Below are 46,409 nucleotides of genomic sequence, written 5' to 3'. Positions count from 1 at the left end.
TTGTTGGTGCCACCGGCTTCGATGGCGGTGGCGGCGTCACTGGTCGCAACAGGGGTGTCGTTGCGGCCGTGGATGATGACGGTGAAGGTGGCCGTAACGATTTTGCCGTTGCCATCGCTGACGCTGTACTGGAACACCTCGGTCAGTTGGTCGGCATCGGTGCGCAGGGCCTGGACCGCAGCGTTGCTGTTGTCCACCACGTAGCGGTAGTTGCCTTGGGCATCCAGCACCAGGCTGCCGTAGTTGCCGGCCAGGGCTTGGCCAGGCGTGCCGTTGACACCGTTGGGGTTGACCACGGCGCTGACGATCAGGGTGTCGCCGTCCGGGTCGCTATACGCGCCGCGGATGCTGCCGCTTGGGTCGAGCCCCGGCTGGCCGTTGTTCACCCCACCGGCCTCGATGGCGTCGACCGTGACCGGGTTGACCACGGGTGGGTCGTTGACGCCGGTGACAGTGATCACCAGTTGCGCCTGGTCGGTCAGGCCGCCGCTGTCGTGGATCTGGTAGGTAAAGATCACGTCTAGGGTTTGCCCGGCCGCTAGCGCTCGGATGGCCGGGTCGGCGCTGTTGACCTCGAAGGTGTAGCTGCCGTCTTCGTTCAGAATCAGCTGGCCGAAGTCGCCGCTGATCAGGCTACTGTCAGCCAGGCGGGCGACTGTGCCAGTGAGGGTTGCAGGTGCGCCGTTGGCGATCGGCGTAAGGGTACCGCCCGTGACTTCCAGGCCGCTGCGCACGCCATCGACCTTGAGCTGGGTCGCGGTGGGCTGGTCGAAGTTGTCGACGTCAGTGTCGGCGCCCACGCCGCCATCGCCGGTGATTACGTTACCGCTGGCGTTGACCGGTACGCTGCTGCCGTCGCTGGCACCCGCGCTGGCGGTGCCGTGGTCGTCCACGGCCACCGGCGCATCGTTGGCGCCCTGAATGGTGATCACCAGCACGGTCACCGAACTCAGGCCCCCAGCATCGACCATCTGGTAGGTGAACTGCTCGACCAGAGTCTGCCCTGGGGATAGTGCCTGCACCGCGGCGTTGCTGTTGTCGATGACGTAGCGGTAGCTGCCGTCGGCGTTGATGGTCAAGCTGCCGAAGTCGGCCAGCACACTGCTCGATTGGCCGCTGACCACCGGAATGATCCGGCCGCCGCCCAGGCCATCGAAGCGCACCGCGTTGACCTGCTTGGTCTCGCCCAGGGCTACCGAATCGACGTCGGTGTCGTTGTCCAGCACATTGCCCGTGGCATCCTGCCCCTGCGTGCCGTTGTTGGTGCCTCCGGCTTCGATGGCGGTGCCAATATCGCCATGGGCCACCGGGGTGTCGTTGGCGCCATGGATATTGATCTGCAGCACCGAGCTGCTGGTCAAACCGCCGGTGTCGACGATGTCATAGCCGAAGAAATCACTGATGAAGTTGCCGGCGGTGCGCAGTGCCTGCACCTCAGGGTTGTCGTTGTCGACGATGTACTGGAAACCGCCGCCGGCGGTGATCGACAAGGTGCCGTACAGCCCTTGCAAGGTCGTGACCCCGTTGGCGGCCACTGCGACACCACCGGGGGTGGTGGTGTTGGCGATGCGGGTGACGGTAAGTAGGTCGTTGTTGGTCTGGATGTCGACATCGGTGTCGTTGGCCAGCACGTTGCCGGTGGGGTTCACGCCCGGGTCGGCGTTGTTGAAGCCACCGGCTTCCACGGCGATGGCCAGGTCGGCGTTGGCGACCGGGGCATCGTTGACCGGGTCGATGATGATGTTCATCACGTCGGTGTCGGTCAGCGCATCGGCCGGGTTCTGCCCGGGCACGCCGTCGCCGTTGACCGGTGCGTCGCCGAAGTTGCCTTGGTCGTTGGTGACCATGGTCAGGGTTTCAGGGTCGCGGAAGGTGTTGAAGTCCTGGTCGCCTTTGTAATACAGCTGGCTCAGCAGCACGTTCAGTTCGGCCAAGGTGCCGGTAAGGACCAGGCTGCGCCCAGCGCCGGCAGGAGCTGTAGCTGTGGCCGCCGGCGGGGTGGCGGTTTGCCAAATGACCCCGTGTACCACGGTCAGGGTAATGCTCATGACGCCGTCGGCAATGCCGGCGTTGACGTCCACGTCACTGATGGCCAGGCCACCGATGTGCAATACCGTGTCTTCCTGGCCGTGCTGGTCGGACACTGTGTTGACCGGCGCCTCGTTCACATGCACGTAGCCGGCGTCAGCGGTGCCGGTAGCGCCTTCGCCGAGTGCCAGGTTGATGCTGCCCAGGCCTGTAGCCGCAGCGCCCGTGTCGGTGTCGATACGCACCCGGAAGGTGTTGTTGGCGCTGACCTGATGGTCTTGCGCCACCGCGATCAGGTAGCTGCCGGAGGGCAGCAGGGCGAACTGGTAGAGGCCGCCATTGGCGGTAACGGTGTTGAACGTGCGGTCGTCCGCGGTGCCGAACTGACCGTCGTCACCGGCCCAGGTCAGGCTGACGCCGATGCCGTCCAGGCCGGGGCCGTCCGGGCTGACGTTGTCCGTGGCGCTGCGGGTGTCGTCCCACAACGTGCCCTGGATCACGCCCATGCCGGCGCCATCGCTGAGGATGTAGTTGTTCAAGCCGGTTGCGCCGTCCTGGCCGGTGCGCTCGCCGTCGGCAGCGCCAGCGCCCGCCGGCAGCGAACCGCCCCAGCCGTTGGTTTCGAAGTCGGAGGGCAGGCTGGTCCAGGTGAGCACGGCGGAACTGGCGGTGTCATCGGCGATGGTCACATTGGGCAGGGTGACGGTGTAGATCACCTGGATCGCGTCGTTGGGCGCAAGCCGTGCGAAGTCCATGACGATACCGCTGCCATCGCTGAAGCTGATACCGCTGGGCAGGTTGCCCAGGTCCAGCGCCACGCCATTGAGCAGGATGCTTTGCACCTGGTAGTTGCTGCCATTGGGGAACTGGTCGGTCAGGTGGGTGTTGTAGGCGGGTGCACCGCCATCCTGGGTGAAGCTCACCGAGACGGTGGCGGTGGTCGTGCCGGCGCCCGGGGCCACGTCGATGACCGACTTGTCCATGCTGGTGAAGCTGGGTTCCACCACGCGCTCGAACACCGTATCGCTGCGGCCGCGGTCCACGCCATCGCCAGGGCCCACGTGTTCGAACACGGTCATGCCTAGCTGGGTGTTGGCCTGGTTGCCGGTCACGTTGTTGACGCGCACGTTGAACTCAAGGATCACGCCTTCGATATCGCTGTCGGCAGCCTCGCTATTGGTCACGTTGCCAAGGTTGAAGGTGATGGTCTGACTACCGTCTAGGTTGGTCGTGATCTGCAGCCGGCCATTGTTACTGTCGAAGACACCCGACGGCGCCACGCCGCCCAGATCGGCGTGTATCGGCAAGGCCACTTCGCTGTTCTGGTTGCCGGTCATATACAGCGTATTGCCGTTGCCGAGCACCAGGTCGGTGGCGTCGGTGGTCAAGCCGCCTAGCTGGCTCGACACCATGGCAATCAGGATGTTGTTGAGGTCGGCGGTGATGAACTCCAGGCCGGCGGCCAGCTCGATGCGGATCTGGTAATTGGGGTTGTCGCCGGTCGGTACCAGCACGGCCACGCGGTAACGGACGATTTCGCCGACTACCACAGTTTCCAAAAGGCCGCTGGTGTCGGTGGCGCCGCTGCCGTTGGTGGCCGGGGGCGTGTCGGTGACGCCGCCGACGCGGGACACCTGGATGCCGTTGGTGACCGGGATCAGCAAGGCACTCAGCACCCGGTAATCGTTGAGCACGCCTGAATTGAGCAGGCCATCGTCGCCGCTGCGCTCGCCATTGACGGTATCGGTGCTATCGCTGCTGCCGTCCAGGCTGCTCCAGCGCACCACGACGTTGTTGGCGATCGCTGCCTCGCCTGCGGCCGTGGCATTGACCACGCCGGTCAGGGTGATGACGATGCTGCCGCCGTTAGCGATGTCGATGTTGGCGCCATTGGCGGTCACCAACTGACCGTTGAGGATGACGAAATCAACGCCGCCATTGTTGGTGGCGCCGCCGCTGTACTGGACGGTGCCACTGATCACCAGGTTGTCGATTTCAGTCGGCAGCACGTCCAGCAGGCTGATGTCGAACGCGTCGGTGCCCGAATTGTTGGCCACGGTGATGGTGAAGGTGACGGTATCGCCCTGGTCGTAGCCGCCAAACGAGGGAGTCGAAGTGATCTGCTGGGTGACGCTGAGGGTCGGCTCGACGATGGTCACGCCGGGCTGTTCGGCACTGTTGATGTTGCGGTCCACGGCGGTGGTGCCATTTGGGGTGTCGCCATCGGGGTCACTGTACACCAGCTGCGCGCCGTTGTTCAGCGTGGTGCCTTGCTGGTTACCGGTCACGTTGCTGGCCACCAGTACCAGGCGGATGACGAAGCTGTTGTTGCCGGTAATGTTGTCGGCCGTGGCCCCGGCGCTGCCGAACACCAGCATCAGGTCGGCGCCGTCGCTGCCGTCCAGGGTTACCGGGTTGACGTTGAGCACACCGTTGAAATTGGCCGCCAAGGCGGCACTGGCTGTGGTGCTGGTGATGATTTCATAGCCCAGGTTGCCATTGAACCGTGGGTCCAGGCGCAGGCCCGGGGGGATCAAGTCATTGATGCGCAGGCTGCCCGTCGAACCCTCGGGCAGGGTGACGACGATGTCGTAGGTGATGCTTTCGCCAATTACCAGGTTGCTGCCCGTGGTGTGCCCGGCGTTGGAGTCGTCCTCGGTCAGGCTGCCGTCCTTGTAGGTCTTGCTGATGGTCGGCGCGGCGACTTGCTGGTTGGCGACCTCGGTCAGGTCGGTGGGGGTGAAGTCCTGGCCGCCATCGACGCTGGCGTAGTAGGTCAGCGCGGCAGTGCTCTGCAGCGTGCTGGAGGCGAGGATGGCATTGTCCACGCTGACGTCGTAGGTGATCACCACCACATTGGCCCCGGACAGGTCGCTGGCGGTGCCGGCGCGGCCGGCCAGCAGGGTGGCCTGGCCGTTGGCGTCGAGGAAGGTGATGGCGTTGCCGTCGACGCGGTAGTCGGTGCCCTGCACCAGCACGCTGCCGTCGCCGCGGTAGATCTGCAGGTTGGCCGCGCCCAGGCTGCCACCGACGAACGACAGGCCAGCGGGCAAGGTAATGCTGGTGCTGACATCGTAGGCACCGCCGCCGCCGGTGTTTTTCAGGGCGGTAGCCAGGCGCAGGTTGTCAGCGCCGTCGATGCCGCTGACATTGCCGTCCACCGCCGCCAGGCTGGTCACGCTGCCGCTGAACGGCACGCCGCTGCTGCCGGGGGCGGCCCAGCTGCCGGTGGTGCCTGTGACTATGCCGTTGCTGCTGGACACCACGCCGTGCTTGATGTCCAGCACCGGCTCGGCGACCGACTCGATCACCGCCACATCCGAAGAGGTGAGCACGGTCTTGTCGACCGTGGTGGTTTGGCTCGACTGCGCCAGCACGTCGAGTTCACGCTGGTCGGCAAACGGCTGGTCGCCCACCACCATGGTGAAACGCACCTGTACGGTTCCGCCATTGAGCCCGTTGGAGACGAAGTCGCCGAAGTCGAACACGATCGAGTTGCCGGGGCCGGTGGTGACGCTGTCGGGCACATCGAGAATGGTATTACCGCTGCCGAACGTCCACTGGCCAACCCCGTTGCCGACGCTCCAGTTGATGCCGCTGGCATTGAGCAAGGGCAAGGGCAGGTACGCCGTGAGTTTGAAGTTCTCGTAATCGGCCACCAGCAAGTCGTAGCTGATGGTGAAGGTCACCACATCGCCTGGGCGCAATTCGCCGTTGCTCGGCGGGTTGCCGCCATTGACCTGAGTGAGTTCGATATCGACGGTGGAGGTCTCGATGGTGCTGGTGGTGCTGGAACCGTCGGTCTGCGTGCCGCCAAGGTTGACCGCATCGCGCAGCACGGTGGCATCCACCGTGGCGTTGTTGCCAACGCTGTCACCTTCGTTGAGTTGGTCGTGGGGCGGGTGGTCAGTGGTGTAAATGGTGTTGATCAACGCGTCGTAGACGATGCTCAGGCGCGTGGCACCCTCCTGCAGGGTATCGTCGTAAAGGTCACCGAACAGCGCGGCCAAGCCGGGGCCAGCGATGGACTGGCGAATGGACTCGGCAATGTCGAAGACCAGCGTGGTGCTGCCGTCGGCATTCACCACCTGGGTGTAGACCAGGGCAATGGCCTGGGACACGCCATGCTGCTGGATGATCAACGTAGGCGGGTTGCTCGGGTCGAAGGTCTGGCCGTCGCCAAGCAGGTCGGTCAGGGTGAACTGGCCCTGCTCGAGGATGTTCTCGCCAAAGGCGAAGAAGTCGGAAATGGCCACGTCCATGGTGTAGCGCAAGGTGTCGCCGGGGGTAAGGCCGGGTGTACCGACGTCGTTCTGCAGGTTGACCTGCTTGAGCAGGGTGATCGACTTGGCGACGAAGGTCACGCCCTGGCCGTTGCCGGTCTCGGTGAACGGGTAGCCGTCCGGGTCGGTGGGGCGGTCGCGCGGGTCGAGCGGGTTCCAGTCACCGGTCACGTTGGCGGTGCCGAAGTTGATGGTGACTGGGTTGCCGGTGGTCGGGTCGATCACTGGCCGGCCGTTGGCGTCGATTTCCGGCACGTAGAAGCTGACCTGGGTTTCGCTGGCCGCGCTCAGCGTGTCGTAATGGATCTCATAGCTGGCGACGAATGCGTTGGGGTTGGCCAGGGCTGATGCGATCAAGGCGGGGTCGGTGAGCACCGTGCCATCGTGCAGGGTGACCGACGTCAGTGTGCCGCCGGCCCCCGGCGTAATGGCGCTGACATGCACCTGGTCGGGCACGGTCTGGGTGACGGTGACATTGCTTAGCGTTTGCCCGGGGGCCGGGGTTACGGTCACGGTCTGGGTACGGGTGAAGTTCGGCCCGGTTACCGTTTCGCCTTCTGGCATGTTGACCGTTTGCGTGACCTTGAGCAGGGTCGGGGTGACGATGAAGCTGTGCAGCGCGCTTTCTACCCGGCTTGGGTCCTGCGCCGGATTGTTCAGCGAATCGTTGCCGTACTCGAAACCAGCGCGGGCATTGATGGTGAGGTTAGGCGCGCCGTCGGAGTAGCTGGTGTCGGCCAGGTTGCTCAACTGTGCGGTAATCTGCACATCGATCGTGGGCTGGCCGTTGGTGACGCTGGCGTAGGGCAGTTGCAGCACCACCATCTGGTCGCCGGGCTTCATGCCGACGCTGGCGGCATTGATCACCAGGGCATTGCCGCTGGCGTCCTTGGCCAACGGGTGGGTGGCATTGCCGTTGGCATCGAAGGTGATCACGAAGCTGTTCACCGCCTGGCCCAAGTAGGTGGCGGAGACGAAGGTGGCGCCATCGTCGCCGTCGCGCCCGGTGGCCGGCATGAACACATCGAGGAACGGCGCGTAGCCTTCCTGGGTCGACGGGTTGCTGAAACTGACGGTGAAGTTGAATTGCTCGCCCAGTTGCACCTCGGCGCCGCCGCTGCCCAGGCTGGCGGTGGGGCTGGCATCGGCCAGCAGGCCTTGGAAGCCGTTCAGGGTGGCCGCTGCCAGGGCAATGGTCTTGTCGACATCGCCATTGCTGACCTCAAGGCGCCAGTCGCCGCCGGCCAGTTGGCTGCCGGTGGCGTTGCTGGAGGCGCCGACGTCAGCGCCGGTCCAGCGCGCCAGTTCGTTCACCAGCGCCTGGCCTGCACTGCCGGCACCTACATCGCAGCCATACAACTGGATGTCCGCGCCCGCGTTGAGTTCACCGCGCCAGGCGCTCAGGCGGTCGCCCAGTTGCTCGACGGTTTGGCTGGTGAATACCTGGTTGCCCAGGGTGAACTGGCCGGACGCGCCGTGCGAGAACACTTGGATCGAGTCGACCTTGCCCAACTGCGCCAGGGCATTGCTGATGGCTGCGATGGCATCCTGGCCAGGGTCCACCACCAGCGCGGTGGTACCGGTTGGCAGGTTGGCGGCCAGTTGGTCGCGATTTTCCACACGGGCATCGATGACCACTAGATTGCGTGGTGCGGGCGCTGCTGCGGTGGTTTGCGCCTCGCTGGCAGTGGGGGCAGGATGGCTGGTGTCCTTGGCCTCTGCTGTACCGGGATCACTGTGATGCTGCTGGTCGACAGCCGCTGCGCCAGCGCCGTCGAAGAGGATGCGTTGCTCAAGGGCAACTGTCTGCGACCGAGGGCGCGAAACCATGGCGAAGCCGGCTCTGCTCTTGATGTCCATTTCCAATCCTGCCCAGAAGTTACGATGCCATTTCCGAAACTAAATCAATCCTAGTCCGATTTTTTCGGGGTGCCGGGTGAGGCGCCGGAAGGTCTTCAGAAGCCGCTTTCGCGCAGCCCGACCCCCAGAATCCATTTACCCAGCTCACCGAGGATGCTGCGTTTTTCCCCTTCGATCTGCAGCTTGCCGCGGGTTTCGCGCACGCTGGCCACCGGCTCATCCAGCGCGACCAGTACCTGGAACAGCGCGTTGCTGGGCACCAGCGACTGGCCGCTGGTCGGCACCGGGCCGCCGAAATGCGAAGACAACATGCGGTGGGCCAACTGCCCGGCGCGGGTGCTGCCAATGGCCAGCACTTTGCCGCGCAGCGCGGTGGCCTGGCCTTCGGGGTAAAACTTCACGGCATTGCCTACGGCCAGGTGGTGCACCTGGTCCTGGGCAACGTAGGCATCGACCTGCCAGTGGCTGGGGTCGATCAGCATGCCCAGTGGCTCTTGGCGGTTGAGCCACTGGCCGGGGCGCCAGTCAGGGTCCAGGTCCAGCCAGGTGCCGGCGAACGGCGCCTGCAGGTTGAGGCGGGCGATTTCGATGCGTGCCGCGCGGGCTTCTTCGTTCTGCACCTTCAGGCGTTGCTGGGTGGCAGCGTCCTCGGCCAGCCCGGCGGGGTCGGCCAGCAGCCCAGAAAGGCGCGCCTGATAACTGCGGGCGCTGGCCTGGCTGCTGCGCATGCGCGAATCCAGGTCTGGCTCTTCGAGCACTGCCAGCACGTCGCCAGCCTTGACCAGGCCTTGCGAATGCAAGCTTTTCAGCCGCGCAGGGTAGGGCGTGTACACGCGCAACTGGTGTTCGGCCCGGGCCACGCCAACGGCGTCGACCTGGCTGTGCCAGGGCACCGCCAGCGCCAGTAAGGCAAAGCCTGCGCCTAGGTAGAACAGCCGTTTGCGCTGCCCCGGGATGCGTGCCCGCTGTTGCCACCAGTGGCTCAGCTCACGTTTCACCGGCAGCGCGATAAACCACGCCAACTCGACCATGAACAGCACGATCCCTAACAGTTTGAAGAAGAACAGGTACACCGCCACGGCAATGCCGAGGAACAGCACCAGGCGGTACAGCCAAGTGGCAAAAGCGAACGCCACCAGCAGGCGGCGTTGCCCCACCGGGAACGGCTCGGGCCACGGCTCGTTGAGCCCAAGCAGGTTGCGCCGCAGGGCTACCCGCGCCAGCGCCGAGGCGCGTTCGTGCAGGTTGGGGAAGTCGAGCAGGTCGCTGAGGATAAAGTAGCCGTCGAAGCGCATGAACGGGCTGGCGTTGAGGGCCAGCGACAGCACCCAACTGGTGGTCGCCAGGTACAGCAGCGCGTTGCGCAGGGCGCCGTCGTCGCACAGGGCCCAGCCGAGGGTGGCCAGGCCCGCCAGGGACAGTTCGGTAACGATGCCGGCCGAGGCGATGGCCAGGCGCTGGTGGGCGCGCTTGAGTTTCCAGCTTTCGCCGGTGTCGGTGTAGAGCATCGGCCACAGCACCAGAAACGCCACGCCCATGTGACCCACGCGCAAGCCCAGGCGCGTGGCGACCAGCGCGTGGCCAAGCTCGTGCAGGGTTTTTGCGACCACAAGGGCCAGGGCAAAACTGAACAGGCCTTCGGTGGAGAACGACTCGACCACCGCATGGGTGAAGGCGTCCCACTGCTGCATCACCAGGATGATCCCGAGCAGGGTCAGGCCGATCACCAGCACCCCGGTAAGCGGATGGAACAGCCAGCCCAGCGCTACCGCCAGGCGCTGCAGGCCGGCTTGCGGGCGCAGCAGCGGCACGCGGAAGAACAGATAGTGGTGCAACCACCAACGCCAGCTCGACCAGGTGCGCGCCTCGCTCGCGGCCTGCAGTTTGGCCAATTGCTCGGGGCCGGGGCGCAGCAGGTGGTGGTGTTCGAGGAACGTGCGCAGCGCCAGCACCTGCTCGACATCGGGGTTGAGCGCGCTGTCCCGCGACACCTGCTCGCTGATTTGGCGCGGCGTCTGGCCCCAGCGCAGCAGGCACTCGAACTCCAACCAGCCAATCCGGTAGAAACGGTTGACCACGGTGTCGTGGATCATCCATGCCGGTTCCCCTTCACGGCTGTCGGCAGCCTCGCACAGGCGCAGGTCCTCGCGCAGCGGGGGCAGTGGCAGGTCGGACAGGTCGAGCATTACCAGCCACTCCAGGCACGCACCGTGGCCAGCGGCCGGCGCAGCAGGTAATAGCCGAGCATTACCCGGCCACCGTACAGTTTGGCGGTGCCGTGCAGGCCCAGGCGGGCATGCTCGGAGCGTTCGTCGATGCTGGCCAGCAGGCGGTAGGCGACCACGCCGTCATCACTGGGCTTGGCCTGGTAGCTGGTTTCAAGGATTTTGCCCTTGAGCGGGCTGAGCGGGTAGGCGGTGAGGAACAGCGTGACCTCGGCGCCTGGCTCCAGGGCGATGGCATCGGCCACGGCCAGCTGGATCTGCATGGCCGGTTGCGCCGGGTCGGCCACGTGCATGATGCGCTCACCGGTCGACACCGGCTTGCCGAGCCAGTCGTTGGGGTCGCTGAACACGGCAACCCCGGCCCGTGGTGCCAGCACCTGGGTACGCCGTAACTGCGCTTGCACCGCGGCCAGCTCGGCGCGACGTTGCTGGGCACGGCCTTGCAGCAAGGTCAGCTCGTTCTTGCTTTGCGGGTTGTCGAATGCCCGCTGGCTGGCGGCCAGCAACTCGGCGTCGGCCACCGCGACTTCCTTGCCGAGCACCTCGGCGCGGCTGCGCAGGGTGGTTTCGTCGAGGGTGAACAGCGGGGTGCCGGCTTCAACGGGCTGGTTGGGGCGCACCAGCACTTGGGCGATCACGCCGTCGATCGGTGAACTGACGATCTGTGCCTGGCGCGACACGATCTGTGCCGGTGCCAACGCCGTTTGCCGCACCGGGAGAAGCAACAGCCCGGCTGCCACCAGCAGGGTGATCAGCACCTGGCGACGGCTGGGGCGCCAGCGGCCGATTCGCCGGCGCCGGGTCAGCGCATGCCAGCAATAGGCCCAAGTGCGCGTCAAACCATCCAGCTGCTGGTGCAGCACCGCCGGCGGCGCTTCTTCCAGCAGCAATACCAGCAGGCCAAGGCGCTGGCCGGTCGGGGCATGCAAGGGTATGCACCACAGGCCGGTAGGCCACCACTCGGCCCAGCCCTCGGCGATGTCTTCAGGTGGCGCGGCGTTGGCCTGGGTCAACCAAGCGGGCTGTGGCTCGACCAAGCGCTCGGCCAACCAACGGCTGGCGCGCCTGAGCCAGACCAGGTAGGGCGAGTCTTCGCTGGGGCGCGCCAGGCCCGACACGCACAGCAGCTCCAAGCCGCTGTTGCCTTGCTCGAACACCAGCGCCTGGTGGAAGGGCAGCAGCGGATACAGGTCGTTGGCCATGCTGAACGCCAGCGCGCCTAGCGTCTCGGCGGCCATGGCTTTATCGCGCAGGGCGTCCAGTTGCAGCAACAGCTGCGGGTGGGGCAGTGGCCTATTCACGGTCATGGTCGAACCGCGCCGTGCCGCTCATGCCAGCGATCAGCTCGGGGTAACGCTGGTCGAACCGCGCTTCAAGTTCCACCGTCTGCGCCACGGCATCGACCCTTGAGTTGATCACGCTGACCTTGGCCGGGTAGGTTTTGCCCGTCTCATGCACGCTGACCTGCAGCGGCTGGCCGGGGCTTAAGCTTTTCAGTTGGCTGGAGGGCACATTCAGGCGCACCTTTAATGCGCCGTCGCTGACCAGGTCGAACAGTGGCGTACCCGTGCTGACAGTCTGGTATGGCTTGACGTAAACCTTGGCCACATGGCCCGAGAAGGGGGCCAGCACCTGGCAGTAGCTCATTTGCGCTTCGCCCATGGCACGGGCGCCATCAGCCTTCTGCACTTCGGTATTGGCTGCCGCTACTTCGATATCGCCGACGGCGTCGAGTTTGCGCAGTTGCTTTTTGGCTTCCAGGTTCTGCCGGGCCATGGCCAACTCGGCCACGGCGACCTTGCCGCGGGCTTGGGCCTCGTTGCAATTGAAGCGGGCCAAGGTCGCGCCCTTGCTCACGTGTTCGCCGAACGTGGTTTTCAGCTCCCCCAGGGTGCCGCTCATCTGGCTGGACAGGGTGGTTTCCAGCTCGGCTGCCAGCAGGACGCGGATCAGTTGCGGGTCTTCGTTGGTTGGCTCTTGCTCGGCGTGGCTGGCAACGCTGGCCAAGGCCAGTAACAAAGGCAGGTAACGGTGTGCAACGACAGTCAACGGCATTCTCGGCTCCTGGCTAAGAGACATCGAACAGCGCAACGCAAATCATTCAACGCCTTCAGACTAGAAAGGAATTCGTCATTTGCCCAACTCGAGATCGAGCATTTTCTCGTGGTCCGATATGCATCAATGCCCGTCGGGCTCCTGCAGCCGCGCAAAGGCCATCCACCTGTACTAGGGTCAAGCATTGCTGGGCAAACTGCTGTTAGATCGGCTCGCAACAGGGCCGGCAGGGCTGACCGTGGAGCGAGCGAATGGAGCACTGGGCACAGGTAGTGCGACGCATGCGGGTAATGGCCTGCTTGAGTGTTTTGTCGTTGTTGCTGAGCAGCGCCAACCTTGGTGCGGCTGCCTTGCCTTCACAGGCCACTGAACGTGAGGGCTACGCCGAAGCCGGCAGTTGCCAGGCGTGCCATGTCGAACAGGCCAAGCAGTGGCAACACTCCGATCATGCCTGGGCGCTGCGCGATGCCAACCCGGCCAACGTGCTGGGCAACTTCAATGACGTGCGCTACGACCAGGATGACGTCAAGGCCCGCTTCTATCGCAAGGGCGATGGATTTTTCGTCAACATCGACGGCGAGGATGGCAAACCGGCTGATTTTCAAGTGCTCTACACCTTTGGCTTCGAGCCGCTGCAGCAATATCTGGTGGCACTGTCGCGAGGCCGCTTGCAGGCCTTGACCCTCGCCTGGGACAGCCGGCCGGCGGCGCAGGGCGGGCAGCGCTGGTTCTCGCTGTACCCTGGGCAACGCTTTGCCCCTGATGACCCGCTGCATTGGACTGGCCGCTACCAGAATTGGAACGGCATGTGCGCCGACTGCCACTCGACCCGGTTGGTCAAGCATTACGATGATGCGAACGACAGTTTTACCAGCACCTGGCAGGAAAAGACTGTGGGTTGCCAGGGCTGTCACGGCCCTGGCCAGGCCCATGTCGACTGGGCCAGCAAACACCCCGGCGCCTCGCCTGCTCAGGGGCTTGCGGTGGATTTCAAGGTGCTGGGCAGCAAGGGCTTGGTGGAGCAGTGCGCATACTGTCACAGCCGCCGGCAAGGGTTGGGCACTGGCCAGATGCCTGGCCATCCACAGTTGGACCAGAGCTTGCCGGTCACACTGCGCACGGGAATGTACCACGACGGCGGGCAGATCGACGGCGAAGTCTATGAGTACGGCTCATTCACCCAGAGCAAGATGTTCGCCGCCGGTGTCGGTTGTACCGATTGCCATAACCCCCATACCACCAAGGTGCGCATAGAAGGTAACGGGCTGTGCCTGCAATGCCATAACACCCAGCCCAATACTGCACGTTTCGCTGGCTTGCAGGCCAAGGACTATGACAGCCCAGCGCATCATCACCACGCGGTGGGCTCGCCAGGTGCGCAGTGCGTCAATTGCCACATGCCGAGCAAAAATTACATGGTGATCGACCCCAGGCGCGATCACAGCCTGCGTATACCCCGGCCGGACCTTGCCGCAGAGGGCAACGGCCCGGATGCCTGTACCACCTGCCACCAAGACCGCAAGCCCGAGTGGGCGGCCAAGGCCATTGAAGGTTGGTTCGGGTCACCGAAGCGCCCCACTCATTACGGCCAGCACTTCCACGCCGTGCGCGAGGACCCGAGCACTACCCTGAGCCGCCTGGGTTATCTGCTTGCGGACAAGAGCAACCCGGCCATCGTCCGCGCCACCGCCGCCGACCAGTTGGCAGACTTGGGCCCCGCAGCGGCCAGCAACTTGCAATGGGCACTGCAGGACAAGGACCCGCTAGTGCGCGCCTACGCTGTGGCCGGGTTCACCAGCCTGCCCCCCGAACAGCGTTTGAAACCGCTGCTACCCCTGCTCGAAGACCCCACCTTGGCCGTGCGCGACGAAGCCGTGCGGGCCTTGGCCGATGTCCCGGCAGCACAGTTACCTGAAGCCAGCCGCGAGTCGTTCAAAACGTTGCTCGACGATTACGAGCAGCGCTTGCGCAGTAACGCCGACCTGCCAGGGGGGCGGCTCAACCTGGCGGTGCTTATGCAGCGCCAGGGCCGCGACGAGCAGGCTGTGGAGCAGTATCGCCAAGCCTTGCACATGGACCCGTACTTCGTCCCGGCGCGGGTCAACCTGGTAACCCTGGCCAGCAGTGCGCAACGCTTGGACGATGCCGAGAGCCTGCTGCGCGAGGGGGTGGCGCTGGACAAGATGCCCGCTGCCGATCGTGGAAACCTGGCCTACATGCTGGCCTTGCTGCTGGTCGAGCGCGGCAAGCCCGAGGAGGCGCTGGGCTGGATGGAGCAAGCCGCTGTGGCGCTGCCGGGCAATACGCGCATTCGCTACAACCAGGGCCTGCTGCTGTCGCGCATGAACCGCCGTGACGAAGCCCTGCAAGCGTTGCGTAGCGGCTTGGAGCAAGCACCAGAAAACGTCGACCTGTTGTATTCGTTGATCTACCTGCATGCATTGGCTGGCGAGCGCGAGCAGGCTTACGGCTATGTCGAGCGGATGCGCGCGGTGGCACCAGACGACCCGCGGCTGCAGGCCATCGAGCCGTATTACCAGAAGGGGCGGTGAGGGGAGGAAAGTGAGGTTGGAAGTTCACCATGTTCTCTTCACGACACCCCGTTGCACCCTGGCCTGGCACTACTAGATTTACCCAATTGCCAACCGCTGACAGGGACCGGGCCAGTGAACACCCATGAACACGTCAAAGCGCTGGAAGCGTCGGTCGCCGAGAAGGTCCTCGGCCAGGCCGAGACCATTCGCCATGTACTGCTGGGGCTGCTCGCCAACGGCCATGTGCTGCTCGAAAGCCTGCCGGGCCTGGCCAAGACGCGCACGGTCAAGGCCCTGGCCACGCACCTGGAAGCGCAGATGCGGCGCATCCAGTTCACCCCCGACCTGCTACCCTCGGACATCACCGGCGGCGAGATCCTGCAGCAGTCGGCCGAGGGCAACAAGATCAGCTTTCAACCCGGGCCGCTGTTCGGCAACGTGATCCTCGCCGACGAAATCAACCGTGCCCCGGCCAAGGTCCAGGCGGCCTTGCTCGAGGCCATGGAAGAGCGCCAGATCACCGTCGCCGGGCAAAGTTATCCGATGCCGGGGCTGTTCATGGTGCTGGCCACCCAGAACCCCATCGAGCAGGAAGGCACCTATCCATTGCCTGAAGCACAGATGGACCGGTTTTTGATGAAGCTGCAACTGGATTACCCACACCCTGACGATGAAACCCAGGTGCTGCGCCTGGTACGTGCAGAGGACCAGGCCAGCGATGCGGGGGCCGCGCAACCGGTGCGGCTGGCCCAGCAAGTGATCTTCGATGCCCGCAGCGAGGTGGCGCGGGTGCATGTTGCCGAGGCGATCGACCGCTACCTTATCGACCTGATCAACGCGACCCGTCACCCAGGCGACTATGATGCCGACCTGGCACGCTGGATCACCATCGGTGCCAGCCCGCGCGGTGGCATCAGCCTAGACCGGGTGGCGCGCGCGCATGCCTGGCTCAACGGCCAGGACTTTGTTTCACCGGACAACGTGCGCGCGGTGGTGCACCCGGTTTTGCGCCACCGGCTGCAACTGTCGTACGACGCGGTCAGCGATGGCGTGGCGGCGGACCAGGTTATCGACAGGCTGTTGGACAAGGTGGCCATTCCGGCCTGACGGACACGCTCATGCCCGCTAATAGCGTTACGCCTGACGGTTTTGTCTACGCCTCGCTCACCGAACTGGTGGGGCTGGAGGCGCGCGCGCGCGGGCTGAGTTTCGTCGCCCGGCAGCCACTGTCGAGCATTCTTTCCGGTAACCATGCCTCGCGCCTGCGCGGGCGCGGGTTGAGCTTCGACGAGCTGCGTCACTACATCCCCGGCGACGATTTGCGCCACCTGGACTGGCGTGCCTCGTTGCGTTACGGCAAGCCTTTCGTGCGCACCTTCACCGAAGAGCGCGACCGGCCTACGCTGGTGCTGGTGGACCAGCGCATGAGCATGTATTTCGGCTCCCAGCGCTATTTCAAATCGGTCACTGCGGCGCAGTTGGCGGCGTTGTGTGCATGGATGGCGTTCCACGCCGGTGACAGGGTCGGTGGCCTGGTGTTCGGCAATCAGCGGGTGGAGCACGTGCGGCCGTTGCGCAGTCGCGCGCGGGTCGAGGCCTTGTGCAGTGCAGTGGTCAGGGCCAACCACGCGCTGACGGCGTTCGCCAGCGAAGACGCAGATGGCCAGTTGGACAAGGTGTTGCGCACCTGCGTTGCCTCGGCAGGCCATGATCACTTGATCTGCATCATCAGCGACTTCGCAGGTATCAGCGAGCAAACCTTGCCGCTGCTACGCCAGTTACGTCAGCACAACGATGTGATCGCCCTGCAGGTGTATGACCCCATCGCATTGCAAGTGCCGGACAGGGGGCGGGTGAACGTGACCCAGGGTACACAGCAGGTGGAGCTCGAAGTGGGCAAGCGCCGGGTTAGCAAACCGCTGGGTGATTTTCTCGCCGGGCGCCTGCGCGATGTAGAAGCGCTGCTGCGCCGCAGCCAGGTGCCGCTGATGCTGATCAGCACCGCAGGGGACAGCCTTGAACAACTGCGCAGGGAGCTGGGCCGCCTTGCCCAGGTGCCGCGATGAGCACTGCCGTCGTACCGTCAATCGACCAGCTGCGCGAGCTGGCACCCGGCACGCCGCCGTTCAGTTACTTACCGCATACCTGGGCTTGGTTGGTGTTGGGGCTGGTGATGCTGGCCTTGCTGCTGGTCTGGGCGGCCCTGCGCTGGCGGCGTTGGTCGCGCGGGCGTTATCGTCGCCAAGCCTTGCAGTATCTTGACCTGCTGGCCAAGGCCAAGGGTAATCAGCGCCTGGCCGCCCTGCGGGAAGTGCCCGTGCTGCTGAAGCGGGTGGCGCTGTCGCTGCCAGATGCGCCGCCTGTGGCCAGCCTGGCCGGCGCGCAGTGGCAGGCCTTTCTTGAGCAGCGTGCCGGTCAGCCGTTACCTGCCGGTTTTGTGCAAACCCTGCAAACGGTCGCTTATGCGCCCGACGCCCAACTGCTCGCGCTCGACGCGCAGCAGGTTGCGGCGTTGTACAGCACCAGCCGACGCTGGATCGAGGGGCACCATGTGGCAGTTTGATTACCCGTGGGTGTTCTTGCTGTTGCCGGCTGCTTGGCTGGCCTATCGTCTGTTGCAACCCTATAGCGAGAGCCGCAGTGCATTGCGGGTGCCGTTTTTTGCGGCGATGAGCCGCGCCACCGGGCAGCAGCCGGGGCAGGCGAGTGCAGCGGGCGGGCGCTGGCAATTGTGGCTGAACCTGCTGGTGTGGGGGCTTCTGGTGGCGGCCTGCGCACGGCCGGTATGGGTGGAGCGGCCGATTGAACGGGAGCGGCCGATCCGCGACATCATGCTGGCCATTGATATTTCCCAGTCCATGCAGGCCAACGACTACACCAACGCCAACGGCGAGCGAACCGATCGGTTGACTGCGGTGAAGTCGGTGGTGCGCGACTTCATCACGCGCCGCAAGGACGACCGCATCGGCCTCATCGTGTTCGGCACCGGCGCTTACCCTCAAGCGCCCTTGACCCTCGACCACGCCAGCCTGCTGATGCTTCTGGATGAAGTCGGCATCGGCATGGCCGGGCCGAACACCGCGTTGGGCGATGCCATTGGGCTCACCATCAAGGCGTTGGCCAACACCCCCGAGCAGGAAAAGGTGCTGATCCTGCTGACTGACGGCAACGACACTGGCAGCGCCATCACCCCCGAGCACGCGGCTCGCCTGGCCCATGAAGAACGTATCGTAGTACATACCATTGGTATCGGTGACCCAGCCGCGACGGGCGATGACAAGGTCGACCTGGCGGCCCTGCAAGGCATTGCGCGTACTACTGGCGGACAGTTCTTTCGCGCCGATGATCGCCAGGCGTTGCAGCAGGTATATGCGACCCTGGACCGGTTGACCCCGCATCAGGTCAAGACCTTCAGCCACCAACCCAAGCGTGACTTGTTCGTTTGGCCGTTGGGCCTGGCGCTAGGATTGCTGCTGGTGGCCCACCTGCTGGCCTTGGCGCGCGCCCGCCTGGTCGGCCGCCGGCCAGTGCCCGGAGCACCGCCGGCATGACCTTCGACCCCGCTGCGTTCCATTTCCTGCGGCCGCTGTGGTTGCTGCTGATCGTGCCGGGCCTGCTGTTGCCGGTGCTGTGGCTGCGCCGGCATGATCTACGCCGACAATTGGAGGGCATCATCGCGCCTCACCTGGTCGAGCACTTGATGATCACGCCAAAGGAACAGCGGCGTTTGCGCCCGGTGCACCTGTTGGGGGCCAGTCTGGTACTTGGAGCTCTGGCCGCTGCCGGGCCGACCTGGGTGCAGGACACCCCCGACTTTCTCGATGACCGCGCCCCTTTGATCATCGCCGTGGACCTGTCGCCGTCGATGGATGCCGACGATGTGCCGCCCACTCGGCTGGCGGCTGCTAAACACACCCTGCACGACTTGGTCCTGCGCCGTGCGGGCGCCCGTACCGCACTCATCGCCTATGCCGGCAATGCCCACTTGGTGCTTCCTGTCACCGAGGATCCGGCGTTGCTCGATACCTTCATCCAGGCACTGGCCACGGACCTGATGAGCACCCCGGGCAAGGATGCCTTGGGCGCGATAGACCTGGCCTTGAAGCTGCTGGCGGCTGAGCAGACGCCGGGCACTTTGGTGCTGCTGACCGATGGCGGTGATGCCAGCCAATTTCCAGCGATTGCTAAACGCGTCTCAGGCTCGCCCTTGCAAGTGTTGGTGTTGGCGGTTGGCAGTCAGTCGGCTGCGGCAGGCTTCGATGAGCAGGGCCTGAAGGCGCTCGCCAAGGCGGCCAATGCGCCCCTGGGCAGCCTGTCGCTGAACGATGACGACCTGGACTGGGTCGAGCTGCATGCCCAGCGCCATTTCAAGGCTGCCCAGGGCGACGATGCCCAGCTGCACTGGAAGGACGCCGGTTATTGGCTGTGCTGGCCGTTGCTGCTGATAGTGCTGGCAACCCTGCGGCGCGGCTGGCGGGTGAACTGGCTGCCCGGGATGTTGCTGGCCCTGCTGTTGGGCGGCAGTGCTGAGCCGGCAAGGGCCGGTGCGCTGGCCGATGCGTTTTTCACGGCCGACCAGCAAGGGCGCTGGGCGTTCGAGCAGGGCCACTATCCGCAGGCCGCAACGCGGTTCCACGACCCTTACTGGAAAGGCATCGCTGCATACCAGGCGGCTGATTTTGGGGCCGCGCTGGTCAGCTTGGGCAAGGTCGATAGTGCCCCTGCCTGGTTCTACCAAGGCAACAGCTATGTACACTTGTTCAAGTTCCCACAGGCGATTGCCGCCTACCAGCAGGCCCTGCGCCTGCAGCCGTCGTTTGCAGAAGCCAAGGCCAACCTGGCGTTGGCCGAGGCCTTGCTCAAGGATTACGAGGATCAACAGGAACAAGGCCCGCCCACTGAAAAGCCCGACAAGGTCGTCGAAGACCAGACGCCCTCGGGCGGCAAGACGCAGCAACAGAACACCCCGCAGGCTGCCTCGGACCAGCTGTGGCTGAATAACCTGACCACGTCACCGGCGCAGTTTCTCAAGCGCAAGTTTTCCCTTCAGGACGCCGCCCGCCAGCAGGCGGCGAAGGAGGCGCCATGAGGCGCTGGGCCTTGCTGTTGTGCTGCCTGGCGGGTTGGGCGGTAGCGGATGACCCACAGGTGCGGGTGGAAACGCGCCTGGTGCCAGGCACCACGGTCATGACCGGCGCCACACTCAGCCTGGAAGTCGACCTGCTGGTCGACACCTGGTTCACCGATGCCCCCGTATTGCCCATGTTTCAGCTGTCGGGTGCGGTCGTCAGCCCGCCGAGTGGCGAGGCCCAACACCTGAACGAGAAGCGCGAGGGCAAGGCCTTCTTCGGCCTGCGCTACCGTTACGCGATCACCCCGACCCAGGCGCAGCGCTTCGACATCCCGGCGCTGACCTTTCGCGTGCAGCCTGGCCCCAGTGGCGGGCCGCAGGCGGTCACCAGCCAGCCACTGTCGTTCGAGGCCAAGGGCTTGGCTGGGGGCAGCGGCGAACAGCGCCTGGTGGCGCTCAGCGTGCATTTGAACCAGGAGATCCGGTACTCCCATCGACCGCTGCGTGTGGGTGACAGCGTGACCCGGCACGTGCATGTAGACGCTGAAGGCACGCAAGCGATGCTGCTGCCGGCACCGACCTTCGCCGAGGTCGACGGACTCAAGCGTTACCTGCAGACACCTAGCGTCAAGCCGCTCAGCGATGGGCGTGGCGGCACGCTGGGTGGCCAGCGCGATGACAGCGCCAGCTACGTAGCCACGGCAGCCGGCCGTTATCGCTTGCCCGCCATCGACCTGCAGTGGTGGGACGCGACCACGGGTGAGCAGCACAGTGTTTCGGTACCTGCGGTGGAGCTGGTGGCGGAGGAGGGCGTGTACCAGGCGCCGTTCTCGCTTGCCGAAGACCTGCGCGCACTGGGCCAGAACGCCCAGGTCAGCATTGCCAGCCATGGGCTGCTGTTGACGTTGGCGCTACTGTTACTGGGTGGGTTGGCCTGGGCCGGGCGTGCCTATGGCCAGGCTGGCTGGCAATGGCTGCGCGCCTGGCGGCTGCATCGGCGGCATGGCTGGCTGGCGTCTGAAGGCTATGCCTGGCGCCAGGCGCGGCGGCAATGCGGCCATGAGCCTGCTCGCCTCGATGGCCTGTATCTGTGGTATCGGCGGGCCAGCGGGCAGCGCACATTGTCGTCAAGTGAACATCCTCCTGGCGGGGAGGATTTGCTAGCCTTTTTCGAGGCTGCCTATGGTCCGCACCGCGGCCAGGGGCTTACCACCAATGCCCGGCGGCGTCTGTTGTCGGCCCTGCGCCAGCAACTCGGTACGCACCCACAGTCACGCCGCGATAAAAATGGGCTGCGTGACCTTAATCCCTGAAATGTGGAATACAGCTCAAGGAGGGCCAGATGCGTCACTTCAAGCGCGATCTGCGTTTTGTGCGCAGTGTGTGGTTTGTACTCTGCCTGCTGCCCCTGCTTGCCCAGGCCGCCGATCCATTGCCCGCCTGGCGCGAGGGTCCGTCACGCACGGCCATCGTGGCCTTTGTCAAGGACGTCACCACTGAAGGCGGCCCGCGCTATGTCGCACCTGCCGAGCGCATCGCCGTGTTTGACAACGACGGCACGCTGTGGAGCGAGCAGCCGATGTATTTCGAACTGCTGTTTGCGCTGGACGAGGTCAAGCGCCTTGCCCCTCAGCACCCGCAATGGCGCAACGAGCAGCCGTTCAAGGCGGTATTGGAGAACGATCAACAGGCACTCGCCGCCCAGGGCATGGACGGCTTGCTGAAAATCGTCGCCGCCACCCATTCGGGCATGAGCACGGAACAGTTCACCGCGGTTGCCCGCAAATGGCTGGCCAGCGCCCGCCATCCACGTTCAGGCAGGCCTTATACCGAGATGGTGTTCCAGCCGATGCTCGAACTGCTGAGCTACCTGCGCGCCAATGGCTTCAAGACCTACATCGTTTCGGGCGGTGAGGTGGCTTTCATGCGGGCCTTCGCCGAAGAGGTCTATGGCATCCCGCCCGAGCAGGTCATTGGTACCACATTGGGCGCCAAATTCGAGGACCAGGCAGGTACCTTGAGCATCCAGCGCCTGCCCAGTATTCAGCACAACGATGATGGCCCTGGTAAACCGGTCAGCATCAATGCCGTCATTGGGCGCCGGCCGATCCTGGCGTTCGGCAACTCGGACGGCGACCTGCAGATGTTGCAATGGACCATGGCCGGCCAAGGCGCACGCTTTGCTGGTCTGGTGCACCACACGGACCAGCGCCGTGAGTGGGCCTACGACCGCAAAAGCCATTTCGGCCGGTTGGACAAGGCGCTCGACCAGGCGCAAACCCAGGGTTGGACCGTGGTGGACATGGCGCGGGAATGGCGCCGGGTCTATCCCTTCGATTCGCAGTGACCATTCCAGTGGGTAAACAAAGCCGCAGGAGCACAGCAAGCCGGCCGCAACCGGTGTGCCCGAAGTCGTGGACTACAGCAGTGAGTGCATACGGAGAGCATAACTATGAAGTCCAGTACAACCTGGTTGTCGGCGGTCGCCCTGGCGGCCACGGCGACCCTCGGCGCTGGCATTGCCAGTGCTGCGGACAAGCCGAATATCCTGGTGATTTTCGGCGATGACATTGGCCAGACCAACATCAGCGCTTATGGCAAAGGGGTGGTGGGCTACCAGACGCCCAACATCGACCGCATCGCCAAGGAAGGCATGATGTTCACCGATTACTACGCCGAAAACAGCTGCACGGCGGGGCGCTCGACGTTCATCACCGGCCAGGCCACGCTGCGCACAGGGCTGTCCAAAGTTGGCATGCCGGGCGTGCCAGTGGGCCTGCAGGCGCGTGATGTGACGATCGCCCAGGCGCTCAAGGCCAAGGGCTATGCCACCGGGCAGTTCGGCAAGAACCACCTGGGTGATCGTGATGAATACCTACCCACCAACCACGGCTTCGACGAATTCTTCGGCAACCTGTATCACCTCAATGCCGAAGAAGAGCCAGAGCGGGCCTTCTGGCCCAAGGATGATCAGGAGTTTATCAAGGCCGCCTCGCCGCGCGGCGTGATCAAGTCCAGTGCTGATGGCAAGATCGAGGATACTGGGGCGCTGACCAAGAAGCGGATGGAGACCATCGATGACGAGACCACCCAGGCCGCGATCAACTTCATCGACAAGCAGGTGAAGGCAGACAAACCGTTCTTCGTCTGGATGAACACCACGCGCATGCACGCGTTCACCCACGTGCGCGAGGCCATGCAGGGGCAGAGTGGCATGGTTGGCAATGAATATGCCGACGGCATGCTGGAGCACGACGGTGATGTGGGCAAGTTGCTCAAGACGCTGGATGACCTGAAGGTCGCCGACAACACCATCGTCGTTTACACCACCGACAACGGCCCCAACCAGTGGTCCTGGCCGGATGCCGCGACCACGCCCTTCCGCAATGAGAAAAACTCCAACTGGGAAGGCGCGTTCCGCGTACCTGCCATGATTCGCTGGCCAGGCAAGATTAAGCCGGACACCGTCAACACCCAGATGATATCGGGCCTGGACTGGTTCCCGACCTTGCTCGCGGCCGTGGGTGACACCGACATCAAAGACCGCTTGCTCAAAGGCGCCGACGTGGGTGGCAAGACATTCAAGGTGCACCTGGACGGCTACAACCAGCTGGACATGCTGACTGGCAAGACCGACAAGAGCGCGCGCAACGAGTTCTACTACTTCAGCGACGACGGCGACCTGGTCGGCATGCGCTACGACAACTGGAAGATTGTGTTCTGCGAGCAGCGTGCACCCGGCGGCCTGCAGGTCTGGAGCGAGCCGTTCGTGTGCCTGCGGGTACCGAAAATGTTCAACCTGCGCATGGACCCGTACGAACGGGCCGATATCGTGTCTGATCAGTACTATGATTGGCTGACCAAGAACGACTTCTTGGTTTTCAACGGTGTGAGAAAAGCAGCGGCATTCCTGCAGACCTTCGTGGAGTACCCACCTAGCCAGCGGCCGGCCAGCTTCAGCATCGACCAGATCCGTGCTGACGTAGACAAAAAGATCGAAGAAAAGATGAAGAGCCAGTAGCACCGATGCGGCCGGCTCCCTATAGGAGCCGGCTTGCCGGCGATGGGCTGCAAGGCAGCCTCGGCATCTCTCTACCCGACAAGGCATCCCTGCATGGCATCATCCGCAGCAACCCGCGCTGTTATCGATAAAGACCATTCCAAGGCGCGCATGCTGTGGGCCTTGCCGGCCACGCTGCTGTTCTTCTCTGGCGCTGCCGGCCTTGTCTATCAGGTACTTTGGATCAAACAACTGTCGTTGGTGGTCGGCGTCGAAGTGCACGCCGTGGCCACTGGCATCAGTGCCTTCTTCGCCGGCCTGGCGCTGGGCGGCCTGCTGTTCGGGCGCTGGGCCGACCGGTTGCGGCGCCCGGTGCGGCTTTATGTGTGCCTAGAGTTGGCCGTGGCCCTGCTCGGCATCGCCGCCACCTTTGGCCTAGCCCAAGCCGCTGGCCCGTTCGCCCGCCTGGAGGCCAGCGCGGGCCTGCTGGCCTGGGCCTTGCCGTTCATGCTGGTCGGGTTGCCGGCGTTGTTGATGGGCGGCACCTTGCCGGTGCTGGTGCGCGCAGTGGCACCGGCCACGGGGCAACTGGCAGAGGCGGGTGGGCGCCTGTATGCGGCGAATACCGCCGGTGCGATTGCGGGCACCTTGCTGGCCGCCTTCGTGTTGCTGCCGCATCTGGGCGTGACCGGCAGCGCCTGCGCCGCCGCCATGCTGAACCTGCTGGCTGCCTTGGGCGCGTGGCTGGCACGTCATCGCGATACGGCGTTGCCAGCGCCTGGCAATCTGTCTTCAGCGCCGCGCACCGCGCAAGCACGGCTTGCCATCGGCCTGTACTGCGTCGCCGGGGGCGTGGCGCTGGGCTACGAAGTGGTCTGGAGCCAGTCGATCGTGCCGTTCATGAGCACCCGCGCCTTTGCCTTCGCAGTGGTGTTGGCGACTTATCTCGGCGGCCTGCTCGCGGGTAGCGCGGTGTATGCGCGGCGTGCCGACCGCATCCGTGACCCTTGGGGCCTTTTTGGCCTGTTGATTGCTGTCGCCGGCTTGCTGGCATTGCTGCAGATCGCTGGGCTTGGGCGCTGGCTGGTGCTGCTGCAGACCCAAGCCGAAGCCGTTGCCCTGCAACTGTTAGGCAGCGAACTGGCGGGTATGTGCGCACGCTTCACCATGGCCGCCGTGTGCATGGTCCTGTTGCCGACGACCTTGCTCGGCGCCGCGTTCCCGCTGGCCTTGCGCCTGGCGGTGGACAGCGGCCATGTCGGCCGTGACGTGGGGGCTGTGGTGGCGCTCAATACCTTGGGCGGCATCGCCGGTGTGCTGCTCACCGGCTTCGTACTAGTGCCGCAGGTAGGCTTGGTGCGCGCCTTGGGCGTGCTGGCTGGCGTCGCGGCGCTGGTTGGCCTGGTAGCCGTCTGGCGCGGCCCAGGTGTTCGCCGGTCGGCGGCCATTGCGGTTGGCGCGGTGGCCTTGGCGACCTTGCTGGTTGCTTTTGTCACACCCCCGCAGCGCTTGGCCGAGCTATTGCCAGGGGCGCGCAACGGCCAGCTCACCTATTACCACGAAGGCAAGGGCGGCACCGTGGCGGTGGTTACCCAGGGGCGCCCAGGCAAGACATTCAGCCGGCTTTACATCCAGGGCGTATCGAACACGGGCGATGCCATGCCGTCGCTGCGCTACATGCGCCTGCAAGCCTTGCTGCCGCTGTTGATCCACAGCGGTGAGCCACGTTCGGCGCTGGTGATCGGGTTTGGCACCGGCATCACCGCTGGCGCCATGCTGCGTTATGCGGAGCTGGAGCGCCCGGTGGTGGCCGAACTGCTGCCTGAAGTCCTGCAGGCGGCGCCCTTGTTCAAAGGCAACTACGCAGCGGTCGTCGACCCGCGGCTGGAAATCCGCTTGCGCGATGGCCGCCGCGAGTTGCTGCGCAGCGAGCAGCGCTACGACCTGGTGACGCTGGAGCCGCCACCCCCTTCGGCGGCCGGGGTGGTCAACCTGTATTCGCGTGATTTCTACCAACTGGCCGCCTCGCGCCTGCAGCCTGGCGGGCTGGTGGCCCAATGGCTGCCCTTGCCGACCCAGAACGATGAGGACAGCCGCGCGCTGGTACGCAGCTTCATCGACGTGTTCCCGCATGCCTCACTGTGGACCACTGAGTTTCACGAGATGCTGCTGATTGGCTCGCTGCAGCCGCTGCAACTGGACGTACCGCGCATTCGTCAACGCCTTGCGCAACCCGCCGTCGCCGCAGCCTTGGTTGAGGTGGGCATCGATTCGGCGCAGGCCCTGTTGGCCACCTGGATCACCGACCGTGCCGGCCTTGAGCGTTACGCAGCAGACGCGTTGCCGGTCACCGATGACCAGCCCCGTATCGAGTACGCCAACTGGGTGCGACCGCGGGAGATCACCCGCGTGCTGCCGGCCTTGCTGGCCCTGCGCAGGGCACCGCCTTTGCAAGGGGATGAGCCTGCATTCGCCAGTGCGGTGAACGACCAATGGAACACGCTGGCGCGCTTCTACAGCCTTAGCCTGCATGCCTACAACGGCAATCGCCAGGCCTGGGCCCGCGAGGCGCGTGAGCTGGCCCGCAGTGACAGCGACAACCCTTACTTTCACTGGTTTCTAGGGGCAGCAGGCGGTCAGTGACAGCTGTGCTATCACTACAAGAATGCCGTCCGTCCGAAGGCCAGGGAGTGAGCGATGAATCACCTGTTGCGCGTGTTGCTGGTGCTGTTGGCCTTCTTGCCCATGGCGGGGCAGGGTAATGACGCCGCCACCATCGCCACCGAAGGCATTCCTGCCGAGCCGGCCGAGCTGACGATCGCCAACCGTAGCATTTTCACCTTTCACGCCACCTTGCTGGGGGAGACCCCGGCTGCCCGAGCGCAGCGGGCTACGGCAGTGATCGAAGAAGCCCTGCGTGGCACCGATGACCTGAAGGTCAGCGTCGACCCGATCCTGAGTAGCCACCTCGTGCTGCTGGGCGGCCGGCGCGCGTTCATCGTCGCGCCCCAGGACCTTGAAATCAGCGGCGCTGACACCCGCGAAGCGGCCGAGCAGGCCGCGGCGGTGCTGCGCCAGGTGGTCGAGGAGTCTGGCGAGGCGCGCAACCTGCATTTTCTGCTCAAGGCCTTGGGCTTGTCGGCCTTGGCCACGCTGATCTACGTGGCACTGCTCAAGGGCGCCCACCTGGCCCGGCACAGGCTGCGTGGGCGGCTGCCGCAACTGATGCGCGAACGTGCCCGGCAGATTCGCGTCGGCCAAATGCCGTTGTTCGACATGCAGTACGTGTACCGGCTGATCGACAGCCTGTTGCGCCTGTTGTACTGGGCGGTGGTGGTGCTGCTGAGCTACCAGTGGCTGAGCTTCGTGCTGTCGCAGTTCCCCTATACTCGGCCGTGGGGCGAAAGCCTGAACGTGCACCTGCTCGACCTGCTGCGCTACCTGCTTGACGGCATTCTGCAGGCCATCCCTGGGATTGTCGTGGCCATCACGATCTTCTTCATCGCCCGCGGCATCAGTGGTTTCAGCCGGCGCGTGCTGCAGCGCATGGCGCGCCCAGGCACGCTCACGTGGCTGACCGAAGAGACGCTGCAGCCCACCATGCGCTTGACCTCGCTGGCGATCTGGCTGTTTGCCCTGGTGATGGCCTACCCGTACTTGCCGGGTTCGGGCACCGATGCCTTCAAAGGCCTGTCGGTGCTGCTCGGGCTGATGATCTCACTGGGAGCTTCCAGTGTAGTGGGGCAGGCGGCGGCGGGGCTTATCCTGACCTATTCGCGCACGTTGAAGGCTGGCGAGTACGTGCGGGTCGGTGACAACGAAGGCACGGTGACCGAAGTCGGCATGTTCAACACCACGATCCGTACCGGGTTGGGCGAAGTGCTGACCTTGCCCAACTCGATGATCACCGGCACCGTGACGCGCAACTATTCCCGTGCGGTGCAGGGCCAGGGCTACATCGTCGATACCGTGGTGACCATCGGTTATGACACACCCTGGCGCCAGGTGGAGGCGATGCTGGTGGCGGCTGCCGAGCGCACCGAGGGCATTCTCGAAAAACCGAGGCCGCAAGTGTTTCAGACTGGGCTATCGGACTTCTACCCCGAATACCGCCTGGTGGCCCAGGCCGTGCCAAGCGCGCCTCGGCCGCGGGCGGAGTTGCTGAGCCTGCTGCATGCCAACATTCAGGATGTGTTCAACGAACACGGCGTACAGATCATGTCGCCGCACTACTTGGGTGACCCGCAGCAGGAGAAGTGGGTGCCGCGCGAGAAGTGGTTCACAGCGCCGGCGCGCAGGCCGGACGGGGATGGCGATGGCATCTGAGGGCGTGGGTAGCGTCGGTTAAAGCGCGGCAATCAGCGGATCGCCGTGCAGGCGTCGGTGCTCAAGTGGGGTCATGTCGAACCAACGCAGGTGGGCGCGGCAGAAGGAGGTGGTGCGGCGATAGCCCAGTTCACTGGAAATCTGTCCTACCGACAAGGTGGTGCTGCGCAACATCTGCTGGGCCTGATGGCGGCGCAGGCCGTCCAGATAGTCTTCAAAATCAATACCCTCGCTGGCCAGGCGGCGTTGCAAGGTGCGGGGGTTGAGGCCCAGGGCCATGGCCACTTGGTCCAGGGTGCAGCGTTGGCTGGGTAGCAACATCTGGATCTTGCGCTCCACTTGCGCGCGCAGGCCGTCGCACTGCACCGCCTGGTTTTCTAGGTAGTGACGGACGATAGCGTGCAAGGTCGGGTCATGGCTGACAGACCCTTCCAGCAAGACATCCGCTGACAGCACCAGGCAGTTGTGGTGCTGCCCAAACAGGACCGGGCAGTCGAAATAGCGCCGGTAACCGACGGCGTCGCCCAGCGCCGTGTGGCGGAAGGTCACGGCTTTGGGGCGCAGCGGCGCGCCGCGCAGCTCAGCGATCAGCAGCTTTGCACCCATCACCGATTTTTCGACGATCTGTGGCATCTGTTCCGCCCCCGGCAGGCCATTGTCGAAGTACAGCAATGCTTGCCCTGCGCGGTGCTCCAGGCGGTAATGGATGGCTGGGCTGTAGTGGCGCATGTAGCGGATCACCGCGATCAGCGCATGGCCCACCGTGGGCGCTGACCGCGCCAAGTGCTGTAAAGGCCCCACCAACGTGGAGCCCTGGCGCAGGGCCAGTTCCAGGCCGAAACGGGGCAGGCTCAAGGCATGCGCGCTACCCTCGAACAAGCGCACCAGGCTGAGGTAAGGCAAGGTCTTGCCGTAGCTGCCAACCACGTCCAGGCCAATCTGCAACGGTGCCAGGAAATCCCGTTGCACTGCACCGTGCTCGGCCAGCAACGGGTCGAATTGAAGCAGCGCGCTGCCGCGAATGCTGTCCATGAATCGCGCCTCATCGGGGGCCGGGTGGGTTACTTCCTCAAGGCCTGGAACGAGCTGACCATGTCCTTGGCCCAGCCATCCAGCACGGCCTTGGCGTCTTTGGCCTGCATGACCTGTGATGAATTTTCCAGTTCGGTGCCGGCACCTTTACGCACCACCTCGGCCACCACCTGATTGCTGTCGCCATCGAGGAAGGCCGCTTCGGTGGCGATGCTGGTGTCTTGGTCACGGATGCCGGTTGCGGTGCTGATGCCAGCGGCGATCAGCGCGATAGGGATCACTTCATACGGCCGCAGGCTTTTAGTTTGGGCGCTGACGGCGGTGATCGCCGGGCGCACTACCAGCACACCCTTTCCTGGGCTGGTGGCCAATGGCAGTACCTGGGAGAAGTGATTCTTCAGCGTCTGGTCGTAGTACTGAGTGATCCCCTGCAAGGTCGATTGCGGCACCTTGTCGGTCGGTTGCGGCTTGGGATAGAGCTGGCTAGGTTCGATGTAGACGCTGGTGTAGCGCTTGGCGTCGACCCCAGGCTTGATCCAGCGCATGACCGGCGCCCCCGAGGGCGACTTGTCTTCCTTGAGGACGCTGTAGTCCTTGAGAAACCCCGAGTACTGGTCGGATTCCACGTACTTGCTGGCACAGCCTTGCAGCATGAGCGTTGCCAGGCACAGCGATGCAGCCAACGACTTGGTGTTCATGCAGCTTCTCCTTCTCACTAGGTTCGGTGCCCTGCGGCCGTGCGGTTATCTCAGAAACGCCAGGTCGCGCCGCCACCGACGATGTGCAGCGCGCTGTTGTCGTAACTGCCGGACAACGTATTGCCGGAACGGGCCTTGGTCTGCTCGACATCCATGTTGCCGAGCCACACCAGGGTATAGGCTAGGTGCAGGTCGAAGCCTTCTTCGACCTGGTAATTGACCCCGGCTGCCAACCGCCAGGCTTCGCCCATGGGGTTGTCGACGGTGCGGTCCTTGTCATCCACGGCCGAGCTGTCGTAACCCAGGCCGACACTCCAGCGCCATTGCCGGGTGGCCTGGTATTGCGCGCCTAGCGAGGCGTGCCAGGTGTCTTTGTACTGGCGGTCGACAGTGCGGCTGGTGCCGCCGGCGTTGCTGTCGACGTCTACGCCGACGTCGCCGAAATCGCTCCAGTCTTGCCAGTTCAGGCTACCCAGCAAGGTCCACTGTTCGTCGAGCTGATGGGCGATGCTGAAGGTCACCGTCTGCGGCACGTTCAGGTCCAGTTCCAGCGCATCCACATCCAGGCGGCGCAGGGCGACATTGAGTAGGGGGTTGCTGATGTCCTTGAGGTGCGGTTTGTCTTCGAACTCCAGCTTGACCTTGCTGGTGTAGGCTAGGCCGACGCGTGTACGGGCATCGACCTGGTAGAGCAGGCCAAGGTTGACGCCAACCCCGACGTCGGTGTCCTTGTATTCGAGCTGGCCGTCCGCCCGGTCGGCCAGGCCCAGCAGGTTGTTATTGATGGCCATTTCAGTGCGGTAGTAACCGACCATGATGCGCGGGCCGATGCCGATCGACAGATCGTCGGTGAATTTATAAGCCCAGGTGGGCTGCATCGAGACGCCGATGACTGCGGCTTCCTGGGTGAAGTAGCGGCCGGCCCAGTCATCGTCATAGTCCAGCGCCAAGCCGAAATTGCCGTACATGCCGAAACCGATGGCAGAGCGCTCGTCCAACTGGTGGCTGATGAACAGGCTGGTGCCCGGCAGGTACTGCAAGGCATTGCCGCCCTCGTTGCCGTCGAACTGGTTATTGCTGGCCCGCGAGAAGCGCAGGTCGCCGAGGATCACCTGGGCATTGGCGCTGATCTGCGTGCCTTTGAGCTGGGTGATACCGGCCGGGTTACTCATCAATACGCTGGGGTCGTTGGCCAGTGCAGCAGCGCCTGCGTTGGCCAGGCCATTGCCTTCCTGGCCGGCTTCGTAGATGAGGATGCCGCCGGCCCACGTGGTGGTGCCATGCAGCAGTACCGCACAGGCGACTGCGAGTGCCAGTTTGCCCGACAGGCGAGGGCGGTAGTCCATATCACACGCTCCTTGTTCAGTCAGAAGCGCTGTACCGACGGGCGGTAACTGCCAGCGACCAATGTGCTAGCAAAGCAGGGTAGCTGTGTCGAAATGAAGCAGCGGGTGAACAGCTTTCTCATTTCGTGACATCGCACCAAGTGTTGAATGAGAAGCAAAGGCTGTTCGCCCGACTTGATACTTTAGACGACACCGTTAGCCACGCAAGGCAACCAGGCCTGTCATCAAATGTGTACAGCTTGAAAAAGCAGGTTGCCTGACAGTTGGCTAATCTTGCCTGCCAGGTAAGCGCCATTTCGGGGGGCACGCATGGCCCAGGCGGATGATGTGATCATTTGCGAGTATTGCGACGCCGTGTACCGGCGTACGCCTTTGCACCGTCATCAAAGTGCCTGCTGCCAGCGCTGCGGCGGCGTGCTTTATCGCCACAACCCACTGAATGTGCAGCAGCGTCTGGCGTTGTGCATCACCGGTGGGGTACTGCTGGTCTTCGCCAACGCCTACCCGGTGATGACCATCAGCATGAGCGGCTTGAGTAATTCGGCGACCTTGTGGGATTCGGTGCAGATCCTCAGCCAAGGCAGCATCACCTTCATCGCCCTGGTACTGGCGCTGGCGATCATCTTTGCCCCGGTGCTACAGATTGCCCTGTTGTGCTGGGTGTTAGGGTTTGCCCTGGGCAGGCGCCGCGCGCCGGGGTTTGCCGCCTGCATGCGGGCGCTGGAGGGGTTGCGGCCCTGGAGCATGCTGGAGGTGTGCCTGCTGGGTGCCATGGTGGCGGTGATCAAGCTGGCAGGGCTACTCGAGGTGATCCCGGGGATTGGGCTGATCGCGCTGGCGGCGTTGAGCGTGTTGATGATCTTCATTGCCGGCCGCGATATTCGCGACTTGTGGGTGCAGGTATGAGCGCCCCGGCGCTGGCCGACCAACTGCACCTGTGCCTGTGCCACGGCTGCGGCCAGGCCTGCGACCTGCGCCAAGGCCTGCACCAGTGCGACCGCTGCGGCGCGCCGCTGCACCGGCGCAAGGCCAACCCGATTGCCCGGGGCTGGGCATTTCTGTTTGCCGCGCTGATCTTCTACGTGCCGGCCAATGCGCTGCCGGTGATGCGCACCGAGATGCTCGGCCAGGGCAGCGACAGCACCATCGTTGGTGGGGTGCTGGAGTTCTGGGAGGCGGGCGCCTGGGACATCGCCCTGATCATCTTTATTGCCAGTATCGGTGTGCCGGGCATCAAGTTCGTGTCCCTTGGCCTGCTGCTGTTCACTGCCCAGCGCCGCAGCCAGTGGGCGCGCCGCCAGCGTTCACAACTGTTTCGCTTCGTCGAGCTGATCGGCTACTGGTCGATGCTCGACGTCATGGTGGTGGCGTTGGTGGCCGCGCTGGTGCAACTGCGTGGGCTGGGCACCATCGAGCCGCGGCCTGGCATCCTGTTCTTCGGCCTGGTGGTGGTACTGACCATGCTCTCGGCCATGAGCTTCGACCCACGCCTGATCTGGGACGACCAACCACACCACGGGGAGCACGGCGATGGCGCTGGAGACTGAAAACCACGCAGGGCCCGGCCAGGCCCAAGTGCGGACACGCCGCTTCAGCGTCTCGCTGGTGTGGATCGTGCCGATTTTGGCACTGCTGGTGGGCGCCTCGCTGGTGGTGCGCAATTGGATGGAACAGGGGCCAGTGATCTCGATTTCCTTTCGCAGCGGCGAGGGGCTGGTGGCGCACAAGACCCAGGTGCGCTACCGCAGCGTGGTGATTGGTGAAGTCACCTCGGTGGAGCTGGCGGCAGACCACAAGAGCGTGGTGGCCAAGGTGGAGCTGTCGAAAGAGGCGGAGTCGTTTGCCACCGAAAGCGCCCGCTACTGGGTGGTGCGCCCGCGTATCGGCGCCGGTGGCATATCCGGGGTCGACACCTTGCTGTCGGGCAGTTTCATCGGCGCCGATGCCGGCGAGTCGAAAAAGCCCGCGAAGACCTTCGTCGGCCTGGAATCACCGCCGGCCATAACCTATGGCGAGAAGGGCAAGCGCTTCGTGCTCAGCGCCAATGACCTCGGCTCGCTGGATATCGGCTCATCGATCTATTTTCGCCGGATCCCGGTGGGCGAGGTGGTGTCTTACGCGCTGCAGCCCGATGGCAGGGGCGTGGACATCGACGTTTTCGTGCAGGCCCCCTACGACGCCTTCGTCACCCTCGATACGCGGTTCTGGAACGCCAGCGGCATCGACATGCAGATTGGCGCCAACGGGCTGAAGGTCGAGACGCAGTCGTTGTCGTCGATCCTTATGGGCGGCTTGGCCTTCGGCACGCCCGAATATGCCGTTGCAGCCGAGCCCGCCGCCGACCAGCAGGCGTTCGAGCTGTTCGCCGACCGCGATGCGGCCCTCGCACCGCCAACGGGCAGCCCGCAGTACTTGCGCCTGCGCTTCGACCAGTCGATGCGCGGGCTGACGGTGGGCGCGCCGGTGGAGTTCAAAGGGGTTGAATTTGGCAGGGTGACGTCGATTACGCTGGATTACGACCCGAAGAAACAGATCTTCCCTGTGGTGGTCGATGCGGCGATCTACCCGAAACGCCTGGGACCGGTGCACCAGAAAATGCTCAAGGTGTTCAAGCACACCGAAGGCGACGCCGCCGGTGCCCGGCAACTGATCGGCACGTTCGTCGAGCACGGCCTGCGTGCCCAGGCGCGCAGTGGCAACCTGATCACCGGGCAGATGTACATCTCGCTGGACTTCTACCCCGAGGCGCCGAAGGTCGCCTTCGACATGAGCGCCGACCCGATCGTCATCCCCACCGTGCCCGGCAGCCTGGAAAAACTCCAGGAGCAGTTGCAGGGTGTGGTCGAGCGCATCGGCAAGCTGCCGCTCGAAAGCATTGCCGGAAATCTGGACGGCACGCTGCGCGAACTGCGCAGCGCGGCCAAGCGCGTCGATGGGCAAACCCTGCCTGGGCTGACGACCACACTGGATGAACTGCAGAAAACCCTGCGCACGGCCAATTCAGCGATCTCCGAGAACTCGCCGCAGCGGGAGAAACTCGGTGACACGCTGCAGGAGCTGGAGCGTATGTCCCGTTCGCTGAGGGACCTGGCGGATTACCTCGGCCGTCATCCCGAATCGCTCATTCGCGGCCGGCCAAAAGCGGCAGGCGCGGACGACGTGCAACCCTGACCACGCCCAAGGAGTGAGAGCCGATGCGCACGTTGCCTACCCTGTTGCTGGCCACGCTGGTGGTGCTGACCGCGGGCTGTCGCAGCGCGCCCAACAACTACCACACGTTGGTCGCTGCGCAGCCCAGCCACGCGGCGGGCGAGAAGATCCTGGTCGAGCGGGTCAGCATGCCGCCGCAGGTGGACCGCCCGCAGTTGGTGATCCGCCAGGGCACGAGCAGCTTGGTAATCCTGGAAACCGAGTGGTGGGGCGCCAACCTGGTCGATGAGTTCCGCAGCGCCTTGCAGGACCAGCTAGGCGGGCCGGTCGGCGGCACGCCCAGCACACTGCTGCGGGTGGATGTGCAGCGCTTCGACTCAGTCCCTGGCCAGTACGCACTGCTGGAGGCGGTGTGGCGCTTGAAGCGCCCCGGGCAGGACGAGATGACCTGCCGCACCTCCGTGCAGACCCCCGCGCAAAACAGCGTCGGCAGCCTGGTCGGCGCCCAGCAGGCCAACCTGCAGAAGCTCGCCAGCGCCGTGCGTGCCAGCGCGTCGGGTTGCCCTAGGTCTTAGGCTTTGTTGCGCAATTTCTGAAAATTGACGCACGTGGGAGCGGGCTTGCCCCGCGAACACCGGCGAAGCCGGTGCCATGCACCGCGTAGCCCCATTCGCGGGGCAAGCCCGCTCCCACAAAACGTTTCGTACAGAGCCTAATAGGCGGCGCTCAGCGCAGCCGCAACACGCGGTCCAGTGACAGCGCGCCAGCGCCCTTGGCCACCAGCAACAGCAGCAGGCCCGCCCAGGACAGGTGCGTAGGCCAGGCGTCCGGGTAGACGAACACCTCGATCACCGTGGTCATGCCCAGCAGGGCCAGCGCCGAAAGCCGCGTAAACAGGCCAAGCACCAGCAGCAGCGGGAACAGGTGCTCGGCATAGGTCGCCAGGTGGGCCGCGAGCCAGGGTGAGACCAGTGGCAGCGCATACTCGCTCTGGAACAACTCATAGGTACTGGGCGTGATGCTCAGAAGGCCCTCCACCTTGGTCCGGCCAGACATGAAAAACACCGAGGCGATACCCAGGCGTGCGACCAGGCACAGCACGGTGTCGTTGAGCAGCAATTGCAGGCGTTCGGCCAGGCTGTTCCAGCGTTGGCGCAGGCTGATTGCCGGGGCAGTGGGGCGCAGGGTGTCCATGGCCATTCCTTCATGCGAATGAGAGTGGGCGAAAGACCCGGGCTTGCATCAGGCGGCCGAGCAGGTCGCTGAAGTCCAGGTCGGGTTGGCGTTGCTGGGCGCATTGCGAAGCGGTTTCCAGCGTATGGCCTGCCGCGCAGGCATCCAGAAAGGCGCAGCCACCGGCTTCCAGCGGCTGATGGCTGACGCCGTCGAGGCCGCCGCTGAGCAGCACGCCTTCGGCCACCCACGGTTGCGCGCCCGACCACGGCAGGCCTTCACGGCTGCAGCGCCACAGGCTGAGCACCGGGTGCGGATCGAACCACTGCCAGCGCACGCTCTGGCGGGGGGCCAGGTAGCTGTGCATCAAGTCGCTGGCGGTCATGCCAGCCAAGTCGGTGAGCGCCAGGCAAGGGTCTTCGGTAGCGCTGAACGCTTCACTCCAGTAGAAGTCCAGGCGTGCCACATCGGCCAGGTAGGGCAGCCCATGGCTAGCCTGCAACTGTTCCAGAAACGCCGCGAAGCCCGCACCGTAGTGGATCAGCCGGGCATCGTCCGGGGGGGACTGCTGGGCGTAGGCGGTCGCGGCCTCCTGCATCCAATCGGCGCCGACCAAGGTCTCGACGCTGGGGAAGTTGGCCCGCAGCGCGTCGACGCAACCGGCCAGCATGGTATTGCGGTAGACCGCGAACGCCGCTTGCCCGATCAGGCTTTGCAGCGCCGGGGCAGGGCGCTGGTAGAGCGCGTCGATGAAGGCGTCCTGGAACTGGCCGAGGGGCAGGTTCATGGCAAGTCTCCTGCAGACGTGAGGGTGGTTTGCCCGATGGCGCGTTCGGCAAGCAAGTCATCGAACGCTGGAAGGTTACCGTCGCGCTCGATCAGCGTCGGGCGTGGGCCGATTCGTGCGATCAAGCGGCGGAACAGCGCCCATACAGGTTCGGCAATCGCGGCATCGTGCGAGTCGATCAGCAGCGCGCCCTGCGCGTCGTGGCTGTGCCCGGCCAGGTGCACTTCGCTGATGGCCTGGGCAGGGAAGCGGTCGAGATAGGCTGCGGCGTCGAAACCCAGGTTGTGCGCACTGACATGCACGTTGTTGACGTCCAGCAGCAGGGTGCACCCAGTGCGGCGCACCAGTTCGTCGAGAAAATCGATCTCGTCCCACTCATGCCCTTGCAACTGCAGGTAGTGGCTGGGGTTTTCCAGGGCGATTGACCGCCCCAGTGCATCCTGAGTGCGCAGGATATTGTCGCTGATGCGCGCTAGCGCTTCGCTGCTGCGGGGAAACGGCAGCAGGTCGGGGTGGTACTGGCCGTGCCAGGTGGACCAGGCCAGGTGCTCGGACACCAGCGCCGGCTTTACCTGGTCGATCAGTGTGCGCAAGCGGCGCAGGTGGGTGGCATCCGGCTCGGCGTCCGCTGCCAGTGACAGCGCCACGCCATGCAGCGACAGCGGATGGCGCTCGGCCATGCGCTGCAGCCAGGCCAGGCGCGGGCCGCCGACCATGTAGTTTTCCGGATGGACCTCGTACCACAGGCCTTCGGCGTTGCACGCCAGGGCCTGGGCATAGTGTTCGGCCTTGAGCCCTAGCCCAGCGCCCAGGGGTAAGTTCCGGTTCATGGTCGGCGGCCTCTGCTCAGGACTTGATTGGGGTCAGCGACCCCATGCCGTTGGGGGTCTTGATCGACGTGCAGGTACCGGCCGGGACGTTCTTCCAGTGCATGCCGTCGTAGTCCTTTTTCGCGCTGCCGGCGCAGGTGGTGCCAGCGCCGGCCTTGCAATCGTTTTTGCCGGCCATGGCGACGCCGTAGCATTTTTCCATGGCGGTACCCGTGCCGGCGGTGGTGCCGGCGAAGGCGACACTGGCCATTGAAGCGAGGGCCAGGGCGGCGGTGGCGAGGGCGAGGGTTTTCATGAGGGTGTCTCCAGAGGATGGGGCCCGGGTGTTGTACCGAAGGCTCATTGAGTAGTTCGCGGCGATCGCTGCCCGGGTTACAGGCCGACGAAAATTTTTTTCCACTGGCTGTGGCTCATCTAAGGTTCGATAAAAGAAACCTTCCGACGGTGTAACCCTGGCGCCCAATGCAACGAACTAACCCACAAGACCTCCTCGCCGCTCGCGAGACGCAGTTGCAGGGTTTGCTGCTGCGCGGGCTGGCGGGTGATGCGCAGGCCTACCGCGAATTTCTCGCGGCACTGGCGCTGCACGTGCGGGGTTTTCTCAAGCGGCGCCTGCAACAGCGCCCTGCCGAGGTCGAAGACCTGTTGCAGGAGGTGTTGCTGGCCGTGCATAACGCGCGGCAAACCTATCAGCCGCAACAGCCGCTGACGGCCTGGGTGCAGGCGATTGCCCGCTACAAACTGGCGGATTACCTGCGCCGCTACGCGCATCACGATGCGCTGCACGACCTGCTGGACGTCGACAGTGACCTGTTCGCCGCCAGCGACGAAGCGCCAGCCCAGGCCAGCCGAGACCTGGGTAAACTGCTGGGGCAGTTGCCGGAGCGCCAGCGCTTGCCGATCGTCCACGTCAAGCTCGAGGGCCTGTCGGTGGAGGAGACCGCGCGTATCACCGGGCTCTCCAGTTCGGCGGTCAAGGTAGGTATACACCGTGGGCTCAAGGCCTTGGCCAGGCTGATTCGAGGCAGTGAAGACGATGAAAACCGATGAACTGATTACCCTGCTGGCCGCTGGCGAAGGGCCGGTGGACCGCCATGCCCTGGCGCGGCGCCTGGCCCAGGCGTTGCTCGCGGGCCTGCTCGCCGCAGTACTGATGACAGTGGCCCTCTATGGCGTGCGCAGCGACCTTGCCGACGTGGCGCGCACGCCGTTGTTCTGGGCCAAGCTGGCCTTGCCTGGCAGCCTGGCGCTGCTTGCGCTATGGCTCACGCAACGTTTGGCCCGGCCGGGTGTGAAGGGTGGGCTGGCCTGGGGGCTGCTGGGGCTGCCGTTGCTGCTGGTCTGGGTGGGTGCGGCGATCAGCCTGTCGGGCGCCCCGGTCGAGGCCCGTGCCGAGTTGATCTTCGGCCGTACCTGGCGCACCTGCGCGTTGAATATCTCGCTGTTGAGCGTGCCGGTGTTCATCGCCGTGTTCTGGGCAGTGCGCGGCCTGGCCCCAACACGGTTGCGCCAGGCTGGTGGCGCCGCTGGGCTACTCGCTGGTTCGACTGCGACCTTGGCGTATTGCCTGCACTGCCCGGAAATGCAGGTGCCGTTCTGGGGGACCTGGTACCTGTTGGGCATGCTGGTCCCCACGTTGGTGGGGGCGTTGGCAGGGCCCCGGTTGTTGCGCTGGTGAGAGGCAGCGAAAACGCTAAAGCCCACGCGAATGTGTTAACAAATCGGCTGTTCTTCGCGAAAACGATAACGGTCAGAACAATCGAAGGGACTCTGTGATCTGCTGTTGCGAGATTTAGTCGCGCGTCATCTGCACGAAACGTACAGGCGTTGATGACCTGTCACTCAAATCAGAATGTAATCGCTACGTTGCACAATGCCGTCATGCTCACCCTCAACCAGGTGCACATAGCGCCCTTCCAGCAGATCAATCGGTAAGCAATCGTCGACATCGAGCACCGCGTCGGTATGGGGTTTCAACCAACCTGCCGCCATACGCTGCTTACCCAGTTGCTTGGCGGCGGCTTTGTCAGTAGCAGCCACTAGCAGGTAACGGTGAGCTTCACCAAACACCTGCCGCTCGTAGCCCCCCAGGTTCAGGAAGAACAGGCGCATGGCCCCTGGCGGTGGTGCTGCCTGGCTGAATTCTATGCGATAACCCTCCACCCCGTGCACTTCCAGCCAGGAGTCGATGTGCAACCCTTTGGGGCTGCCGAACCAGGCGTTGCGCAAGAGGGGGTAGGTTTGCTCCAGGGAGTCGGCCTGGGCAAATACCACATCGTGAACTTCGATGCTGGCGCGGGGGTGGCGTCCGCCGAGCATGACGACGTAGAGCATGGATGATCCTGCAATTTCGAAAGGGGTCATGCGGATGATGACACACTGGGTGCCTGGCTGTTCATCAGGCGTACACCCTTGGTGTTGCCTCCTGGCCTAAGCCGGTCTCGGGCCTTAATCATCGCGCCACGCGCGCCGGCCCAAAGCAGCTTGCAACCCCCTCCAAGGCAGCGTACCGAGCGGTATGCCCGCTTCTGATAATCGCATCCAACACCGAGCCCACGTTTTTGGAGCGCGTCATGCACAACAACAATAAGAAACTATCGCCTCGTATCCTGACGGCTGTCATCGCCAGCCTTTCGACCCTGGGCCTGAGCGGCGTCGCCGAGGCCGAGATCATGCTGTACGACAAGGACCAGACCACGTTTTCCACCGACGGCTACATCAATGCCTTTTACGTCAACAGTGATGTCGACCGGGCGGGCGATCAATTCGACCGCCGCCAGTCACGGGTGAAGATGGGTTTTTTGCCCAACTACCTGGGCTTCAACATGGGTAAACAGGTGGATGACCTGAAGCTCGGGGCGCGTGCCTCGTTCTGGGTGACCATCAACGACAGCGAAACCAACGGCACCGACACCGCCATCGACGTGCGTCAGTTCTACGGCACCGTGGCCAACCCCGAGTGGGGCGAGGTGCTGATCGGCAAGGACTTCGGGCTGTTTGCGCGTTCCAACATTCTGCTGGACGAGTTGCTTGCCGGTTACGGCCAGGTCAGTGACAGCCTGGGGCTGGTGGACGGCGGCGGGGTATCGTTCGGCAACATCGGCAGCGGTTACCCGTACCCGTTCCCCACCTCGCAGATCACCTACCGCACACCGGTGATGGAGGGCCTGCGCGTGGCGGTGGGCATCATGGACCCGGTGGACACCAACGACAGTAGCCCGACCGGCAAGGCTTATCAGGAAAACCCCCGCACCGAGAGCGAGATCACCTACCAGTTCGACCTTGCTGGCGCCAAGATCTACAGCTGGATCAATGGCAGCTACCAGACCTCGGACAACACCGACTCGACGGTCAAGTCGATCACCTCCAAAGGTGTCGGCTATGGCGTGCAGGCGAAGATGGGCGGGTTGTCGCTCACCGGCTCCGGCTTCCAGGCCAAGGGTATCAACCCGTTCTTCACCAACAATGCGGGCGAGCCGACCCTGCGCAATGTCGACAGCGACGGTTACCTGCTGCAGGGCTCGTACAAGGTCGGCAAAAACCGCCTGGCGTTGTCCTACGGCAAGACCAAGGACGATGGCAACGGGGTGGTGGGCAGTGGCGCGGATTACGAGACGCGGGGTGTGGCGCTGTTTCATGACGTCAACGACAACCTCACGTTGGTGGCCGAGTACAACCAGTTTTCCATTGATGGGCATGACACCAGCGACCAGAACGAGGACACCGATACCCTTGCATTGGGGGCGGTGCTGACCTGGTAGCGTTTTGGCGGGCGAGGTGTTCGCCTCGGCATTTTCTGCGCCCATGAGATCGAGCGCCGCCCGCGCGGCGCATCGCGAGCAACGCTCGCTCCTACGTTTGTTTCGGGCCAGTGAGGCCTGTGCCATTTGCGCGCGACCGCCTTGATTGTCAGACGCAATATCGCGCCATGCGCAAGACAGTCGCGCGCATTTTTCCCAGGAATAATTGGCCCGAAACAAACGTAGGAGCGAGCGTTGCTCGCGATGCGCCGCGCGGGCGGCGCTCGATCTGCGCCCCACCACAACCCCCAAGGCAGGCCCCCACAAGCCCTAACCCCATCGCCCGCCAGAAAAGGCCCCTACAACCAACGCCTACACCCATGGAACCGCCTACCCGCTACCCAAGTAGCATTCGCCCTCCAGGACGTCCTCCGTACACTCAACTTTCAGCCAACCCGCGCCGGAGACCACGATGCAGCAGGCCCAGAACGACGGTGTGGTCAGCGCCATGTCCCAGGCAACCGATGCGCGGCTTGCAGCCCAGGACCTGGCGCGGCAGCTGCTGCACCCGCACCTGGGGTTCGTGCTGTTCTTCTGTTCTGCCGAATACGACCTGCAGGAATTGGGCGAGGCCTTGGAACAAGGTTTCGGCGGCATTCGCCTGGTGGGCTGCACCAGTGCCGGCGAAATCACCCCGCTAGGCTACGGCCGTAATTGCGTGACGGCGCTGGGGTTCGATCATCGGCAGTTTTCCATCGCCACCGAACTGATCGATGAAATGGAACGCTTCAGCCTGATCGACGCCCAGCAGATGGTCGAACGGCTGGTCGGCACCTGCCGCAGCAATACCCTCGCGCCGATCAAAGGCCACAGCTTTGCCTTGACCCTGCTCGACGGCTTGTCCAGCCGCGAGGAGATGTTCCTTGGCGCCCTGAGCGCGGCATTGGGGGACATCCCGCATTTCGGCGGGTCGGCCGGCGACGACAACTACCTGACCCGTACCCACGTGTACTTCGGCGGGGCGTTCCACAGCGGCGCGGCGGTAGTGGTGCTGGTCAATACCTGGCTCGACTTTGAAGTGTTCACCACGCACCACATCCTGCCGCGTGATGAAAAACTGGTGGTGACCGGCGCCGACAGCGCTCAGCGGCGGGTCTTCGAACTCAATGCCGAACCCGCTGCCGAGGAATACGCCCGGCACATCGGCGTGCCGGTGGCCGAGCTCGATCACCGGGTATTCGCTGCACACCCGTTGGCGGTGCGGATTCACGATCAGTATTACGTCCGGGCAATCCAGCAGGTGCACCCGGACCTGAGCCTGAGTTTCTACTGTGCGGTGGAAAACGGCATCGTGCTCACGGCCATGACACCGGGCCCGCTGTTGCCGAAGCTGCACACCCTGTTCGACGGGCTGCACCAGCGCCTTGGCCCCTTGCTGCTGACCATTGGCTGCGACTGTTTCCTGCGGCGCCTGGAACTGGAAGCGCACGACGGCCTGGAACAGGTCGGCGCGTTCTTGCGCGAGCAGCGGGTGATGGGCTTCAACACCTATGGAGAACAGTTCAATGGCATGCATATCAACCAGACCTTCACCGGGGTCGCCATTGCCCGCAACCGGCCACCCGTCAGCCGCTGAACTGCAGGCCGAAGTCGTTCGGCTGCAGCACGAGAACCGCAAGCTGCAGCGCATCAACACTGCGCTGATCGAACGCGTCGAGTCGGGCGTGACCCGCGGCAACGACCCCTACGCGGCATTTCAGCACTCGGTGGTGCTGGCCGAGCAGGTCCGCGAACGCACCGACGCCCTCAACCAGGCCATGGCCGAGCTCAAGGCCGGTAACCACCTGCTCAGTGAGGCGCGGCTGCGGGCCGAGACCGCCCACCAACACTTGATCGACGCCATCGAAAGCATCTCCGACGCCTTCGTGCTGTTCGACCAGAACCAGCGCATAGTGCTGTGCAACAGCCGTTTCAAGGCGTTCTGGGCCAACAGCCGGGTGCGGATCATCGCCGGCATGCGCTTGGCCGAGGTCAAGCAACTGATGACCGCCAGCGGGGTGTTCACCGAAGAGCCCCGGGGGCCGGCCGATGAGCACCTGCTGTACCGCCTGCAGAACGGGCGCTGGCTGCAAGTCAGCGAACGGCCCACTTGCGAAGGCGGGCGGGTGTTCCTGTTCACCGACATCACCGAGGTCAAGCTCAGCGAGACCTTGCGCCGCGAGCAAGCGGTGGCGCAGAAATCGCAACTGATTCGCCTGATCACCGACCATGTTCCAGCGCTGATCGCCTACCTGAATGCTGACCTGGTCTACGAATTCACCAACAAGGTGTACGAGGAGTGGTACTGCTGGCCCCGCGGCGTGATGTTGGGCCAAAGCCTGCGCGAGGCCCACAGCGAGTCGCATTACCAACGCCTGGAGGCCTACGTGGCGCGCGCGTTGGCGGGGGAGAGCGTGACCTTCGAGTTTGCCGAAAACAACATCAACGGCCAGGAGCGCTACATGCTGCGCTCCTACGTCCCCAACCGCCTGGCCAATGGCGAAGTGGTGGGGATTTTCGTGTTGATCCGCGACATTACCGAGCGGCGCAAGAGCGCCGAGGCGCTGCACCAGGCTTACCAGAACCTTGAGCAACGGGTGCGCGAGCGCACTGCCGAGCTGACCAGCCTCAACGACCAGTTGCTGCGCGAGATCGATGAGCGCAGCCGGGCCGAATCACGGTTGCGCGAGGCCAAGCGCGAGGCCGAGCAGGCCAACCTGTCGAAAACCAAATTTCTCGCTGCGGTCAGCCATGACCTGCTGCAACCCCTGAACGCGGCGCGGCTGTTCACCAGCGCGTTGCTCGAACGCCGCGAGCCGCACCAGAGCGTTCAACTGGTGCGCAACGTCAGTAATTCCCTGGAGGATGTGGAAAACCTATTAGGCACCCTGGTGGATATTTCCAAGCTTGACGCCGGGGTGATCAAGGCCGATATCGCCCCCTTCGCCCTTAGCGAACTGATGGACAATTTGGCTGCCGAATACGCCCAGGTGGCGCGCAGCGAAGGGCTGGAACTGCACTTCGTGGGCTGTTCGGCCTTGGTGCACAGTGACATCCAGCTATTGGCGCGGATCCTGCGCAATCTGCTCAGCAATGCCATCCGCTACACCCGCAGCGGCCGCGTGGTGCTGGGCTGTCGGCGCCAGCGCCGGGGCCTGTGGATCGAAGTCTGGGACAGCGGGATCGGCATCGCCGAAGAGCGCCTGGACGAAATGTTCCAGGAGTTCAAACGGGGCGATGTACAGCGCCCGGACCAAGACCGTGGCTTGGGCCTGGGCCTGGCGATCGTCGAAAAGATCGCGGGCATCCTCGGCCATCGGATTCGGGTGCGTTCCTGGCTCGGCAAAGGCTCGGTGTTCGCCGTCGAAGTGCCGCTGAGCGCAACCGCGCCCAAGGCCCCGCCGAGCCTGGCCATCAGCGAGCCGATGCTCGAACGCCTGCGCGGTGCGCGGGTGTGGGTGCTGGATAACGATGCGGCGATTTGCGCCGGCATGCGCACCCTGCTGGAAGGGTGGGGTTGCCGGGTGGTCACTGCGCTGTCGGAGGAAGACCTGGCGCGGCAGGTGGACAACTACCACGCCGAAGCCGACCTGTTGATCGCCGACTACCACCTGGACAACGACTGCAATGGTGTCGATGCCGTGGCGCGGATCAGTGCCCGCCGCGCCGTGCCGATTCCGGCATTGATGATCACCGCCAACTACAGCAACGAACTCAAGCAACAGATCCGCGAGCGGGGCCACACCCTGATGCACAAGCCGGTGCGGCCAATGAAACTCAAGGCTGCGATGAGCCATTTGCTGGCCAACAGCCCCGTTCAGCCGCTTTAACGGCGCAGGTAGTCGCCGAAGTCGATATCGCCAGCGCTGAGGATGGCCTGCACCCGGTTGTGCACGTTGAGTTTGCGCAAGATCGCCGAAACGTGGGCCTTGACCGTGGTTTCAGCGATGTCCAGGGTGTAGGCGATCTGCTTGTTCGACTCGCCTTTGGTCATGCGCTCGAGCACCAGCAACTGCTTGCGGGTCAGGGCCTGGAGCATCTCGGGTGGGAAGCTTGGGGTATCGCTCTGGCGCCGGCTGGTGCTGCTTTTGTTGGCGCGAATGATGTCGGGTGGCAGGTAGACATTGCCGGTGAGGATCTGCTCGATTGCTTCGATCATCTGCGAACGTGGCGAGGACTTGGTGATGAACCCCACGGCGCCATAGGTGATGGCCTGCAGCACGATTTGTTTTTCCTGCTCGGCCGAGACGATCACCACCGGTGTGGTCGGGGCCTCGTTGCGCAGGGTGATCAGGCCATTGAGGCCGTGCATGCCGGGCATGTTCAGGTCGAGCAGGATCAGGTCGAGGTCGTCATGCTCCAGGGTTAGCGCCAGGGCGCTGTCCAGGTCGGCAGTCTCCATGACTTCGCTGCCTGGGAAGCCATCGCTGATGACGTTGTGGATGGCTTCGCGAAACAGTGGGTGATCGTCGGCAATCAGAATTTTGTACATGGCCTTTTCACCTCGTTTTTATTGGATGGGGCGCGCACGCGTTTACCGGTGGTGAGTTCAGGGAAAGGGCTCTGGCTGGGCCGGCTGCAATGGCAGGTTGGCAGCTTCCCAGGCGTCCAGGCCGTCGCGGTACCAATAAAGGGTCTTATAGCCCAGCGATGCTGCGCGTTTTACCGCGTTCCAGCTTAACCAGCAATCGGAGCGGCAGTAAAAGACCAGCGGTTGCTCCAGGCGGCCGGCGGTGGCTTTTTGAAGGTGGCGCACGAAGTAGTCTTGCCAGGCCGGGCTCAGCTCGCCGTCGCCGGTGTTGGCCAACCAGTGGCTGCCGGGGAGGTTGGCGTGGGGTGCGTCTTCGATGAAGCGGCCTTGCAGCCATTGCCGGCGGTACACATCGACCAGCACCGGCTTGGGGTGCTGGCCCAGCAGGCTTTGCAAGGTGGCGGTGTCGATGACCTGGGCGCCCTCGACCTGGTGCGGTGTCGGGCTGCGGTAGAGGGTGGTGCGATACCCCTCGGCAGAAAACAGCGGCGTGGTGCCGGCCTGGGCGACGCCCAGCAGCAGATTCAGTGAAAGGGCTGCCAGCAAAGCACGTGGCAGCCTGGGCAGGGCACGAGGCATGGGGTTTATCCTTTTTGTTATAGGCTCATTACATGCCAGCGGCGGTGCTTTGTGAATGCGACGATAGACAGTAAAGCCAGTACTAAAGTAGTAGGGCCTAACCCGCTGCTGACGCACGCCAC

General features: G+C 64.2%; 34 protein-coding genes. 20 read left to right on the top strand and 14 right to left on the bottom strand.

Annotation, left to right across the window (positions count from 1 at the left end; all coding sequences use genetic code 11):
• From AC5PZ0_RS27325 to AC5PZ0_RS27310, 4 genes are all read right to left on the bottom strand, one after another.
• The coding region (locus tag AC5PZ0_RS27325; RefSeq protein ID WP_493856138.1) for a VCBS domain-containing protein at positions 1-8,171 on the bottom strand (8,171 nt) is incomplete at its 3' end.
• A gap of 95 nt (positions 8,172-8,266) precedes the next feature.
• Positions 8,267-10,357, bottom strand: coding sequence for a site-2 protease family protein (locus tag AC5PZ0_RS27320; RefSeq protein WP_265969833.1), 2,091 nt, complete (start codon positions 10,355-10,357; stop codon positions 8,267-8,269).
• Positions 10,357-11,703, bottom strand: a complete 1,347-nt coding sequence (locus AC5PZ0_RS27315) for an efflux RND transporter periplasmic adaptor subunit (RefSeq protein ID WP_493856137.1) — start codon at positions 11,701-11,703, stop codon at positions 10,357-10,359. The genes AC5PZ0_RS27320 and AC5PZ0_RS27315 overlap by 1 nt, the downstream gene beginning before the upstream one ends.
• Positions 11,690-12,451 (bottom strand): efflux RND transporter periplasmic adaptor subunit, encoded by a 762-nt coding sequence (locus AC5PZ0_RS27310; protein ID WP_493856136.1) that lies wholly within the window; start codon positions 12,449-12,451, stop codon positions 11,690-11,692. The genes AC5PZ0_RS27315 and AC5PZ0_RS27310 overlap by 14 nt, the downstream gene beginning before the upstream one ends.
• Before the next feature lie 251 nt (positions 12,452-12,702).
• On the opposite strand from AC5PZ0_RS27310, the gene AC5PZ0_RS27305 reads away from it, so the two are divergent.
• The 11 genes from AC5PZ0_RS27305 (at position 12,703) to AC5PZ0_RS27255 (ending at position 28,382) form a co-directional block, all read left to right on the top strand.
• Positions 12,703-15,003 (top strand): tetratricopeptide repeat protein, encoded by a 2,301-nt coding sequence (locus tag AC5PZ0_RS27305; protein WP_493856135.1) that lies wholly within the window; start codon positions 12,703-12,705, stop codon positions 15,001-15,003.
• A 114-nt stretch (positions 15,004-15,117) separates the two neighbouring features.
• A complete protein-coding gene (locus AC5PZ0_RS27300) occupies positions 15,118-16,092 on the top strand; it encodes an AAA family ATPase (RefSeq protein WP_493856134.1) in 975 nt (324 codons plus the stop codon).
• 11 nt (positions 16,093-16,103) lie between these two features.
• On the top strand, positions 16,104-17,051 hold the full coding sequence (locus AC5PZ0_RS27295; RefSeq protein ID WP_493856133.1) for a DUF58 domain-containing protein: 948 nt from the start codon (positions 16,104-16,106) through the stop codon (positions 17,049-17,051).
• The gene (locus AC5PZ0_RS27290; protein WP_493856132.1) at positions 17,048-17,548 is read left to right on the top strand and encodes a DUF4381 domain-containing protein; all 501 of its coding nucleotides are present in this window, start codon (positions 17,048-17,050) and stop codon (positions 17,546-17,548) included. Before AC5PZ0_RS27295 ends, AC5PZ0_RS27290 begins: the two co-directional genes overlap by 4 nt.
• Entirely contained in the window at positions 17,535-18,536 is a 1,002-nt protein-coding gene (locus tag AC5PZ0_RS27285; protein ID WP_265969841.1) for a vWA domain-containing protein, read from the top strand. The genes AC5PZ0_RS27290 and AC5PZ0_RS27285 overlap by 14 nt, the downstream gene beginning before the upstream one ends.
• Complete coding sequence (locus AC5PZ0_RS27280; RefSeq protein ID WP_493856131.1) at positions 18,533-20,074, top strand: VWA domain-containing protein; 1,542 nt, start codon at positions 18,533-18,535, stop codon at positions 20,072-20,074. Before AC5PZ0_RS27285 ends, AC5PZ0_RS27280 begins: the two co-directional genes overlap by 4 nt.
• Entirely contained in the window at positions 20,071-21,369 is a 1,299-nt protein-coding gene (locus AC5PZ0_RS27275; protein WP_493856130.1) for a hypothetical protein, read from the top strand. Before AC5PZ0_RS27280 ends, AC5PZ0_RS27275 begins: the two co-directional genes overlap by 4 nt.
• Before the next feature lie 29 nt (positions 21,370-21,398).
• Positions 21,399-22,403, top strand: coding sequence for an HAD family hydrolase (locus AC5PZ0_RS27270; protein WP_493856129.1), 1,005 nt, complete (start codon positions 21,399-21,401; stop codon positions 22,401-22,403).
• A gap of 105 nt (positions 22,404-22,508) precedes the next feature.
• On the top strand, positions 22,509-24,077 hold the full coding sequence (locus AC5PZ0_RS27265; RefSeq protein WP_265969845.1) for an arylsulfatase: 1,569 nt from the start codon (positions 22,509-22,511) through the stop codon (positions 24,075-24,077).
• 93 nt (positions 24,078-24,170) lie between these two features.
• Entirely contained in the window at positions 24,171-26,699 is a 2,529-nt protein-coding gene (locus AC5PZ0_RS27260) for a spermidine synthase (protein ID WP_493856128.1), read from the top strand.
• Positions 26,700-26,753: 54 nt separating this feature from the next.
• Positions 26,754-28,382 (top strand): mechanosensitive ion channel family protein, encoded by a 1,629-nt coding sequence (locus tag AC5PZ0_RS27255; RefSeq protein ID WP_493856127.1) that lies wholly within the window; start codon positions 26,754-26,756, stop codon positions 28,380-28,382.
• Between the two features lie 18 nt (positions 28,383-28,400).
• Here AC5PZ0_RS27255 and AC5PZ0_RS27250 read toward each other — a convergent pair whose 3' ends face one another.
• Genes AC5PZ0_RS27250 through AC5PZ0_RS27240 form a run of 3 tightly spaced genes read right to left on the bottom strand, consistent with a single transcriptional unit; the run spans position 28,401 to position 31,458 of the window.
• Positions 28,401-29,414 carry an AraC family transcriptional regulator gene (locus AC5PZ0_RS27250; RefSeq protein WP_493856126.1) on the bottom strand — a complete coding sequence of 338 codons (1,014 nt, stop codon included), beginning with the start codon at positions 29,412-29,414 and terminating at the stop codon, positions 28,401-28,403.
• A gap of 29 nt (positions 29,415-29,443) precedes the next feature.
• Entirely contained in the window at positions 29,444-30,112 is a 669-nt protein-coding gene (locus tag AC5PZ0_RS27245; protein WP_493856125.1) for a DUF3313 domain-containing protein, read from the bottom strand.
• Between the two features lie 50 nt (positions 30,113-30,162).
• Positions 30,163-31,458: an OmpP1/FadL family transporter gene (locus AC5PZ0_RS27240; RefSeq protein WP_493856124.1), complete on the bottom strand. Its 1,296-nt coding sequence runs from the start codon at positions 31,456-31,458 to the stop codon at positions 30,163-30,165.
• Between the two features lie 309 nt (positions 31,459-31,767).
• Here AC5PZ0_RS27240 and AC5PZ0_RS27235 point away from each other — a divergent pair, with 309 nt between their 5' ends.
• From AC5PZ0_RS27235 to AC5PZ0_RS27220, 4 genes are read left to right on the top strand one after another with little or no spacing between them, the layout of a single operon-like run.
• Positions 31,768-32,364 carry a paraquat-inducible protein A gene (locus tag AC5PZ0_RS27235; RefSeq protein ID WP_099429621.1) on the top strand — a complete coding sequence of 199 codons (597 nt, stop codon included), beginning with the start codon at positions 31,768-31,770 and terminating at the stop codon, positions 32,362-32,364.
• Positions 32,361-33,005, top strand: coding sequence for a paraquat-inducible protein A (locus AC5PZ0_RS27230; protein WP_493856123.1), 645 nt, complete (start codon positions 32,361-32,363; stop codon positions 33,003-33,005). The genes AC5PZ0_RS27235 and AC5PZ0_RS27230 overlap by 4 nt, the downstream gene beginning before the upstream one ends.
• The gene (locus AC5PZ0_RS27225) at positions 32,989-34,629 is read left to right on the top strand and encodes a PqiB family protein (RefSeq protein ID WP_493856122.1); all 1,641 of its coding nucleotides are present in this window, start codon (positions 32,989-32,991) and stop codon (positions 34,627-34,629) included. Before AC5PZ0_RS27230 ends, AC5PZ0_RS27225 begins: the two co-directional genes overlap by 17 nt.
• A gap of 23 nt (positions 34,630-34,652) precedes the next feature.
• Positions 34,653-35,183: a PqiC family protein gene (locus AC5PZ0_RS27220; RefSeq protein ID WP_099429619.1), complete on the top strand. Its 531-nt coding sequence runs from the start codon at positions 34,653-34,655 to the stop codon at positions 35,181-35,183.
• 151 nt (positions 35,184-35,334) lie between these two features.
• Here the strand turns inward: AC5PZ0_RS27220 and AC5PZ0_RS27215 are convergent, their stop codons facing one another.
• Genes AC5PZ0_RS27215 through AC5PZ0_RS27200 form a run of 4 tightly spaced genes read right to left on the bottom strand, consistent with a single transcriptional unit; the run spans position 35,335 to position 37,693 of the window.
• Positions 35,335-35,802, bottom strand: coding sequence for a DoxX family protein (locus AC5PZ0_RS27215; RefSeq protein ID WP_027596417.1), 468 nt, complete (start codon positions 35,800-35,802; stop codon positions 35,335-35,337).
• A 10-nt stretch (positions 35,803-35,812) separates the two neighbouring features.
• A complete protein-coding gene (locus AC5PZ0_RS27210; RefSeq protein WP_493856121.1) occupies positions 35,813-36,568 on the bottom strand; it encodes an HvfC/BufC N-terminal domain-containing protein in 756 nt (251 codons plus the stop codon).
• On the bottom strand, positions 36,565-37,398 hold the full coding sequence (bufB, locus tag AC5PZ0_RS27205) for an MNIO family bufferin maturase (RefSeq protein ID WP_493856120.1): 834 nt from the start codon (positions 37,396-37,398) through the stop codon (positions 36,565-36,567). The genes AC5PZ0_RS27210 and bufB overlap by 4 nt, the downstream gene beginning before the upstream one ends.
• 16 nt (positions 37,399-37,414) lie before the next feature.
• Positions 37,415-37,693, bottom strand: coding sequence for a BufA1 family periplasmic bufferin-type metallophore (locus AC5PZ0_RS27200; protein ID WP_027596420.1), 279 nt, complete (start codon positions 37,691-37,693; stop codon positions 37,415-37,417).
• A 167-nt stretch (positions 37,694-37,860) separates the two neighbouring features.
• On the opposite strand from AC5PZ0_RS27200, the gene AC5PZ0_RS27195 reads away from it, so the two are divergent.
• Together AC5PZ0_RS27195 and AC5PZ0_RS27190 are read left to right on the top strand one after the other, a co-directional pair.
• Complete coding sequence (locus AC5PZ0_RS27195) at positions 37,861-38,448, top strand: sigma-70 family RNA polymerase sigma factor (RefSeq protein ID WP_493856119.1); 588 nt, start codon at positions 37,861-37,863, stop codon at positions 38,446-38,448.
• On the top strand, positions 38,435-39,076 hold the full coding sequence (locus AC5PZ0_RS27190; RefSeq protein ID WP_493856118.1) for a DUF1109 domain-containing protein: 642 nt from the start codon (positions 38,435-38,437) through the stop codon (positions 39,074-39,076). Before AC5PZ0_RS27195 ends, AC5PZ0_RS27190 begins: the two co-directional genes overlap by 14 nt.
• A gap of 164 nt (positions 39,077-39,240) precedes the next feature.
• Here AC5PZ0_RS27190 and AC5PZ0_RS27185 read toward each other — a convergent pair whose 3' ends face one another.
• Positions 39,241-39,732 carry a DUF1543 domain-containing protein gene (locus AC5PZ0_RS27185; RefSeq protein WP_099429615.1) on the bottom strand — a complete coding sequence of 164 codons (492 nt, stop codon included), beginning with the start codon at positions 39,730-39,732 and terminating at the stop codon, positions 39,241-39,243.
• Between the two features lie 239 nt (positions 39,733-39,971).
• On the opposite strand from AC5PZ0_RS27185, the gene AC5PZ0_RS27180 reads away from it, so the two are divergent.
• The 3 genes from AC5PZ0_RS27180 to AC5PZ0_RS27170 all read left to right on the top strand — a co-directional run bounded on the left by AC5PZ0_RS27180 (position 39,972) and on the right by AC5PZ0_RS27170 (position 45,007).
• On the top strand, positions 39,972-41,159 hold the full coding sequence (locus AC5PZ0_RS27180; RefSeq protein ID WP_027596431.1) for a porin: 1,188 nt from the start codon (positions 39,972-39,974) through the stop codon (positions 41,157-41,159).
• Positions 41,160-41,610: 451 nt separating this feature from the next.
• Positions 41,611-42,774, top strand: coding sequence for a nitric oxide-sensing protein NosP (gene nosP, locus AC5PZ0_RS27175; protein ID WP_027596432.1), 1,164 nt, complete (start codon positions 41,611-41,613; stop codon positions 42,772-42,774).
• Positions 42,704-45,007 carry a hybrid sensor histidine kinase/response regulator gene (locus AC5PZ0_RS27170; RefSeq protein ID WP_274887857.1) on the top strand — a complete coding sequence of 768 codons (2,304 nt, stop codon included), beginning with the start codon at positions 42,704-42,706 and terminating at the stop codon, positions 45,005-45,007. The genes nosP and AC5PZ0_RS27170 overlap by 71 nt, the downstream gene beginning before the upstream one ends.
• Here the strand turns inward: AC5PZ0_RS27170 and AC5PZ0_RS27165 are convergent.
• Both AC5PZ0_RS27165 and AC5PZ0_RS27160 read right to left on the bottom strand, forming a co-directional pair.
• The gene (locus AC5PZ0_RS27165; RefSeq protein WP_027596434.1) at positions 45,004-45,669 is read right to left on the bottom strand and encodes a response regulator; all 666 of its coding nucleotides are present in this window, start codon (positions 45,667-45,669) and stop codon (positions 45,004-45,006) included. The two genes, AC5PZ0_RS27170 and AC5PZ0_RS27165, sit on opposite strands and share 4 nt — an antisense overlap.
• A gap of 57 nt (positions 45,670-45,726) precedes the next feature.
• The gene (locus tag AC5PZ0_RS27160; RefSeq protein WP_493856117.1) at positions 45,727-46,287 is read right to left on the bottom strand and encodes a PQQ-dependent catabolism-associated CXXCW motif protein; all 561 of its coding nucleotides are present in this window, start codon (positions 46,285-46,287) and stop codon (positions 45,727-45,729) included.
• Positions 46,288-46,409 lie beyond the last annotated feature (122 nt).

This window comes from Pseudomonas sp. 5.2, from assembly GCF_059025405.1.
This window is presented reverse-complemented; position numbering and strand designations above follow the sequence as displayed.

What these genes read in the sequence shown, in the direction of transcription:
- AC5PZ0_RS27320 (WP_265969833.1), bottom strand. Translation starts at nt 10,357, where the DNA reads ATGCTCGACCTGTCCGACCTGCCACTGCCCCCGCTGCGCGAGGACCTG.
- AC5PZ0_RS27315 (WP_493856137.1), bottom strand. Translation starts at nt 11,703, where the DNA reads ATGACCGTGAATAGGCCACTGCCCCACCCGCAGCTGTTGCTGCAACTG.
- AC5PZ0_RS27310 (WP_493856136.1), bottom strand. Translation starts at nt 12,451, where the DNA reads ATGCCGTTGACTGTCGTTGCACACCGTTACCTGCCTTTGTTACTGGCC.
- AC5PZ0_RS27305 (WP_493856135.1), top strand. Translation starts at nt 12,703, where the DNA reads ATGGAGCACTGGGCACAGGTAGTGCGACGCATGCGGGTAATGGCCTGC.
- AC5PZ0_RS27295 (WP_493856133.1), top strand. Translation starts at nt 16,104, where the DNA reads ATGCCCGCTAATAGCGTTACGCCTGACGGTTTTGTCTACGCCTCGCTC.
- AC5PZ0_RS27290 (WP_493856132.1), top strand. Translation starts at nt 17,048, where the DNA reads ATGAGCACTGCCGTCGTACCGTCAATCGACCAGCTGCGCGAGCTGGCA.
- AC5PZ0_RS27285 (WP_265969841.1), top strand. Translation starts at nt 17,535, where the DNA reads ATGTGGCAGTTTGATTACCCGTGGGTGTTCTTGCTGTTGCCGGCTGCT.
- AC5PZ0_RS27280 (WP_493856131.1), top strand. Translation starts at nt 18,533, where the DNA reads ATGACCTTCGACCCCGCTGCGTTCCATTTCCTGCGGCCGCTGTGGTTG.
- AC5PZ0_RS27275 (WP_493856130.1), top strand. Translation starts at nt 20,071, where the DNA reads ATGAGGCGCTGGGCCTTGCTGTTGTGCTGCCTGGCGGGTTGGGCGGTA.
- AC5PZ0_RS27270 (WP_493856129.1), top strand. Translation starts at nt 21,399, where the DNA reads ATGCGTCACTTCAAGCGCGATCTGCGTTTTGTGCGCAGTGTGTGGTTT.
- AC5PZ0_RS27265 (WP_265969845.1), top strand. Translation starts at nt 22,509, where the DNA reads ATGAAGTCCAGTACAACCTGGTTGTCGGCGGTCGCCCTGGCGGCCACG.
- AC5PZ0_RS27260 (WP_493856128.1), top strand. Translation starts at nt 24,171, where the DNA reads ATGGCATCATCCGCAGCAACCCGCGCTGTTATCGATAAAGACCATTCC.
- AC5PZ0_RS27255 (WP_493856127.1), top strand. Translation starts at nt 26,754, where the DNA reads ATGAATCACCTGTTGCGCGTGTTGCTGGTGCTGTTGGCCTTCTTGCCC.
- AC5PZ0_RS27250 (WP_493856126.1), bottom strand. Translation starts at nt 29,414, where the DNA reads ATGGACAGCATTCGCGGCAGCGCGCTGCTTCAATTCGACCCGTTGCTG.
- AC5PZ0_RS27245 (WP_493856125.1), bottom strand. Translation starts at nt 30,112, where the DNA reads ATGAACACCAAGTCGTTGGCTGCATCGCTGTGCCTGGCAACGCTCATG.
- AC5PZ0_RS27240 (WP_493856124.1), bottom strand. Translation starts at nt 31,458, where the DNA reads ATGGACTACCGCCCTCGCCTGTCGGGCAAACTGGCACTCGCAGTCGCC.
- AC5PZ0_RS27235 (WP_099429621.1), top strand. Translation starts at nt 31,768, where the DNA reads ATGGCCCAGGCGGATGATGTGATCATTTGCGAGTATTGCGACGCCGTG.
- AC5PZ0_RS27230 (WP_493856123.1), top strand. Translation starts at nt 32,361, where the DNA reads ATGAGCGCCCCGGCGCTGGCCGACCAACTGCACCTGTGCCTGTGCCAC.
- AC5PZ0_RS27225 (WP_493856122.1), top strand. Translation starts at nt 32,989, where the DNA reads ATGGCGCTGGAGACTGAAAACCACGCAGGGCCCGGCCAGGCCCAAGTG.
- AC5PZ0_RS27220 (WP_099429619.1), top strand. Translation starts at nt 34,653, where the DNA reads ATGCGCACGTTGCCTACCCTGTTGCTGGCCACGCTGGTGGTGCTGACC.
- AC5PZ0_RS27215 (WP_027596417.1), bottom strand. Translation starts at nt 35,802, where the DNA reads ATGGACACCCTGCGCCCCACTGCCCCGGCAATCAGCCTGCGCCAACGC.
- AC5PZ0_RS27210 (WP_493856121.1), bottom strand. Translation starts at nt 36,568, where the DNA reads ATGAACCTGCCCCTCGGCCAGTTCCAGGACGCCTTCATCGACGCGCTC.
- bufB (WP_493856120.1), bottom strand. Translation starts at nt 37,398, where the DNA reads ATGAACCGGAACTTACCCCTGGGCGCTGGGCTAGGGCTCAAGGCCGAA.
- AC5PZ0_RS27200 (WP_027596420.1), bottom strand. Translation starts at nt 37,693, where the DNA reads ATGAAAACCCTCGCCCTCGCCACCGCCGCCCTGGCCCTCGCTTCAATG.
- AC5PZ0_RS27195 (WP_493856119.1), top strand. Translation starts at nt 37,861, where the DNA reads ATGCAACGAACTAACCCACAAGACCTCCTCGCCGCTCGCGAGACGCAG.
- AC5PZ0_RS27190 (WP_493856118.1), top strand. Translation starts at nt 38,435, where the DNA reads ATGAAAACCGATGAACTGATTACCCTGCTGGCCGCTGGCGAAGGGCCG.
- AC5PZ0_RS27185 (WP_099429615.1), bottom strand. Translation starts at nt 39,732, where the DNA reads ATGCTCTACGTCGTCATGCTCGGCGGACGCCACCCCCGCGCCAGCATC.
- AC5PZ0_RS27180 (WP_027596431.1), top strand. Translation starts at nt 39,972, where the DNA reads ATGCACAACAACAATAAGAAACTATCGCCTCGTATCCTGACGGCTGTC.
- nosP (WP_027596432.1), top strand. Translation starts at nt 41,611, where the DNA reads ATGCAGCAGGCCCAGAACGACGGTGTGGTCAGCGCCATGTCCCAGGCA.
- AC5PZ0_RS27170 (WP_274887857.1), top strand. Translation starts at nt 42,704, where the DNA reads ATGGCATGCATATCAACCAGACCTTCACCGGGGTCGCCATTGCCCGCA.
- AC5PZ0_RS27165 (WP_027596434.1), bottom strand. Translation starts at nt 45,669, where the DNA reads ATGTACAAAATTCTGATTGCCGACGATCACCCACTGTTTCGCGAAGCC.
- AC5PZ0_RS27160 (WP_493856117.1), bottom strand. Translation starts at nt 46,287, where the DNA reads ATGCCTCGTGCCCTGCCCAGGCTGCCACGTGCTTTGCTGGCAGCCCTT.